The sequence below is a fragment of the Paenibacillus sp. FSL E2-0178 genome (assembly GCF_038593005.1).
In the GTDB taxonomy this organism is placed as follows: Bacteria; Bacillota; Bacilli; order Paenibacillales; family Paenibacillaceae; genus Paenibacillus_AQ; species Paenibacillus_AQ phytohabitans.
This window is the reverse complement of sequence record NZ_CP151953.1, coordinates 8,121,262-8,178,932: the sequence shown is the minus strand read 5'-3', so window position 1 is coordinate 8,178,932 and position 57,671 is coordinate 8,121,262. Positions and strand designations below refer to the sequence as shown.

The window sequence follows — 57,671 nt, the reverse complement described above, 5'->3', positions numbered from 1 at the left end:
AGCGCCCATTGGCAGGAAGAGCATATCCCCCCGTCCCAGCAGCTTCTCTGCACCCGGCATATCCAGAATGGTCCGTGAATCCACATTCGAAGATACTCCAAATGCAATCCGCGAAGGAATATTCGCCTTAATCAGTCCGGTAATGACGTCCACGGAAGGACGCTGTGTGGCGATGATCAGATGAATTCCCGCCGCCCGCGCCATCTGGGCAAGCCGGCAGATCGCATCCTCGACATCATTCGCCGCCACCATCATCAGATCGGCAAGCTCGTCCACAATTACTACAATGTAGGGCAATACCGCTGCCGGATTATCTTTCATTAATGTATTATAGCCTTCCATATTACGCGTGCCTGACTTGGAGAACAGCTCATACCGCTTCTCCATCTCCACCACTATCTTCTTCAAGGCAAGACTGGCCCGCTTGGGATCGGTAACCACCGGCGCAAGCAGATGAGGAATGCCATTATATACATTCAGCTCAACCATCTTAGGGTCAACCATGAGGAACTTTACTTCATTAGGCTTCGCCTTATACAGGATACTGGTAATAATGCCGTTAATGCAGACGGATTTACCGGAACCGGTAGCCCCCGCTACCAGCAGATGGGGCATCTTGGCCAGATTGCCTATAATCGTCTGACCGGAGATATCCCGTCCGAACGCAATAGACAACCGTGACTCTGCCTCCTGAAAAATCTGCGTCTCCATTACTTCACGCATGGTTACAATTGAGACCTCGGAGTTCGGCACTTCAATACCGATGGCTGACTTGCCCGGAATCGGCGCTTCCATCCGGATATCCTTGGCTGCCAGCGCCAGCGCAATATCATCGGTAAGATTGACAATCCGGCTGACCTTCACGCCGATATCCGGCTGAATCTCATACCGGGTAACAGCCGGTCCCCGGACAACCTCAAGCACCTTCGCCCGGACACCGAAGCTCTCAAGTGTAGCTTCCAGCTTACGGGCCGTCTGCATGTAGTCATTCTGGTCTCCGGCCTTGGCTCCGTTATTAGGCTTGGCCAGCAGCCGGAAGGATGGAAGCTTGTACGGCTTGGGTGGAGGAGGTGGCGGAATTGCCGGAACCACTTCACCATTCTCTGCCGTTCCCAGCAGCCCTTCCAGCTCTACAGGAAGTCCGTCCTCTGCAGCTTCATCCGCAAGTGCAGGATGTCCGGCAGCAGCAGGGAGAGCCTCATCGCCCGCTCCTGTAACAGCACCGCCGCGTGCAGCCGGCGAGAACTCGCTCCACTCCTCCCGGTCCTCCGCATTCAGACCTTCCGAGCGGATGTGCTCGAAGAAGTCGCGGATGATCGGGGTAACCGGCTCCAGATCTTCTTCGGGGAATTCATCCTCGCCGAAATCTTCCGGCGGCATTCCCCTGCCGGCCGCAAGCCCGGATATTATCGGACCGTTCCGCGGCTCTGTCAGGATTACATCCGGCAGTTCCGCGTCATCGTATTCTTCCGGCCCGGGCTGCTGCTCATTACGGGCAGAGCCGCTGAACCAGCCGGCCACTCTTCCCAGCAGGTTCGGCTGTGCACGTCTAGGCAGCTGATTATTATTCTCTTCTTCATCGTCTTCGTAATAGTCATCATCATCTGCCGGCTGCGGTGCAGCAGGTCTGCTGTTTCTTGCAGCTCTGGGCACTACTGGTACCGCCGCAGGGCGGTTGGCTGATCTGAGCTTTATTCCTTCCACCAGCTTAACCGCTCTTACCCGGAGCAGCGTAAACAGCTCCACATACGACAGATTGGTAATCAGCATGAAGCTGATCGCCAGCAGAACAATCATAAGCAGCTTGGCGCCCAGATTGCCGAACAGCCACAGGAGAGCTGCATACTCCAGCGCTCCGATGTACCCTCCGCTGATGTCCTTGCCGAGCATGTACACGCTGCTCTCACCAGCGCCCGGAGACAGTGAACCCGAGAGGTCATTATGTATTTGGGCCAGCACATTGCCCGGATGCAGCATTCCGATCGGTCCCAGCTTCTGCTGCATAGCCGAAATCGTACTCATCAGGCACATGGACAGCAGCAGCAATAGCCCGCCGGTATACCGGCTGTTCCAGGTTGACGGCCATCTACGGTGAATCATGACCATCAGTCCATAGAAAATGCCGGCCAGCGGCAGCACAAAATAGAATCTGCCGAGTAAGTAGCCTGCCATGCTTGAAAGAGAGCGCCCTACAGCAGCTTCACCTGACAAAGCTATGACGGAGATCGTAATAAGCAGAATTCCATAGATTTCATATTTTAAAACGCTGCCCAGCAGCGCTTTTTTCTTTTTCTTTTTTCTTTTTTTAGCCACGCCAGCCACCCCCACAACATTATACCATATAATGGCGTGGCGTACCTATGTTCTCTTTTGTCAGAAAATGCATCTATAGGCAGTATGTTCGCATTTATTTGTCTAATTGAATGACCGATCCTGGAGACAGAGCTGCGTCCAGATACCTGTGGAGCGGACACTGCAGCAGCCTGACAATCCGCGCCTGACCGCCTTCAAGCGGTTCAACCTGCATCAGCATCCCCTGATAGCTTACCTCCTGCACCGGCAGCGCATAATTAAGTGCACCCTCAAATACCTGCTCCATCGGCAGAATCGTATAAAAGGTCATTGAGTCAGTCCTCCCGGCGGCAGATGATCAGGCGAGAGCGAAACGTTTCCCGCAATCATTTGGTTCAGATGGGCCAGAGCAGCTCCTATGCCACCCACCTCGTCCATAAGACCATATTTCACGGCATCCTGTCCGCCGACAGCGGTACCGATGTCACGGTTCAGCTCTCCGGTTTTGAACATCAGGTCTTTGAACTGTGACTCTGTAATGCGGGAATGCGAAGTTACAAATTTAACCATCCGTTCCTGCATCCGTTCCATATATTCGAAGGTTTGCGGCACTCCGATCACGAGACCGTTCATCCGGATCGGATGAATCGTCATCGTTGCACTCTCGGCAATGATGGAGTAGCTGGAGGATACCGCGATCGGAACGCCAATGCTATGGCCGCCGCCGATTACTACTGTCACAGTTGGCTTGGACAAGGAGGCAATCATCTCGGCAATGGCCAGCCCGGCCTCCACATCCCCTCCGACGGTGTTCAGGATAATCAGCAGCCCTTTGATATTCTTATTCTGCTCGGCGGCAACCAGCTGTGGAATGATGTGTTCATATTTCGTAGTTTTATTATGCGGCGGCAATACGAAATGTCCTTCGATCTGGCCAATAATCGTCATGCAGAAAATATCCGGCTCCCCTGTAGGAACCGCCGTTTGCCCCAGCTCCTTCAGCACCCCCACCGGTCCGGGCAGCACAGGTTCACTGACCCCGGGTTTAATCTCTCCAGGCATAATCTCTTCGTTCTTGCCGCTTTTCATGCTTGCTCCTGTGAAGTCCATTGTGCGCAGCTCTCCCTTTCTGCTTACAGCACCCATCCGCTGCAGCCATACTATCTCCTGGTAGTATTACATTCCGGGGGACTCCCTTATGCAGATCCGGTTATAAAATATCAGTCTGTGTTTGTTCATGTTAATAGGGATCTGCTACGGCACCAAGCACTGCCCCCCGGATATAGGGTTGTCCATTCAAGCTCTTCAGACCTGCGGCAGAGCCGGTGACAACAACTCCCAGAATCCGGACATCTGAAGCGTCAGGCTCAGCCTTATCCTTTGTGAGGTACCGGCTGATCCGCTTATACTCGCTGTAATAATCCTTATGCTGGAGTCCCGTTTGAAGCATTCCGAGAAAGTTCTCCGGCAGTACCTCGTCGCTGTTTGGCCCCGTTCCAAAGCCGTATACGCCTGCGGAAGATGACATCGGCTGCGGATTCACCATTACACCCTCCCCGTCCTCATGAGGTTTCAGATTGAACCAGGAGGATTCATCATAGGTATCCACCCAATACCATACGGGTCTGACCTCCCGGGGAAGCATGCTTTTCACCTCTTCAAAGGAATAGGGTTTGTCAAAAGACAGCGCCATCTCCGCCAGCTCCTCCGGTTCCATTCTGGTAAGCAGGTTAAGGTCATTCAGAATAGCACCACTATATTCCACTCCTGGAATGTAGTAAGCCATCTCCTTCTGACCGTTATGCGGGTTATACTGCCGTCTGAACATCTGGCTGTCCGGATTTCCCGGGGGCGCTGACTCCTGCAGATTGGTTGTGCCGCCATAAGCGCCAGTGGCAAAAGGAAACCACCACTCGTTGTAATTGAACCATTTCTCATTCCAGGGGACGGGTACACCTTCAATGATTTTGTAAGTGCTCATCTCCAGTACTCCCGACAAAAATCCACGGTTATCCCTAAAGCCTGAAGGATATTCATTGGGACTGCTGATCATTAAATATCTCCACTCGCTATAATGGGCCTCTGCGGACCGGCGCTCCATCAGCTTCGCCGCACCGAAGAATATGGCGGTCAGTGTAAGAATAGTAACCAGCAGCGAAATAACAATACTGCGGATTAAGCTTTTGCGTTTGGCTTTTTTCAGTGTTTGGGCCAAATTCTGATCCTCTTGTCCATCCCATGGGGCTGTCATTCAGCCTCACCTCCATAAATATGTTGAAACTGCTGTCTGGCACGGTATAAGGAAGCCTTTACTATCCCTTCTGAGACTCCCAGAAGCGCAGCAATTTGTTTATAAGAGAACTCCATTTCATACTTCAGCAGAATTAGCTGGCGGTTCGCCGGGTTCATCCTGCCGAGGATCTTCTCAATCAGTATTTTTTGCTCCTGCTGCAGCAGGATGGACTCCGGAAGTTCGCTCTCCGGCGCTTGATAATCCTCCATTTCATCAGAATACCGGAACCGTGTCTGCCTCCGGCATAGATCATAATAGCTGTTAATCGCTACCTTATAGAGCCAGGCACTGTACTTATGGCCGTCAATCCCGTCAATATACAGCAAGGCTTTGTATACTGTATCCTGTACGATGTCTTCCGCATCTGCACTTCCGGCACCCAACCGGATTAAATATCTGCGTATTTCTGCCATTTTGGATTGGAGCAGCTGCTCTTTGTTTCCAGCCCCCACTTTCACACCCCCTTGGCAGTATAACGATTGAGCTTCTTAAATGTTGTGTCCGCCGGCAAAAAATCTTATGGCTGCACAAAAAGCCCCTCCTCCCCAGGAAACCGTCCAATATTTCCGGGGAGAAGGGGCTATTGCCCTGCATATATTCTAAATGAAGCTTTGAATTATACTTCCATGATGATCGGCAGGATCATCGGTCTGCGGCGTGTCTGCTCGTAGAGGAAACGGCCAAGCGAGTCTTTGACACTGGTCTTCAGAGAAGCCCACTCATTGACCTTCTCGCTCATCAGACGCTGCAGCGTACCGGATACAATCCGGTTAGCTTCGTCCAGAAGACCTTCAGACTCCCGCACGTAGACAAATCCGCGGGAAATGATATCCGGTCCGGAGACAATAGCTCCATTCTGCTTGCTGAGTGTTACCACTACAACCAGAATTCCGTCCTGGGACAAGAGCTTACGGTCACGCAGTACGATATTGCCGACATCGCCGACACCAAGTCCGTCAATGAGCACGTTGCCTGCAGTAACCTTGCCGGCTCTGCGTGCTGCTCCTCCGGAAATTTCAATCACTTCGCCAAGCTCTGTGATGAAGATGTTGCTTGGTTCTACACCAACGGACTCTGCAAGAATTGCATGTCTGCGCTGCATACGGAACTCACCGTGAATCGGAATGAAGAATTTCGGCTTCATCAGGTTGAGCATCAGCTTCAGCTCTTCCTGGCTGCCGTGACCGGATACGTGAACACCGGAGTTGGAGCCGCTGTAAATTACATTGGCGCCAAGACGGAAGAGTTCATCAATGGTACGGCCTACATACTTCTCATTACCCGGTACTGGTGTAGCTGCAATAATAACAGTATCGCCTGGCATAATGTCTACCTTGCGGTGACTGGAGCGCGCCATACGGGTCAGCGCGGACATTGGTTCGCCCTGGCTGCCTGTGCAAAGCACAACTACACGGTTGCCGGCCATTCTGTTCATTTCTTCCGGTTCAATCAGCATACCGTCAGGAATGTACAGGTAACCGAGCTCGGAAGCAATGGAAACTACATTAACCATACTGCGTCCGATTACAGTAATCTTGCGGCCTGTCGATTCTGCTGCATTCACCACCTGCTGGATACGGTGCACGTTGGAAGCAAAGGTTGCTACAACTACACGCTGTTCAGCTTTACGGAAAATATCTTCCAGAACAATACCGACATTCTTCTCCGAAGGTGTAAAGCCCGGCTTTTCGGCATTGGTACTGTCAGACAGCAGTGCAAGCACACCCTTCGATCCGATTTCGGCCATCCGGTGCAGGTTCGCAAATTGACCGTTAACTGGCGTGTGGTCGAATTTGAAGTCACCGGTGTGGACAACATTGCCTTCCGGCGTCTCGATGCATACACCGACGGAATCAGGAATACTGTGGTTGGTTCTGAAGAATGTTACCTTAAGCGAGGTGCCAAGCTCAATTTCCGAATCTTCGTTGATCAGAATCCGTTTGGTTTCACCCAGCAGGTTCGCTTCCTTGAGCTTGTTATCCACAAGGCCAAGTGTAAGTCTTGTTCCATAGACAGGAACATTCAGGTTCTTGAGCACATAAGACAATCCGCCAATGTGATCCTCATGTCCGTGGGTAAGCACAATCCCTCTTACTTTGTCACGGTTCTCAGTCAGGTACGAGATGTCAGGTATTACAATATCAATACCGAGCATATCTTCTTCCGGGAATTTCAGACCGGCATCCACGACTACAATGTCGTTGCCGTACTGAATAACGTACATGTTTTTTCCGATCTCGCCGACTCCGCCTAATGCGAATATCGACAATTTATCGTTGTTGTTTTTTTTCGACAAATGAATCTAACCCTCCTATGATGTTGGACGTCATACTTTTATTTGTAAACAATGAGCTTCAATTATTTCAGCGGCGCTGTAGACTTTCTTCAAATTGCTGTTAACTTTCCTTATTCGACAAAGAAATTCCGATAAGTCTGTATAATTGCGCAAGGCGAAACTCCCGAACCGGGCAGTAATATCGTCTTGAAGCGGGCAAACGCCGTCAAAATTTCATCACCGCGCCCCTCGCGCGAAAATCCGGCATGTTTAGCACAGACTTATCCAAGGACCTATCCTGTCTCACAATGTAAAATTACATTGACGGAAGATTACCGCATATTTTATTTTAACCGCACCGAATCACTTAAGGACATTATACATGATTTTTTTGGCAAAAGACAAGTCATCCTGATCCTAGTCCTATTCTTTCCTTAACAAACAGCCATTATTTGAGGAAAAGACAAGCAAAAAAGCGGTATATGGCTTGCGTTTTTTTACATAGTCTTTATACGGATCTGACAAAATAAAAAACCGCCCGCTCTGTAGAGCGGACGGTCAGCGATATATATCTGCTTAAGAAATACTGGATTGATACCTATTTAAGCAAAGCTGCAATAAAAGCTGCTTCCTCTTCCGTCGGAGAAACCAGCGGCAGCCGGACTGAACCTACGTCAATCCCGCGCAGACCCAGCGCATATTTCACCGCCGAAGGATTCGGCAGCGGCTGCGGGCATTCGAACAACCCCTTGAACACAGGAAACAGCGTCCGGTGGAGCTCACCGGCACGGCGGACATTCCCGGAAGTGAAGGCTTCGATCATCTCCAGCATCTGCGCCCCGACAATGTGGCTGGCTACGCTGATAATCCCGTGGCCGCCCACAGCAAGCGTGGCCAGACCCGCAGAATCATCCCCTGAGTAGACATGGAAATCATCCGGGCAGGCCGAGGCAATCAGGGTGATCTGATCCACAGAGACGCATTCCTTCGTAGCGACAATGTTCGGAATCTCGGCCAGACGCAGTGTGGTTGCGACACTTAGGCTCACCGTAGTGCGGCTTGGTACATTGTATAAGATGCAAGGCAGCGAAGTCTCGGCGGCAATGGACGAGAAATGCCGGTAGAGCCCTTCCTGATTAGGTTTGTTGTAATAAGGGACGACCAGAAGCACACCGTCCACGCCGATTTTCTCGGCTTCCTTTGTGAGCTCGATGGAATGTCTGGTACTGTTGCTGCCGGTTCCGGCGATGATTTTGCAGCGTCCGCCTGCCTGCTTTTTGACAAAAGAAAACAGCTTCAGCTTCTCATCATCGGTTAAGGTAGGCGATTCACCCGTTGTTCCGCAGACTACCAGCGCAGCGGATTTCTGTTCTTCTATCAGGTAATCGACAAGCCTTGAAGTTGCTTCCCAGTTGATTTCTCCGTCCCCGTCAAACGGGGTTACCATTGCGGTTATTAGTCTTCCGAAATCCACTTTGAATTCCTCCTTGTCAGCGGTGCAATTCAAACTTGGCATGCAGGGCGCGAACCGACTGCACCATATCTTCCTTCTTCACCAGAACCCAAATCGTTGTATTGGAGTCTGCGGATTGCAGAATCTGAATATTTTGCGAGCTGAGCGCTTCAACAATACGGGCCATGATTCCCGGCACCCCATTAATGCCTCCGCCGATAACGGATACCTTCGCACAACCGGACAAGCTCCTAGGACGCAGCCCCAGCTCCTGCAGCACAGAGATTGCTTTCTCCGATTTGTCATCAAACACAGTGTACAGAGCCTCGGATGGAGTCACATTAATGAAGTCTACGCTGATTCCATTATCCGCCATGCTTTTGAAAATCTGCAGCTGTACGCCTGTTCCGTTGCCGTCCGGACATTCCACGGAGATCTGTGTAATGTTGCTGACATACGCAACGCCCGTGACAAAACGGTCAACGACTCCGTGCGAAACATCGCTGAAGCCTTCAGGATGGGTAACAAGCGTCCCTTCTGCTTCGGAGAACGTTGACCGTACACGTACCGGAATCTGAGCCTGCATAGCGATTTCTACAGCCCGGGGATGAATAACCTTGGCTCCCTGATAGGCCATATTGCAGATTTCCGTATAACTGACATAAGTAAGCTGCTTGGCATCTTCGACAATCCGCGGATCAGCGGTCAGAATGCCGTCAACATCGGTATAAATATCCACCATATCCGCACGCAGTGCAGCACCGAGCGCTGTAGCCGAAGTATCGCTTCCTCCGCGGCCAAGGGTTGTGAAATCACCGGCTTCGGTTTGACCCTGGAACCCGGTTACTATTACTACTTTATGCTCACGCAGTTCGCGTAGAATGCGTTCTGTCCGCACATCGAGAATTCTTGCATTGCCGTAGCTGCTATCTGTCACGAATCCGGCTTGCGCCCCCGTAAGCACGGTAGAACGGATCCCTTCCTGCTCCAGCAGTCCGCAGAGGTTGGCCGCCGAGATAATCTCCCCGCAGCACATCAGCAGATCACGCTCGCGGTCGGGCAGCGAGTTCCCGCTTTGAGCCGCCAGATCCAGCAGTGTATCTGTAGCATAAGGCTCCCCTTTGCGGCCCATTGCCGAGACTACAACCACCAGGCTGAACCCGCTGGCCAGCTCCCGTTTGACATGACGGATTACATGTTCTCTGGCCACCGGTGTGGAGAGCGAGGTTCCGCCGAATTTTTGCACCAAAATACCCATTTATAATTCCTCCATTACTTCTCTAAGCAAGCGCTGATAAATACGCAGAATAGCTGTTACCTTCATAGAAAACGGCTCTTGCTGCGCTGGGTGCATACCTTGAAATACTGAATCCAAGTGTTAATCTCTAACCGTTCATTCATTGCCTAGCGTATGCAGAACCTCGTCCGAAATCGACTGCAGCAATGCACCAGCCATAATCTTCCCGGCACTTGCCGGTGCGACAATTCCTGGAAGGCCCGGAGCCAGAATTGCCTTAATCCCGCGCTTCTCCGCGTACCGGAAATCACAGCCGCCCGGAGCCGAAGCCAGGTCGATAATTACGCAATGCCCGGGCAGACACGATAGAACCTCCGCCGTAAGCATCATACCGGGAATAGTATTGAAGATCAGATTAGCCTCTTCCACATGAAGCTGCAATGCTCCGGTCATAAAAGGCTTCCAGCCCATCTCTTCTGCGCGGGCATAATGCTCCTGCTTCCTGACCCCCACGGATACCCTGGCTCCAAGGCCTTGCAGGGTCCTGGCCATCGTGAAGCCGGTTCTGCCCATGCCCAGCACCATTGAATTGGAGCCATGTATGGTGAAATCGGTGTTCTGAATGGCTATAACCAGCGCGCCTTCCGCTGTAGGAATGGAATTGTATATCGCCACATCATCCCTGTCCAGCAGCTCCACGAGTTTCAGTGAATGCCTGGTACACAAGGCACGCAAATAATCTTTGGCCATACCAGTATATACTATACAATCTGCCCGCAGCGCCGCGATATGTTCGTCCAGCAGCTGAAGCGGACCGGAGGAATACAGCGCGTTAAGCTTTCCTTCCTCATCGCATCCTGCCACGGGCAGCACCAGCACATCGGCTGTGCCGAGCAGTTCTGCCGACATCGGTTCCAGACTCACCCCCGGAACCGGAGTCTCCCACTGGTCGAACCCTGCGGCACTTACAGCCGCATTCATCTCTACGCATCTGCGGATCACTTCGAGCTGTCTTGCGTCCCCGCCCAGGAATACGATCCTGATGCCAGTAAGCATAAGGAAGATGCCCCTTTCCTCAACCCTGATCAATGCTCCAGCCTTAACCTGCTGAATAAAGTGTTGAACCGCCCTCAAGATGAGGACGGCAGATATGTTACGTATGTGCTTGGCTGCTGTGAAGAGCCGTAATGCTATGCTGAATGAAACCGTTCGATAATCATAGGCTGCAGCTGGCTGCCTTGCAGGGCTGCATAACAAGCCTCAGGAATAAGGTCCATCCGGGCGACAAGCGAGTTAGGCTTTGCAACCGGATTATCCTGGCCGAATGGCACAAAATAAATATTCTTAGTTACCAGCAGCTTAGCTATATTCGCCGCATTCAGGCCCAGCCCATCGTTGGTGGAGATCGCCAGCACCAGCGGACGCCCGTTACGCATCTGCGATTTGGCAGCCATCAGCACCGGACTGTCCGTCATGGCATTCGCCAGTTTGCTTGTTGTGTTCCCTGTGCAGGGAGCAATCGTAAGTACATCCAGCAGCTTCGAAGGACCCAGCGGTTCCGCTTCAACAATTGTAGAAATGATATCATTCCCCGTTATATCTTTCAACTGTTTTAACCAATTTTCCGATGTGCCAAAGCGCGTATCCGTGTTCAGCACAGATGCCGATACAATCGGCACCACGTTGGCGCCGCCATCCATGAACCGCTGAATCTGCGGCATTACCTCGGCAAAGGTGCAGTGAGAGCCGGTAATTGCATAACCAACTGTTTTTCCATGCCAATCCATTTATTCGTCCCCCCTGATTGAAGTCTCGCCTGATAACGACTGTACCAGTGCATTAGCCATAATGATTCCGGCGCTCTTGGGGGCCACAATACCGGGAAGTCCCGGTGCCAGCATCGCCTTGATCCCGCGCTTCTCGGCATAGCGGAAATCGCACCCGCCCGGTGCGGAAGCCAGATCGATGATCACGCAGTGCCGCTGAAGACGCGATAGAACCTGTGCGTTAATAATCATGCTCGGAATGGTATTGAAGATCAGATCCGCTTCCGGTACGTGAAGCAGCAGATCTCCGGTCATAAACGGCTTCCAGCCCATTTCCTCTGCCCTTGCGTAATGCTCCTGTTTCCTTACACCAACTTTTACACTTGCACCCATGCCTTGCAGTGCCCTGGCCATGGTGAATCCCGTCCTGCCCATTCCGAGCACCATGGAGGTAGAACCATGGATGGTGAAATCGGTATTCTGTATGGCCATAACCAGTGCACCCTCAGCTGTGGGGATTGAATTGTAAATGGCCACATCGTCCCGGTTCAGCAGCTCCACCAGCTTGAGTGAATGTCTGGCACACAGGCCGCGCAAATAGCTTTTGGCCATGCCGGTATACACGATAGCCCGGGACGGCAGCGCAGCAATATGCTCTTCCAGGAGCTGAAGGCGTTCTGAAGCGAATACCGCATTAATATAACCTTCATCATCGCAGCCGACAGCCGGCAGAACCAGCACATCTGCGCTGCTGAGTAATTCTGCCGACATTTGTTCCAGGTTAACCCCCGGGCTTGGGGCATCCCACTTATCGAATCCGGCAGCGCTTACCGACCCATCCATTTCCACACATTTCCGAATCACTTCAATTTGTCTCGCGTCCCCGCCCAGGAACACGATCCTGATGCCAGTAAGCATAGGGATGACGCTCCTTTCCACATACACATTCGACTATAGAGCATCTTATGCCGTGTGGTGCAGATGGGTGAAGAGCGGAGATGAATTCCAGCCAGCGTCGATATAAATCACTGAGTTTCTGCAATGCTCAATCTGTAATCAGCTAAAAATTTAAAATCCACCCTCCCCGACCCCCAGCCGCGATCCGGCTAATGCAATTCCCCCTGACATCGAAGCCTATATAACGGTTCAGGATATTATCGATCACCGGGATGCCCCGCGGGAGAAGCAGTATGAGATAGCTGCGCAAGACAGACTAACGGCTCAGCCAAATAGAAGCTAAAGCATCTAAGCATATGACAAAATATAAAAAAAGCTTGCGGTTACGCACCAGGAAGGTGCAGTTCCGCAAGCTTTTTAAATTAATCATAAATATTGATCGCGCTAATTATTTACCCGTATGTCCAAAGCCGCCGGCGCCGCGCTCCGTTTCAGAGAGCTCACCGACCTCCACCAGCGTTACAGATGGCACAGCCTGGAATACCATTTGGGCAATCCGCTCATTGCGGGCAATCGCAAACGGCTCCTGACCCAGGTTGATCAGCAGCACCTTAATCTCACCACGGTAATCCGCATCGATGGTACCCGGGGTATTCAGGCAGGTGATACCGTGCTTCAGTGCCAGGCCGCTGCGCGGACGGATCTGCGCCTCCAGCCCGTCCGGCATAGCGAGTGAGATTCCAGTAGGGATTAATGCCCGCTCGCCCGGAGCAAGCACCACAGCCTCTGCTACAGCGGCATACAGGTCATATCCCGAGGCCTGTTCGGACATTTTGCAGGGCAGCAGCACATCCTCATTCCCGGGAAGCTTGTTAATTTGAACGTAATAAGACAAGATCATCTCTCCTAACATTGGCTATCGCTTTATCTGTTGAGCCTACCATAGCCAGAGATAACGGCTGCGCGAACATAAAGTCCAGCAGCGCATTGATATCCTCCATGGTCACAGCCCCTATTTTGGCAATCATCTCATCGAGGGTATCCTGCCGTCCAAGCATCAGCTCGTTTTTGCCCATCCGGTTCATCCGGCTGCTGGTGCTTTCCAGACTCAGGATCAGACTGCCTTTCAGCTGCTCCTTACCTTTGCGGAGTTCATCCTCACTCAGGCCGTTCACAGCAAGATCGTGCAGCATTTCTTTGATCAGCTCGGTAACTTCTTTGGTCTGCTTCGGCGCTGTGCCGGCATATACGGTGAACAAGCCGCTGTCGGCCTGGGCACTGTGATATGAAAATACGGAGTACGCCAGACCGCGCTTCTCACGGATTTCCTGGAACAGCCGCGAGCTCATGCCGCCGCCGAAGGCATTGTTTAAGAGAGCCATGGGATACTGCAGCGGGCCGCCGCTCTTCACACCGGGCAAGGAGATGCAGATGTGATTCTGCTCTGTTTTCTTCTTGTGGAAGACCAGTTCCCCCTGATAATCCGGTTCAGTCAGCGAAGGCGATTCACCGTGGTTCGCGAACGAGCCAAAATGCTGCTCCAGCAACTCAATCAGCCCGTCATTAATATTTCCGGCTACACTGATGACCGTATTCTCGATCGTATACTGCTCTTTCATGTAAGCACGCAGGTCATCCGGCGTCATTTCCAGCAGACGTTCCTTGAGTCCGAGTATCGTGTAAGCCAGCGGGTGTTCGCCGTATGCAGCGGCACACATCAGCTCATGGACCAGATCATCCGGCGTGTCCTCGCACATGGAGATTTCCTCCAGAATGACATTCTTCTCCTTGGCCAGCTCTTCGGCATCCATCCGTGAACGGAAAAACATATCCGCCAGCACATCCACAGCAATCGGCAGATGCTCATCCAGCACTTTGGCATAATAGCATGTATATTCCTTCGAGGTAAACGCGTTGACGTTGCCGCCAATCGCATCAAACTGTTCGGCGATCTCCTTCGCGCTGTACCGGTCAGTCCCCTTGAAGAGCATATGCTCGATGAAATGGGAAATCCCGTTGTTCAGCGGGTTCTCATTGCGTGAGCCCGTCTTGACCCAGATTCCGAAGGATACGGATCTTCCGGTCGGGATTTTCTCGGTAACCACCCGAAGTCCGTTCGATAATAATATTTTGTCCAATGTAAAATCCTCCTGGCACAGCCCCTGTATCTGTCTGTATTTATTATTCGCGCCTCTTATCCTATCAGAAATAGTCCGTTCACTCAACTTCCGGAGGTGTAATACGCTCTGTTGAGAGTGTCTGACTGACGGTTCCCAGCTGCAGACCCTTGGCTCTAATCCCGCGGATCATTCCCCTCAGTGCCTGGGAAGAGGAGTCTGTCGGGTGCATTAGTACCAGGGTTCCGGGCTCCGCTTTGCTGCTGATCTTGGCAATAACCGAATCCGGAGAAGGATGGCGCCAATCGACCGTATCAAGTGTCCATAATACCGTTTTTAGTCCCAGTGAGGCTGCAATCTCCACCGTCTGCTGATTAAAATCACCTGAAGGTGGAGCAAACCATTTGTTGGTTACCCCCAGGCTATCCTTCAGCAGCTTCTGTGTCTTCTCAATCTCGGCCGTTGCACGCGCGCGGCTGAGTGTACTCATGTTGGGATGGGTATAGGCGTGGTTCTCCACTTCATGTCCGCGCTTCAGCATTTCGGCTGCAAGCTCCTTGTTATGACTAAGCCAGCTTCCATCCAGAAAAAAGGTCACCTTGACCTTCTCCGCATCCAGAATATCCAGCATTGGCACAATATACTCGTTCCCCCACGCTACATTAATCATCAGCGACACCATCGGCTTGGCCGGATTGCCCCGGTAGATCGGCTGCGCTCCCAGATCACTCAGCGATACCTTCGGCTCTGTCTGGCGGTACACCAGTTTGAGGCTGTCCGCCGGCCCCCGCAAAAGCGCGTTCCGGTAGGTTGCCTCCACATCCACCTCAAGACCGTTGTACCCCGGTATGGCTTTCCACACCCGGTCAACGACAGCATCAACAGGCTGCGCATTCAGCTCCGCTGCCTTGCCGGCAATCTGCGCGCGCAATTCATCGTTCGTTTGCTTTGGCGCATAGCTCAGCACGGCCTTATCAGCCTGCGGCTTAAGCCCGGCAATCATCTCTTTGACCGGTCCATTCGTGCTGCCGATCCCGATTACTACTGCGATGCAGGCCAGCACAAGCGCTGCTTTGTCCGTCTTCATGACGTCTTTCCTCCCCGGCAGAAACGGTCTGATCCGTCCCGGCACAAGGGTAGAAGTGCAAGGACGCTTTGTCCCAGCCTATGTATGAAAAGCGCCGAATATGCATAAACGCATAGAGTGCAGCCCACTGCCATATACAATCCGCACCTGAGTACTGCCGGTTAATTGCTAGAAAAAAAGAGCCAGAACGGTAATGCTTCTGTCTCTTCTTCATACATTTAATTAGATTACCGGAAAACCGCAGGCGAGGCTATTTCTTACGCCTTCGCTCCGCTTTCCGAAGTCAGCACAGCTTTGCGCGACAGATTGACGCGGCCCTGCTGATCGATTTCGGTTACCTTAACGGTAATGGTATCGCCGATGGCAACAACATCTTCCACTTTAGCCACACGTTCTGTGGACAGCTGGGAAATATGAACGAGGCCGTCTTTACCCGGAATCAGTTCAACGAATGCGCCGAATTTCTCGATACGTCTAACTGTACCGACATAGATTTCGCCTACCTGTACTTCACGCACAATACCTTCGATAATGCCGCGGGCCTTCTGGATCATCTCTTCGTTGGCGGAGCCGATGAAGACACGGCCATCCTGTTCGATGTCGATCTTTACGCCGGTTTCTTCAATGATTTTGTTAATGATCTTACCGCCAGCACCGATAACATCGCGGATTTTGTCCGGATTGATGTTGATGATAATGATTTTTGGAGCATATTTGGACAGGCTTGTTCTTGGCGCAGAGATCGCTTCATTCATTTTACCCAAGATGAACATACGTCCTTCTTTGGCCTGCTGGAGCGCATCCTGCAGAATTTTACGGTCGATGCCGTCGATTTTGATATCCATCTGAATCGCCGTTACGCCTTCCGCTGTTCCCGCTACCTTAAAGTCCATATCGCCGAGGTGGTCTTCCATACCCTGAATATCTGTCAGGATGGAGACATGCTCTCCGTCTTTGATCAGACCCATAGCAACACCTGCAACCGGCGCCTTGATGGGCACCCCTGCATCCATCATCGCCAGGATACTGGCACAGATGCTCGCCTGGGAAGTCGAACCATTGGATTCGATGGCTTCCGATACCAGACGGATGGTGTACGGGAATTCAGTTTCACTTGGAATCACTTTGGACAATGCGCGTTCACCCAGTGCGCCGTGGCCGATTTCGCGGCGTCCCGGTGCTCTCAGCGGACGGGCTTCCCCTACGCTGAACGGAGGGAAGTTGTAATGATGCATAAAGCGCTTGGTTTCAGCCGGATCGATTCCGTCAAGAATCTGTACATCCCCCAGCGCGCCCAGTGTACAAACGCTAAGGATCTGTGTTTGTCCGCGTGTGAACAGACCGGAACCGTGTGTACGCGGCAGCAGCGCTGTATCGCATTCAATTGGACGAATCTCATCCAGCTTACGGCCATCCGGACGTACCTTATCATGCGTGATCAGACGTCTTACTTCGTCCTTCACGATATCATGCAGCACTTCCTTAACATCTTTAAGAAGTTCTGGTGTCTCTATGTATTTCTCTGCGAAATACTCCACCGTTTCATTATTAACCAGATCGATAGCATCCTGACGGGCATGCTTCTCGGCAATCTTCACGGCGTCAACCAGACGGCTCTCTGCGTAAGCGCGAACCTGTGCGTTTACATCAGCGTTAACCGCATGCAGCTTCACTGCCATCTTTTCTTTGCCGGCAACGGCGACGAGTTGCTCGATTACAGCTACGATCTTGCGGACTTCATCATGTCCGAACATGATCGCTTCAAGCATAACATCTTCAGTGACTTCATTGGCTTCAGCTTCCACCATCATGATAGCGTCCTTAGTACCGGCTACAACGACATAGATATCGCTGATTGCCTGCTGGGCTACATCAGGGTTGATGATGAATTCACCATTAATACGGCCTACAGCTACGCCCCCGATTGGACCGTTGAAAGGCACATCGGAAATACTCAGAGCAGCAGAAGTACCGATCATAGCTGCAATATCAGGCGCACAGTCCTGATCCACGCTCATAACCAGGTTCAAGACTTGTACGTCATTGCGGAACCCTTCCGGGAACAATGGACGAATCGGACGGTCGGTCAGACGGCTCGACAGGATCGCCTTTTCACTTGGACGTCCTTCACGCTTGATGAATCCGCCCGGGATTTTACCCACTGCGTACAATCTTTCTTCATAGTTCACCGTAAGCGGGAAGAAATCCAGATCTTTAGGCTCACTGGATGCTGTAACCGTACACAATACTGAAGTATCTCCGTACCGCACCATAACGGCTGCGTTCGCTTGTTTGGCCAGACGGCCTGTTTCCAGCACAAGGCGTCTTCCGCCCAGCTGCATTTCCACACGTTGTTCCATAAAACCCCTCCTTGAATGATAGTAATTTTGTTCTGTATGTTCTACAAGCAAAAACGGCTTGTCCTCCATGAGGTGATCTAGCCGTTTTTTGCGAATAATATCCACTTATCTACTGTAAAAGTTTACCCTAAATTTTCAAAAAGCAACCCGGCTGTCCCGCTGTCGCTCGTAAGAAGGACATACGGTATACAACCAGGCTGCTTTAGGGCTCTACTTATGGAATATTAACGACGCAATCCCAGTTTTTCGATCAGGGCGCTGTAACGTCTGATGTCTTTGTTCTTCAAATACGCCAGCAGTTTACGACGTTGTCCAACCATCTTCAGCAGTCCGCGACGGGAATGATGATCCTTCTTGTGCGTACGCAAGTGGTCAGTCAAATTAACGATGTTCTCCGTAAGGATAGCAACTTGCACCTCAGGGGATCCAGTATCGGATTCGTGAGTTTTGTGCTCGTCGATCAATTGGTGTTTACGTTCTTGAGTCAATGCCATCCTGTTCACCTCCTTCATTATAATCGCCAGTAGCCTCGTCACCGTCGGTGAGAACAAGCAACCAAGCTAAGGTTATGCTGCTGTCATTCCAGCAACGTTAATCAGTATAGCACCTTCAAAGACAAAAGTAAACGGCATGTCCGGGAAAGATTAGGAATGATATCCCAGAAGCCCTTTGGCTGTCTCGGCATCTGCGCCGATCTGGGCGATTAAGGCCTGGATGGACTCAAACTTGCGTTCAGAACGGATAAAGGAGACCAGCTCTACCTTAAGCTCCTGCCCGTAGATATCTCCCGCAAAATCAAACAGATGCACTTCGAAGCTTGGAGCAATCATCCCGTCATGAAACGTAGGCTTCACGCCGACATTCATCACACCGTACAATACGTCTTCCTTGTAAAATACCTTGACGGCATACACGCCTTTGGCTGGAATGACATAGCGGTCTTCGAGCTGCAGGTTGGCCGTTGGAAATCCGATGGTCCGGCCCCGCTTCTCTCCATGACCTACAATTCCGCGCAGGTGATAACAACGTCCAAACCAGGCATTGGCTTTATCCAGTTCACCGGTCAGCAGACACTTGCGGATGCCGGAGCTGCTGACCTTCTCCCCTTCGAGAAGAAACGGGGAGACCGTTTCTACATTCATAACACCCTGCCCCAGCTCCCGAAGCGTATCCGCATCACCTTCACCCTTGTAGCCGAACCGGAAGTCGAAACCGACAACGGCGGTTACAATCTGCAGCGGCAGCAGCATTACAGAGACAAAGTCCACCGGGCTAACCCGTGAGAGTTCTTCATTAAATGCAATAATATATAAAATATCAACGCCCATCCCGGCAAGCAGCTCCTGCTTGTCCCTGGAAGGTGTCAAATATCCTTCATAATCACCCTTACCCATAACATCCTTAGGATGGGGATAAAAGGTCATGACAGCTGCAGGTACATCTGCCTGGCGGGCAAGAGCTACAGCAGATGTTATGACGCTGGCATGTCCGCGGTGCAGTCCGTCGAACTGCCCCAGGGCAACTACTTGAGGCTGCGCCCACTCTGCTGCCGTCTCCGGCAACATTGGATAGCTTAAGGTTACGGTTCTCACGCTGTTTCTCACCTACATTCACAAATAAATTAAAGTTTAAGCCTGTGCAAACACTTTAACAGGAGCAATTGCACCAGTAGCTTCTAAAGCATAGATGCCCAGAAACTCCCCTTGCAGATCATAGAGCCGGAAATCTCCGCTGCTCTTCACTTCAGGTGCCACAAAGCGGAGCGATAGTCGCTGCCCTTGCAGGGCGGCTTTCTTCTTCTCCTCGGCTACGGTATGTTTGGGCAAATGCGAAATCGCCTCATCGGCGGCAATTAAATGCTCTTCCAGCGTACCTGCTTCCTTATGTTCGGCAATTTGCTCCAGGGTCAGGCAATGACTGGCAGATATCCCTGCCGACATGGTCCGCTCCAGCTTCACCATCACACCCGGCACTCCAAGCGCACGCCCGATATCCACGCATAGGGTACGAATGTACGTTCCTTTGGAGCATAATGCCCGGAATGTGATATCGGGATAATTGCCGCTCCAGACCATATCCTGCATTTCAATCTCATAAATTTCCACTTCACGGCTCTTACGTTCCACCGTCTTGCCTTCTCTGGCCAGCTCGTACAGACGCTTACCATCCACCTTCACTGCTGAATACATCGGGGGAACCTGTGAAATCACACCTTTGAAGGAATTCAGGACAGCCTGCACTTCAGCTTCCGTAACCTGAACCTCTTCAACTGATTCCGTAATCGTCCCTGTTAAATCCTCTGTATCACTGGCAAATCCCAGCCGCAGCGTAGCAACATACTCCTTGGGAAGCTCCTGGATGTACTCAACCACCCGCGTGGCCCGTCCCAGGCACAGCGGCAGCACTCCGGTCACCTGGGGATCAAGTGTACCGGTATGTCCTATCCGCTTCATGCCGAGAATCCGCCGCGCCTTGGCCACAACATCATGTGAAGTGAACCCTGCCGGCTTATATACGGCCAGAACACCTGTAAGTTCACTCATAGATGACGTTTAACCTCCTCAAGCACTTGCGCTACCGCCTCTTCAAGACTTCCGGTAATGCGGGCTCCCGCAGCACGCGTGTGCCCGCCGCCGCCGAAGACCTGCGCCAGCGCCGCGACATCGACCTTACCTGCTGAACGCAGGCTGGCCTTCACCGCATGCTCATCGATTACCTTGAACAGAATGCCTACTTCAACCCCGCGGATATTACGCGGATAATTGACAATCCCTTCAAGATCCTCGTTGGCCGCATTACAATCCAGCATATCCTGCGGTGTAACATACACCCAGGCAATATCCCCTTCAGGACTGAGCTGCAGTGTACTGAGTGCCCGATTGAGCACTTTGACCTGCGGAAGAGTCATCTCTTCAAGCAGGGTCTCAGCCAGTTCAGGTCCATTCACGCCCAATGCCAGCAGTTCGGATACAGCTGCCATCACTTTAGGCGAAGTGTTGTTATAGCGGAAACCGCCGGTATCTGTTAAGAGTCCGGTATAAATGGCCGTGGCAATATCGATATCCCATTCCACCTCAAACGTCTTCAGCAGGTCGAACAGAATCTCTGCTGTCGCAGCCGCATCTGGCTTGATAAGCGTTACGGCACCGTAACCATTATTGGTGGGATGATGGTCTATGTTTACGATAAGTGCATCACTGGTGAAATGACGCTGGGTAAGTCCTACACGCTGAAAATCCGCACAGTCGACACAAATGACATTGCTGTACTGGCGCGGCAGTTCGCCCGCAGCAGACAGATTGATAATTTGATCGGCATGCCATAAATATTCCATACGCTGCGGAATCTGGCCCTCGTTCAGCATACAATATTTTTTGCCCAGACATGAGAGAAGCCAGCCCACCGCGAGGGTGGAGCTGACTGCATCTCCGTCCGGCTGAACATGCGACACTACAAGATAATCGTCGTGTTCCAGCAGAAACTTACGGGTCTGCTGGAGACTTTGTTCATAGCTCTGCATTCGCCGTCTCCTTTATGTTCCGTAGCTCTATTCGGTTTTGCCGATTTCGCCGAGCAGCTTCTCAATATGACTTCCGTAAGCAACGGATTCGTCAATCTTGAAGATCAGCTCAGGGGTATGGCGCAGGCGGATTGCTTTGCCAAGCTCCGAGCGGAGAAAGCCGTTAGCTTTCTCAATCGCCTTGAGCGAGCCTGACTTCTGCTCCTCGTCCCCGAATACGCTCAGGTATACCTTGGCCTGTGACAAATCATTTGTCACATCTACGCCAGTTACAGTTACGAACCCGACGCGCGGGTCCTTTAGTCCGCTTTGGATGAGCTGGCTCAGTTCTTTCTTAATCTGTTCGCCAACCCGTCCGGCTCTAATTTTAGACATCTATATTCACCTCTTCGCTTAGCGCTCTACCGTTTCCATAATGAACGCTTCGATAATGTCGCCTTCAACGACATCATTATAGCGTTCCAAAGTTATGCCGCATTCATAACCCTGCGCCACTTCTTTGGCATCATCTTTGAAACGTTTCAAGGTGTCGATCTTGCCTGTGAAGACAACGATACCGCTGCGGATCAGGCGCATTTCAGCGTTGCGGGCAATTTTGCCGGAAGTAACCATACAACCTGCGATGGTACCCACTTTGCTGATTTTGAACACATTGCGCACTTCAGCGTGGCCGATAACATTCTCTTTGTAGATGGGATCAAGCATCCCCTTCATGGCACTTTCAATTTCTTCGATTACATTGTAGATGATGTTATGCAGACGCACATCTACTTTCTCCTGCTCTGCTGCAGCCTTCGTCTGGGTATCCGGACGAACATTGAAGCCGATAACAATAGCGTTGGATGCTGCTGCCAAGGTAATGTCGGATTCCGTAATCGCTCCGGCACCGCTGTGAAGGATCTTCACGCGAACACCTTCAACTTCGATCTTGGCCAGGGAGCCTTTCAGCGCCTCTACCGAACCTTGTACGTCACCCTTGATAATCACGTTGAGATCTTTGATCTCTCCGTCCTTGATGTGCTTGAACAGATCATCCAATGTTACACGGGTGTTCGTGTTCAGCTCAGACTGGCGCTGCGTAGTCGAACGTCTGTCCGCAATCGCACGGGCCTTGCGCTCATCTTCAAAGGCCATAAACGGATCGCCCGCCTGCGGCACTTCAGTCAAACCAGTAATTTCCACTGGTGTGGAAGGTCCCGCTTCTTTGATCTTGCGTCCCTTGTCATTGACCATGGCACGTACGCGTCCGAAGCAGTTACCTGCTACAAAGGCATCGCCGACTTTCAGTGTACCGTTCTGTACGAGAATACGGGCAACCGGTCCACGGTTTTTGTCAAGCTCAGCTTCTATAACAGTACCGCGTGCCCGTTTGTCCGGGTTCGCTTTGTACTCATTTACTTCAGCAACGAGCAGAATCATTTCCAACAGCTCTTCCAGGTTGATGCGCTGTTTGGCCGACAGGTTGACGAAGATCGTATCGCCGCCCCACTCTTCCGGAACCAGCTCATAGCTTGTAAGCTCCTGCTTCACCTTGTCAGGGTCCGCACCTGGCTTGTCGATCTTGTTAACTGCAACAATGATCGGAAGTCCGGCTGCCTTGGCATGGTTGATCGCTTCTACCGTCTGCGGCATAACACCGTCATCGGCAGCTACAACGATAATCGTCATATCTGTAACCTGGGCACCACGGGCACGCATAGCGGTGAACGCTTCATGGCCTGGTGTATCAAGGAACGTGATTTTCTTGTGGTTGATTTCGACTTGGTACGCACCGATGTGCTGTGTAATTCCGCCTGCTTCTCCGCCAGTTACGTTCGTGGAACGGATGGCATCGAGCAAGGTTGTTTTACCATGGTCAACGTGACCCATGATTGTTACAACCGGAGGACGGGACTGCAGATCATCATCGGAATCATTCTCTTCCACGGTTTCGAAGCTGTCTTCATCTACCGGGATCTTCACTTCTACTTCTACACCGAACTCACCGGCCAGAAGCAGGATTGTGTCGATATCAAGCTCCTGATTGATCGTAGCCATAACGCCCATCGAGATCAGCTTCTTAATCACTTCCGAAGCATCCTTGTGAAGCAGCTTCGCGGTTTCACCAACCGTCATGCTGCCGCGGACAATAATCTTCTTCGGTGTGTTGTCAATCTTCTCACGGTGTACCATCGGCTGGTTTCTGCCGCGGTTGTTCTTGCCGCCACGGCCGCGGAAGTTGCCGCCTTTGCCGTCATCAAAACGTTTCTGGCCGCTGTTATTGTTCGGTCTGCCGCCAGTAGCATTCTTCTTCGGACCTCTGTCACCGCCGCGGGAGAAATCTCCGCCTGCGTTGCCTTGACCCTGCGGGCGGTCGCCCGTGCGTGGTGCAGTACCTTGACCTTGTGGACGGTCACCTGTACGTGGTGCGCCGCCTTGACCTTGCGGACGGCTACCAGTGGTAGAACTGCCCTGCGGACGGCTGCCGCCGGTGGAGCTGCCTTGCGGGCGGCTGCCAGTGGTGGAGCTGCCTTGCGGACGGCTGCCGCCGGTGGAGCTGCCTTGTGGACGGCTGCCAGTGGCGGAGCTGCCCTGCGGACGGCTGCCGCCAGTGGAGCTGCCTTGCGGACGGCTGCCGCCGGTGGAGCTGCCTTGCGGGCGGCTGCCAGTGGTGGAGCTGCCTTGTGGGCGGCTACCAGTGGAGCTGCCTTGCGGGCGTGAATTTTGCGCTGTACCTGTTGTTTGTGTTCTGCGGGAATCTTGTCCGCTTTGGGGCCTTGGGGACGTCGTCGATTGGTTGTTGTTTTGGTTACTGTTCATACCTACCTGCTTTTCCGGTTGATTTTTGTTGGCATTCTGAGCACTTTGGGGTTCGGCTGTTACCGCGCCGGTGGTTACCGGACGGCTGCTGGTGCCGGTGTCCCGCTTGGCTGCAGCGTTTGACTTGATGTCCTTGAAGAATTGTTCAACTTTGTTCACGGAGCCATTCTCCATGACACTCATATGATTATTCACAGGGACATTCAAACGCTTCAGAATTGTAATGATTTCTTTACTGCTCATGTTCAGAGACTTCGCGTATTCATACACGCGCAGTTTATCCTTATTGTCTTCTTTAGTCAATAACTCCACCTCCGACAGTATCTCCAAGCGTTCTGGAGATCATTTCCGCGAATCCTTTATCCGTAACGGCCAGCACTACGCGCTGGTCTTTACCAATACTTGCACCGAGTTCATCCCGGTGAAATGCGATTACTAGTGGAATATCGTAGGTCCCGCACTTATCGCGGAACTTCTTTTGGGTATTATCTGAAGCGTCACCTGCCAGGACGACCAGCCTCGCCTCTGAAGACCGCACTGCCTTAAGCACAGCCTCGTCGCCGGTGACAATCTTGCCTGCTCTCATCGCAAGCCCTAAATAAGAAAGAGTCTTACTCATTGTCCTCACTATCCTTCGCTGCCAAAAATTGCTCCTCCACGGATGCAAAATCCCGGGCAAGCTGGGCATAGATTTCAGGACTCACTTGACATTTCAATGCTCGGTCAAGTGCTTTGGTCTTTTGTGCCAGCTTAAAGTATTCCAGTTTACCGCAGATATAAGCGCCACGGCCCGACTTCTTGCCCGTCAGGTCAATGAGCACCTCGCCCTCAGGCGTTCTCACCACGCGAATCAGCTCTTTTTTGGGCATCATCTCTTGGCTGGCAACGCATTTGCGCAGCGGCACCTTTCTTTGCTTCATAGTAGCGCCTCCCGTCAGTCAGCAGATTCATTAATCGATGGAGACGGAATCCTGATGCATTTCATCATTAGAAGTTCTGGGTCTGCCGTATTCCTGCTCTGCCTGAGTCTCACTCTTGATATCAATTTTCCAGCCGGTCAGCTTAGCAGCAAGACGGGCATTCTGCCCCTTGATGCCGATCGCCAGCGACAATTGATAATCAGGAACGATGACACGCGCCATTTTCTCAGCTTCAAAGACCTGAACTTCAAGTACTTTGGACGGGCTGAGCGCATTGGCCACATACTCCTGCACAAGCTCGGAATACCTTACGATATCAATCTTCTCGCCGCGAAGTTCGGTTACGATGGTCTGAACACGTGTACCTCTAGGGCCTACGCAGGAACCAACGGGATCGACTTCGGGATTACGCGAGAACACGGCGATTTTGGAACGGAAGCCGGCTTCGCGGGCAACGGAACGAATCTCAACTACTCCGTCAAAAATCTCCGGTACTTCCAGCTCGAACAGACGCTTCAGCAGACCCGGATGACTGCGGGACAGCATGATCTGCGGTCCTTTGGTCGTATTCTCCACCTTGGTGATATAAGCCTTGATACGCTCGCTCTGCTTGAACTTCTCGCCCGGCATAAGCTCGCCCAGCGGCAGAACCGCCTCGATTTTACCAAGATCCACATAAATGTTGCGCATATCCTGACGCTGGACAAGGCCGGTAACAATATCATCTTCCTTGTCAATAAAAGCGTTATAGATAAGTCCGCGTTCCGCTTCGCGGATACGCTGTGTAACAACCTGCTTGGCAGTCTGGGCAGCAATGCGCCCGAAATCACGCGGTGTAACCTCGAGTTCGGCAATATCCTCCAGCTGGAAATGCGGATTGATCTCCCGGGCTCCCGGCAGAGAAATCTCTGTCCGTGAGTCCAGAACCTCCTCCACAATCAGCTTGCGGGCAAAAACCTTGATTACGCCTGTGTTGCGGTTCATATCCACACGCACATTCTGCGCCGCATTGAAATTGCGTTTATAGCTGGAGATCAGCGCAGCTTCGATGGCTTCAAACAGCACATCCTTGCTGATGCCTTTCTCCCTTTCCAGTTCATTCATAGCTTCGATAAACTCCATACTCATGAAATTCCGGTCCCCCTTTCAAGACGTTAAAAAATAATGGCCAATCTCGCACTGGCGACCTTGGCGTACGGTACTAGATGTTCTTTTTTGCCCGCGGAGATGAGCAGTTCCTCGTTCTCGAACGAGAGCAAACGACCTTCGAATTCTTTGAGTCCTTGAATCGGCTCATACACCGTTACATATACATCCTTGCCAACCGCTTTGGCAATATCCGCAGCTTTCTTGAGCGGACGTTCAGCTCCGGGCGAGGAAACCTCAAGGAAATAAGCTTCGGGAAACGGATCATTCTCATCCAGCTTCTGGCTGATATATTCGCTGATGGTGCCGCAGTCATCGATATCGATGCCGCCTTCTTTATCTACGAATACGCGCAGGAACCAATTGGAGCCTTCTTTCACGTATTCAACGTCCACCAGTTCGAAACCATTGTCCTCGAGATAGGACCCAAGCAGCTGCTCTACCGTCTGTTTAATTTTGGATTTGGGTGTGCTCAAAAGAAGATTACCTCCACGAACTTGTCTTTTGCTATATACCAAAGATAAAGAGTGGGTTTCCCCACTCTTTACACAACGGACTTATCTCATTATTACCAAAAAAATTATACCATAGTGAGTCTGCACTGACAAGTACCAGCCCTTGACTCCCTTATTTCAAAGCATGATTTGCAGCGAAATTTAGAATAATGACAGCTGGTTGCTCTCCGGCAGACCGCGGAAGCAGCCCATTCCGTTCAGCAGCTCAATCACCGTTTTACTGGCTTTGGATTTCTGCTGGAAGTCCTCAATGGAGAGGAATTCGCCGGCATCCTTGGCTGCCGCAATATTGATCGCGGCATTGTCACCAATACCCGCAAGCGAAGAGAACGGCGGAATCAGGCTGGTGCCGTCAACCGTGAATTTAGTGGCATCGGAACGGTACAGATCGATATTTTTGAAGGTGAAGCCGCGGGCAGTCATCTCCAGTGCCATTTCCAGAACCGGAAGCATCGCTTTTTCCTTCGGCAGCGCCTGGAAGCCTTTTTGCTCGATCTCTACGATCTGGCGCCCAATAGCCTCATATCCCTTGCAGCAGAGATCAATATCAAAATCAGCGGCACGGACAGAGAAGTAAGTCGCATAATATTCAATCGGATAATACAGCTTGAAGAAGGCGGTCCGCACTGCAGAGATGACATACGCTGCCGCATGCGCCTTCGGGAACATGTACTGGATTTTGAGACAGGAATCAATGTACCACTGCGGCACCTTGCATTTCTTCATCTCTTCGATCCACTCGGGAGGAAGCCCCTTCCCTTTACGCACACTTTCCGTAATTTTGAAGGCCAGGCTGGCATCCATATCGGCCTTATAAATCAGGTAGAGCATGATATCATCACGGCAGCCGATAACCGTCTTGATGTTGCAGGTATTGTTCTTGATGAGCTCCTGGGCATTCCCCAGCCACACACCGGTCCCGTGGGACAAGCCTGAAATCTGCAGCAAGTCGGCAAAGCTGGAAGGCTTGGCTTCTACGAGCATCTGGCGGACAAACTTCGTCCCCATTTCCGGCACTCCGTAGGTGGCTACAGGGGTCCGGATCTGATCCGGTCTTACCCCGAGCGCATCTGTGGAGTTGAACATGCTCATCACCTTCGGATCATTCATCGGAATGGTGGTCGGGTCCACGCCGGTCAGATCCTGCAGCATGCGCATCATGGTCGGATCATCATGGCCCAGAATATCGAGCTTCAGCAGGTTGGCATCGAAGGCATGATAGTCAAAATGGGTTGTTTTCCACTCTGCCGTAACATCATCCGCCGGGAACTGCACCGGGGTAATATCTTCAATCTCCATATAATCCGGCAAAACAACGATACCGCCGGGATGCTGCCCCGTACTGCGCTTCACACCCGTGCAGCCGGCCGCCAGACGGCCTATCTCGGCTCCGCGCCAGCGTTTCTGGTGATGCTCTTCATATTTCTTCGTGAACCCGAAGGCGGTCTTCTCAGCTACTGTACCGATGGTGCCTGCCCGGAATACATTGTCAGGTCCAAACATCGTTTTGGTAAAATTGTGGGCATTCGGCTGATACTCCCCGGAGAAGTTAAGGTCGATATCGGGAACCTTATCCCCCTTGAAGCCCAGGAACGTCTCAAACGGGATATCCTGGCCTTCCCCCTTCAGGTTACCACCGCAGTCCGGACAGGCCTTGTCCGGCAGGTCGAAACCGCTCGGCACGCTGCCGTCAAGGAACCATTCACTATGCCTGCACTCCGAATTCGTGCAGATATAGTGGGCCGGCAGCGGATTAACCTCAGAAATACCAAGGAAGGTTGCAACAACGGACGAGCCTACCGATCCACGGGAGCCGACGAGATATCCATCCTGATTCGACTTTTTAACGAGCCGTTCCGAGATCAGATAGTTGGCAGAGAAGCCGTATTTGATAATCGGCGCGAGTTCCTTTTCCAGACGGGCTACTACAACCTCCGGCAATTCCTCACCGTAAATTGATTTGGCTGTCTCATAGCAGGTATTGCGGATCTCATCATCCGCTCCATCAATAATCGGGGTGAACAGCTCGCTCGGGAACAGATCATATTCCTCGAAACGTTCGGCCAGCTCCACGGTATTGGTGACCACGACCTCCATCGCTTTTTCCGGGCCTAGGAACTCAAATTCCGTAAGCATTTCCTCGGTGGTCCTGAAATGGGCATCTGGTTTGCGCTGGTCCTTAAGCGGACTGAAGCCGGTAATCCCGTGAATGGTAATATCACGGAACAGCTTGTCACGCGGCTCCAGGTAATGCACGTTGCCGGTGGCAATGACCGGCTTGTTCATCTGGTCGCCGATTTCACATATCTTGCGCACAACACCGCGTAAATCCTCGGCGCTGGCCACGAAGCCTTTATCCACCAGATGCATGTACATGGTCAGCGGCTGAATCTCCAGAACATCATAGAACTGGGCGACCTCAATGGCCTCCTCCACCGTCTTGTTCAGCACCGCTTCAAAAAACTCGCCGCGCTCACAGCCGGAGATGACAATCAGCCCGTCCCGGTGTTCCTCAAGCTTCGATTTGGGGATACAGGGTACCCGTTTATAATACTCCGTGTGCGACATGGAGATCAGCTTGTAGAGATTCTTTTTGCCGGTCGGATTCAGTGCATAAATGCCACAGTGAAACGGCCGTACATTCGAGAGGTCATTGCCTACATAATCATTCAGCCGTTCCAGCCGGGTTAACCCTTTCATCTTCTCCGCATCCGCGAGCAATCCATTGAGGATACCACCCAGGGCAATCGTATCGTCCACCGCCCGGTGATGGCTCTCCAGCAGCACTTTGTACTTGTCAGCGAGTGTATTGAGCCGGTGGTTCTTCATGGTCGGGAAGAGCAAACGCGCAAGCTCCAGCGTATCCAGCGAAGGATTCGGCAGCGGCGGCTGGCCCAGCTTCTTCAGGGAAGCTTGAATGAACCCCATATCAAACCGTGCATTATGGGCTACCAGAATGCTGTCACCAACAAACTGGACAAACTCCTTAAGTACAGGTTCCAGATCAGGAGCGTCTTTGACCATTTCATCGGTAATGTTAGTCAGCTGCTGGATATGGTAGGGAATCTTTTCATGCGGATTAACGAAGGTTGTATAACGATCCAGCTCTTTGCCTTCGCACATTTTAATTGCTGCAAGCTCTGTAATATTGTTGCGCGTGATCGACAGACCGGTGGTTTCGATGTCAAATACGACATAGGTTGCTGTTTTGAGCTCCAGAGGCTGTGCATTCTCCACGATGTTTACTGCATCATTTACAACGTTGGCTTCCACACCATAGAGCATTTTGAGCTTATGTTTATGTGCAGCATGGTTCGCATCCGGGAAGCTCTGGACATTACCGTGATCCGTAACAGCCAGTGCCGGGTGTCCCCATTTCGCAGCGGTTTTGACATAATCGGTGATGGTTGCCACTGCATCCATCGTACTCATTGTGGTATGCAGATGGAATTCCACCCGCTTCTGCTTGGCATTGTCCTTACGTGCAGGCGGTGCAGAGACTTCCGACAAATCCGACGGGATCATCACCAGTTCCGGAATTTGCATGAAACGGTCATATTCAACTTTGCCGCGTGCCCGTACCCACTTACCGTTGGCCAACTGCCCCATCACTTTCAGGTCTTCCTTGGTCTTCGCAAACATCTTCATCTGCAGAGAGTCGGTGAAGTCGGTGATGCAGAAGGTATACAGTGTGTTTCCGTTACGCAGCTCTTTGGTGTCGAGTCCAAAAATCGTCCCTTGAATCGTAATCTTCTTCTCTTCATCCTGGATGTCCAGAATCGATACGGCCTGTTCTTTGATCTCATATCCGATCTGAAGCTTAATTACCTCATTCGGATCACCGGGTTCCTCAGGCTCGTCCGGTTCACTGGCCATCATCATCATCTCTACCAGTTCACGCTGCTCCTGCTGGAGCTTCTGCTGGAATTCCTCGTAGGCATCCGCTTTGCTCTCATTCTCGGCAATCTGCAGCTTCACCTTAAGGGTAAGCCCGAAATATTTATCATAATATTTAATAATGGCTGCTTCGATGCCCTTTTTACGGGCCAGTTCAAGAGACATGGAATCGCTCAGGCTAAGCAAAAGCGTACCGTCCTGCAGATCCTGACTGGAGCGCGTCAGCCATCCGTTAACGGATGGGATCTCACGCTGGACCCACTCGAGGAACATTCCCCAGTACTCCTGTACAATATCCGCTCTGTTGATTGTGTCATCATATAGGAACAAGAAGCTGACTTTGGCAATATGCTGCAGCTTCTCACGCATTCTAAGGACAAAGGTCCGGTAGGTCTGGGCCGGAACCAGGCTGTCTTTCGCAATTACAATATGCCAGTCACGGTTACCGCGGCTGATTTCCACACGCTCGATCTGCCCGTCCAAAAAGTAGGGATCAATGATGGCCGGCGGAATTTCCCCCTGCTTCATTAACAGCTCGAACCTTTTTCTTCTCTCCACGCTTTGCTCCATGGTTTCCCCACCTAACTCGGCAATAATTAGCTATACCCATATCATAATTCTATTATAGTAAGAAAAGCTTCCGGTTCAAAAAGCATTGGGTAATTGCGGCCCGCCGACTCCTCTCGCCAGAAGCTAATATAAAGGATCAAATAAAAATTGAAGTTGCCGCTTAATACGCTTTGGCGAATACAACTGTATGCAGGGCCGGCTCACCGCAGCAAATACAAGTCTCTTTCGTTTCGGACGGATTGAACGGAATATTACGGCTGCCTGCGCCTGTTTCTTCCTTCACCTTGGATTCACATTCCTCCGAGCCGCACCAGCCTGCAAGTGCAAAGCCGCGCTTCTCTTCCATGGATTCCTTCATTTGCTCTAGGGTATCTACAGAATAGAAATGATCCTCACGGAACTTCAGAGCCCGCTCGAACATTTCCTGGTGAACCTGCTCCAGCATAGCCTTCACTTCTTCAACCAGATTCTCCTGCTGGATAATCTTCTTCTCTCCGCTGATCCGGGATACGATTACGCAGACTCCGTTCTCCATATCACGCGGTCCAAGCTCCAGACGTACCGGTACACCGCGCATTTCGTATTCATTGAACTTCCAGCCCGGTGTAACATCAGCGCGGTCGTCAACACGTACGCGGATTCCGGCACTCTTCAGCTCTTTGAACAGCTCATCTGTGCGCCCGATCACTGCTTCACGGGTCTTAGGCGGCCCGATCGGAATCATAATGACCTGAGTAGGCGCTACCTTCGGCGGCAAAGCCAGCCCGCGGTCATCCCCATGCACCATGATCAGTGAGCCGATTAGACGTGTGGTAGAGCCCCATGAGGTTGTATGCGCATATTCAAGTACATTATCACGGCTTAAGTATTGGATATCAAAGGCAACTGCGAACTTGGTGCCCAGATAATGCGAGGTAGCTGCCTGCACAGCCCGTCCATCTTTCATCATTGCTTCAATGGAATACGTATCTACCGCACCGGCAAACCGCTCGGATGGTGTCTTCTGTCCGGTAACCACCGGAATCGCCAGAAAAGTTTCTACGAAATCACGGTAGTTATCCAGCATCTTCATCGTTTCTTCACGCGCTTCAGTCTCATTCTCATGAGCGGTATGGCCTTCCTGCCAGAGGAATTCCGTAGTGCGGATGAATGGCAGTGTACGCTTTTCCCAGCGGACTACATTAGCCCATTGATTAATCAGCACCGGTAAGTCACGGTAGGACTGAATCCATTTGGAATACATGTGGCCAAACATGGTCTCGGAAGTTGGGCGGATTGCCAGACGTTCTTCCAGCACATCGCCACCAGCCTCAGTCACCCAAGGCAGCTCCGGATTGAAACCTTCAACATGTTCTTTCTCCTTCTGGAAAAAGCTCTCCGGAATAAACAGCGGGAAGTAGGCATTGCGGTGTCCGGTTTCCTTGAGGCGGCGGTTCATCTCCTCCTGGATATGTTCCCAGATCTCGTAGCCGTCCGGTTTGAACACAATACAGCCGCGGACCGGAGAATAATCCATCAGGTCCGCTTTTTTGATCACATCAATATACCAGCGTGAGAAATCTTCGCCCTGCGGCGTGATTTCCGTAACGAACTGCTTGTCTTTTGCCATGTAAAGAGATCCTCCTAAATTCGCCCCGCAAAGCGCCGGATAAATAGTGAAGCTGTCAAGAGCTTTGCGGGGACCCCAAAAGAATGTAATGTGAACAAATCAGCCGCTTATGAGGCGTAATATATCATTATAAGTCACAGCAATCATCACCAGGAACAGCAGCGCAAAGCCTACGAAATGGACCATGCCTTCGCGGTTCGGGTCCACCGGCTTACCGCGCAGCGCCTCCACGCCGAGAAACACGAGCCGGCTTCCGTCAAGTGCAGGAATCGGCAGCAGGTTGAAGATCCCGAGATACAGGCTGAGAATAGCCGCCCAATAAGTCAAATACTGAATCCCCTGCTGGGCAATCTGCCCGGTCAGCTGGAAGGTTCCCACGGGTCCCGAAATATCATCCATATTGAACTTGTTGATCAGCTGCTTGAAGCCGATGAAGATCAGCTTCGTGGTATCCACCATGGCAGTTCCTGACTTGGTGATAGTCTCACCAACCCCGGCCTTGCGAGTAGGAAGCTCCGGAGTGATCCCGACTTTGCCGCCTTCCTCCCCTTCCATACTGCGGGGAATCATAGCTACATTAAGCGTTTCATCGCCGCGCTGCAGTGTCCATTTCATCTCTTTGCCTTTGGACGCGGAGGTGAGCGAGATCATCTTCTGGTAATCTCCACCGATAGTTTCGCCGTTAACGGCTACGACAATGTCGCCTTTCTGCAGACCGGCTTCCTGAGCCGGCATTCCTTCGCTTACATCGCCGATCTTCACATAGGTCGGATTCTCCACCTGGATGCCGGCCATTTGCAGATGAAGTGCGAACAGCACAAAAGCCAGAATGAAGTTCATCACCGGACCGGCCAAAATCGCCACCGCGCGCTGGCCTACGCTTTTACTGCCGAACTGGCGGTCTTTGGGCGCGATCTGCGTCTGCTGGCTTCCCTTAATCATCATCGCCTGCGGATGTACGTCGTATGTGGTTACTTCACCATCCACATCCAGATGGATTTTCAGCTCATTCTCAAGATCCGTGAATTGCGCTTCACCGCGGATAACATTTCTGCGTGTATCCAGTGAATCCAGGTAAATATTCTTCACCTTATTATCCTGGCCCAGTCTGACCGCAATGGTCTGTCCGGGACCAATCTCAATCATTTCCGGATCCTCTCCGGCCATCCGGGCATATCCCCCAAACGGCAGCAGGCGAAGCGTGAACTGGGTTTCATTGCGTTTATAAGAAAACAGTTTCGGACCGAAACCGATAGCAAATTCCCTCACAAGAATTCCGGCGCGTTTGGCAAAATAATAATGTCCCCATTCATGGACGGTCACCAGAACAAAGAACATAAATACCGTCAAAAAAACGACTCTTACCATCTCCATTGCGAAACATTCCCCCCTTTAGGTGTAAGACCGAAGTATGTCCTCTTAATTTATCATTATTCCAAGGTAAGGCACAAGAGAATCAACAGTCCACCCCTATTTTTCAGGGCATAACAAATATTTCCGGAATACAAAATTCGCATTGTCCGCTTACAGCACAGCCGCAAGTTCCCGGGTCACCGTATCACAGTGCTGAATCTGCTCCAGATTCGGATGAGCCGCATTCTCATGGCGCTGAAGGACTTCATCAATAATCTCGTCAATCCGCAGGAACGGAATCTCGCCGCGCAGGAAGCGGGCAACGGCAATCTCATTCGCTGCATTGAAGGCAGTTGTAGCCGTACCTCCCATGGTGCCGCAGTCGATAGCCAGCTTCAAGGCCGGGAAGCGCTCGTAGTCCATCTCACGGAAAGTGAGACTGGCCACTTTGGCCAGCGACAGCCGCTCAGCAGGCGACTGCCAGCGGTCCGGATAAGTGAGCGCATATTGAATCGGAACCCGCATATCCGGCGTTCCCAGCTGCGCGATGATACTGCTGTCACGGAATTCCACATAGGAGTGAATAATGCTCTCCGGATGCAGCAGCACATTAATCTGTTCATACGGGAGGGCAAATAGATGATGCGCTTCGATAACTTCCAGCCCTTTGTTAACCATGGTTGCCGAATCAATCGTAATCTTAGCCCCCATGCTCCAGTTCGGGTGGCGCAGCGCATCCTCTACAGTAACATTCTTAAGCTGTGCTCGCGTATAATCACGGAAAGATCCTCCGGATGCTGTGATGGTAATCGAGGCCACATCTTCGCGGTTCTCGCCGTTTAAGCATTGAAAAATGGCTGAATGCTCGCTGTCAACCGGCAGCAGCTTAACGCCTTTGCGGCCCGCCAGCTCCGTAACCAGGTGTCCGGCGGTAACCAGCGTTTCCTTGTTGGCGAGTCCAATATGTCTACCGGCTTCAATAGCCGCCATTGTAGACTGCAGCCCCACGCTGCCCACAAGGGCAGTCACAACCGTCTCAGCGTCACCGCCGGCGGCAATCTCCACCAGACCTTCACGTCCGCTGTAGAGCTCTACGCCGGCAGGCAGACTGGATCTGATCTCCGCAGCAAGCTCCGGTGTAGACACAGAAACACGGCGCGGATGGAAGCGGTGGACCTGCTCCATGAGCAGCCGGGTATTCGATCCCGCTGCCAGCCCGTCCACTACAAAGGCTTCCGGATGCATGGCCACGACATCGAGTGTCTGGGTGCCGACGGAACCCGTAGAGCCGAGAATACTGATTCTTTTCACAGTTGAAACCTTCTTCCTGTCGTTAATAGTAAGGCATCAGCATTACGATATGTACGAAAGGAAATACGATAATCCAGCTGTCACAGCGGTCCAGGATGCCTCCATGACCAGGCAGCAACGAGCCTGAATCCTTAATACCGTACACCCGTTTATAAGCAGACTGTACAAGATCTCCGAGCTGACCCAGAACGGCGCAGGAAACCCCGATAAGCAGTGCGCGTCCGATTGTCAGCAGATCAGGAACCAATAGGGCAAAAACAATTGATATCACGGCAGAGATTAATACTCCGCCAAGGGCACCTTCGATAGTTTTGTTAGGACTAATCGCCGGCCAGAGCTTATTGCGTCCGAAGCTTCGGCCGACAAAATACGCTCCGGCATCACTTCCCCAGATGCAGCACAGCAGCAGAAACGTCCAGAGAAGCCCATGTCCATCGCCCGCACCGCGGGCGATAGCCATATAAGAGAAGCCCATCCCTATGTATACAATGCCGATGAACATCAAAGCGGTGATCTTAATATCCAGCTTGTTCTTGCTGAAGACCGTAACCAGCAGGAATAACAGCATGAGCAGCCAGATTCCCTGCTCCCACGATAATAACTCGGAAGTCCCCAGCAGATTCCAGGGGATCATGAAGCATACTACGGACGCATAACCAAGTACAGCAGTCCCTCCGAAGGTTGCTGTACCTGTCATTTTTACAAATTCATAAAAGCCGATGAGGGCCATGGCAGTCAGCAACAGCTGATACGGCCAGCCTCCCAAAAAGCACAAGCCCAAAAACAAGGCTCCGGCAACAATTCCGGTAATCAATCGCTGCTTCAAAGATTCCCATCTCCCATCAGGCTACTTCAATCCACCATAACGGCGTGTGCGGCGCTGATATTCCGCCACAGCCTGCATCAGATGCGTCTTGTCGAACTCCGGCCAGTACACATCTGTAAACCATAATTCACTGTAGGCAATCTGCCAGAGCATAAAGTTACTGAGGCGCATTTCGCCGCTCGTACGGATCAGCAGATCAGGGTCAGGCAGTCCGCCGGATAAAAGTCTGCTGTCTATCAGTGCTGAAGTAATCTCATCAGGCGTCAGAATACCTGCCTGGATATCCTTGCCCAAGCCACGCATACAGTCTTCAATCTCTTTACGGCCACCGTAGTTCAGCGCAAAATTAAGTATAAGTCCGGTATTCCCTTCGGTCCGGGCAACCGCTTCTTCCATAGCCCTGCGGGTATGGGAAGGCAAAGCCTCGGTATCCCCCATTACACGTACCTGTACATTCTTCTCAATCAGTTCATCCAGTTCAATGGCCAGAAATTCCACAGGCAAGCGCATCAGGAAATCAACCTCATCCTTCGGCCGCTTCCAGTTCTCCGTGGAGAAAGCGTACATGGTCAAGAACTCTACTCCCAGGTCATTCGCCGCGATTGTCGCACGTTTGACCGCCTTCATCCCGTTCTGATGGCCCACAATACGGGGCAAGCCGCGCCGTTTCGCCCAGCGTCCGTTGCCATCCATAATTACAGCTACATGCCGGGGAATATTATCCGGTGAAATCTCGACTGGCTCCTGCCTGTCTTTACGGCTCAGCCATTCTTGAATCCGTTTGATCATTTCCGTTTCCTCCAAGCTCTTATCAGAAAGAGACAAACCCCACCATAGACGGAGGGGCCTGAAGTCTCTTGAATTTCATTATACTTCCATAATCTCTTTTTCTTTGGACAAGAGCACTTTATCGACTTCAGCTATGAACTTATCCGTTGATTTCTGGATATCTTCCTGATGTCCATGTGATTCGTCTTCCGAAATGCCGTTCTTCTCCATCTTCTTGATATCATCATTCGCATCGCGGCGGATGTTACGGATGGCTACCTTCGCTTCTTCTCCGAACTTCTTGGTGAACTTTACAAGCTCGCCGCGGCGTTCTTCAGTAAGCGGTGGAATGGACAAACGGATGATTGTACCGTCATTGGCAGGTGTAATCCCGATATCAGACTTCATAATCGCCCGCTCGATGTCAGACATCGATGTTTTGTCCCACGGCTGGATCAGCAGTGTCCGGGAATCCGGTGTGCTGATGTTAGCCAGCTGATTAAGAGGAGTCGGAGCACCGTAGTATTCCACTTGAATGCGATCCAGCAGTGACGTCGAAGCACGTCCTGCCCGCAGCGTAGCCAAATCGCGTTTTAGCGACAAAATCGCTTTTTCCATACGCTCTTCGGCATTTTTCTTCACCGATTGTGGCATTAATTTACACTCCCTTTAACAATCGTCCCGATCTTTTCGCCGAGAACGACACGTTTAATATTGCCTTGCTCTGTAATAGCAAACACAATGAGCGGTATATTATTATCCATGCAGAGAGAGGAAGCGGTGGAATCCATAACACCCAGGTTCTTGTTCAGAATATCCATGTAAGTAAGCTGCTCGTATTTCACGGCAGTGCTGTCCTTGAACGGATCCGCGGAATAGACACCATCTACTTTGTTCTTCGCCATCAGAATCACTTCGGCTTCAATCTCGGCCGCTCTGAGCGCTGCCGTTGTATCAGTCGAGAAGAACGGATTCCCTGTTCCTGCGGCAAAAATAACTACACGGCCCTTTTCCAGATGCCGGATTGCCCGGCGGCGGATATAAGGCTCAGCAATTTGCTGCATGGCAATGGAGGTCTGAACCCGTGTAGGAACATCGATCTGCTCCAGGGCATCCTGCAGTGCCAGTGAGTTCATGACGGTTGCCAGCATTCCCATATAATCCGCTGTCGCACGGTCTATGCCGCTTGCACTTCCCGCGATTCCGCGCCAGATGTTACCTCCGCCGCACACAATGGCAACCTGAACTCCAAGCTCAACGACTTCCTTGACCTGCTCCGCGATGGAGATGATCGTTTCGGCATCGATGCCATAGCCATTCTGTCCGGCAAGTGATTCACCGCTAACCTTAAGGACTACTCTCTTAAATACCGGCTGTTCCAATTGTATACCCTCACTTTCTTACAAAAGACGGAACACTACGTGATATGTGTTCCGCTCTTTTGATGCTTGCCTTTATTCAGTTCTTATTACAAAATGCTTCTCAGCTATTATTGGTTCACTTGTGCCATTACTTCTTCAACAAAGTTATCGACTTTCTTCTCAAGACCTTCACCCAGCTCGTAACGAACGAAACGGCGGATGGAGATGTTTTCGCCAATAGTGCTGATTTTTTCGTTCAGCAATTGGGAAATAGTCTTGTCTGGGTCTTTAACGAAAGGCTGTTCAAGCAGGCAATATTCTTCATAGAACTTGCTGATGCGGCCTTCAACCATTTTTTCAACGATTTTCTCAGGCTTGCCTTCGTTCAGCGCCTGGTTCTTAAGAATTTCTTTTTCTTTCTCAACATCTGCAGCCGGCACTTCTTCACGGCGAACATACAGCGGGTTCGCTGCTGCGATTTGCATTGCGATATCACGTGCGAAATCTTTGAAGGAATCTGTTTTACCTACGAAGTCAGTTTCGCAGTTGATTTCTACCAGAACGCCGATACGGCCGCCAGCGTGGATGTAAGATTCTACTGTACCTTCAGTAGCGATACGTCCAGCTTTGTTAGCTGCTGCGGACAGACCTTTTTCACGAAGCAATTCAGCTGCTTTTGTGATATCGTTATTTGCTTCTTCAAGTGCCTTTTTACAATCGAGCATTCCTGCTCCTGTTCTTTCACGAAGTTCCTTTACTGCCTTTGCATCTACTGCCATTGTTATTCCCTCCAGATAATTGTCGTTGTCATACGCGGGCTCAAGGCCCATTATCCTAAAAAAAGGGCAGTGAGAGGTTATCCACCTGCCAACCACCCTTTTCATTTAAGTTCTTGTTTATGTCCCGGATACTACTTAAGCAGTAGTTGTGTCTTCGCCCTGATGAGCTTCAACAACAGCGTCAGCCATTTTACCAGTCAAGAGCTTCACGGCGCGGATAGCGTCGTCATTGCCTGGAATTACGTAGTCGATTTCGTCCGGATCGCAGTTAGTATCAACGATAGCTACGATAGGAATACCCAATTTGCGAGCTTCTGCTACAGCAATACGCTCTTTACGCGGGTCAATGATGAACAGCGCGCTTGGAAGACCTTTCATGTTTTTGATACCGCCCAGGAATTTTTCAAGACGATCTTTCTCTTTGCGGAGAAGGATAACTTCCTTCTTAGGCAATACTGCGAAGGTACCGTCTTCTTCCCAAGCTTCCAATTTCTTCAGACGGTCAATACGCTTCTGAATAGTCTGGAAGTTAGTCAGGGTACCACCCAGCCAACGTTGGTTAATGAAGAACATACCCGAACGTTCAGCTTCTTCTTTTACGGAATCCTGTGCTTGTTTCTTTGTTCCTACGAATAGGATTGTGCCGTTGTCGCCAGCGACGCTCTTTACAAAGTTGTAAGCTTCCTCTACCTTTTTGACTGTTTTCTGCAAGTCAATAATGTAAATTCCGTTTCTTTCAGTGAAGATATAACGATCCATCTTTGGATTCCAACGACGAGTCTGATGACCGAAGTGTACCCCAGCTTCGAGAAGCTGCTTCATGGAAATTACTGCCATCTTCACACACCTCCTAATTTTGGTTTATTGTGTGTCTCCTCCGCCGCGTGTCATCTTTCTACAAGACTTTCTTCAGAAGAAAGCACCTCTTGTCGAAATCAACCGGCGTGTGTTTTAACACCGTCAATTACTATACCATATTAAATTATTCTATGCAACGATTACTGTGAATTTATAAATTTCTTATCGTAAAACACTTATTTCTTCACAGTAATCAGCTTATCAATAATAGAATCCATGCTCTCGCCCTTGGCAAAATTGTAGCTGCCGTATTGGATAATCTTGTTCACTTTACGGCTGTTCGCCTTCTTAAGAAACTCCGCTTTATCTTGAATAACTCCGGCACCGGCCAGCACATCCGCAGTTTGGGCGAGTGTAATTCCTGTAGGAATACGCACAGAAATATCGCCGTTCACTGCAACCGCAGGCGCTTCCGGACTGGCTGGAGCTACAATACCCGTGTCTGCAGCACTGCTCTCCGGCTGTACTGGCGCTGACGGCTTGCCGGGAGTCACAGCTGCACTCGGCTCCACTGCGGCTTTAGGTGTGGCCGCAGGAGCTGGAGAAGCAGTTGCAGCCAGCTCTGCGGGAACCTGGGAAGACTCAGGCGTTCCCGCAGAAGTGCCTTCCTGTGCTTCCTCTTCCCCGCTGCCCGTCCCTTCATCTGTGGCCTGCGCGTGATCCACCACAGTCATATTCAGTCGCTCCGCTTCCTTGATCAGCTGTTCTTTGGTGAGCGGATCAGCCTTCCCGGCAATCATCAACTGCAGCAGCAGTGCGCCGACAATGAGCCCGACACCTAACCCGAGCATGAAAAACCGGTTCTTGATCATACCGATTCCTCCTGATGGGCCAACTGCAGAATCAGCTGGACCTCGCCCCGCTGGAGACCTGCAGTCTTGGCGATAGAATCTATCGATTTGCCTTGTTCATGCAGTTCGAACAATCGCGGATACCTCAGCTTTATGGAGCTGACCGGCTTTTGCCTGGCAGGCTGAATTTCAGCTTCAGCAGTTGGGGCTGCAGAAGCATTCTCCGCAGACTGGGCAGCCGAAGGTTCCCTTGAGAAGGTTGCGGCAAGCTGAAGCAGGCCTTTCTCTTCAGCCGTCAGCCGGGCATCCAGAAGCAGCAGGCTCTTACTAAGCTCAGTCACCTGCTCACGCAGTGTGCCAATCTCTTCCTGCAGGGCTGTTTTGTTACTCTGCGACTGCGCTTTGATGCTGCCGACCAGCTGAAGCAGTTCTGTATTCTCATGTTCGATATCTGCCATATATAACTCCAGCGCGGCCTCCGTCTCCTTGAGGCTCTTCTTCTCATCCGAGTCTTCCTTGCTGGCCTTTGCCGGCAGTCTCAGGGCATAAACGATAGCGACAGCGCCTACCAGCACGATATATACCCATGGGTCCAAGTGTCTAATCTCCTTTTACAATCAATTCATAGAAGCTTACTCTTTCAATAGCTTAACTGTACTCAAAGACTGAAATCTATCCGGTGTCCCTTATAAGGATGCTCGGCATCGTGGACGGTCTCCGGCTTCCTTGGCTGACGCGGATCAGCGTGACTGTCCGGCTGCTTCTCCTTACCCCCGTCCCGCAGTGCTGATTCCGAAGATTCGTCCACCTCACTGCTGCGCATGGCGATTTCCTGGCTATGCTTGACGTTCTGGCCTGCCAATTGCTGCTGGTCAAGCGCCGGACGCTGCTGCTGGCTGTTCTGAACTTTAGCCGCATCATGTGTCCGGGGCAGGGCGATTTGCAGTTCCACCGGTTTCAGACTCATCAGATCTCATCTCCCATAGTCCATATAGAATCAAGGAATAGCAGGCCGCTCCAGCTGCCTGCCTGCTTAAATGTACGGTATTATCGATATATCCCCTTCACTGTAAACAAAGGATACCCGTTCTGTAGGATCTTTAACGAATCTGGTATACCTGCCAATAACAATCTTTGATCCTCCATAGATTGTTTTGATCACATCCACCCGTGCCCTGCCCGTATCCTCAAGCATCCGCTCGATCTCCAGTACGCGTTCTTTGATTCTCTTTTCATCACGCATATGGGATTGCTTGGTCGCATTGAGCTTCACGCGGAGCGCCACCTTATCCGGGGAAAGCTGACCGTTGTTCGCCAACTGATTGAGAAGGTATAATGCCTTATTGGTCTTGTCTTCATTCTCAAGAAGGTGACGCAACTCCTGGCGCAGCTCATTAATCTCATTTCTCAGCTCGGGAACAACGCCCACCTCAACCGCTGTTGCCGTCGACATCGTATTTCCGATGGTCCGTGCGACAACTTTATCGCCTGCCTGTACTATCCCGCCTACAATCAAACCTTTGGCACCGTTGCAGAGCACATCACGGCCTGCGCGGATGTTGGAATGCATAATGCTTTGCGAGACAATTACATCTTCTCCGGCCACTACATTGCCATCCTGGATAAATGAGACTTTGACATTTTTCCCGGCGCTTACGAGGCCTTTGTTATAGCCGATAATTCCGCCGGTAATCTCGATGGAGCCGCCGGATATCAGCTCAGCACCTTCAACCCCGCCAACCACTCGGATATCTCCGGCGGATTTGACGGTGAAGCCGGTAAGCACGTTGCCGCGAATGACAACCGTCCCGACAAAATCAATATTCCCTGTACTGTAATCCACATCACCATTGACCTCATATACAGGAAATACATTGATCTTGCCCTTGTCTGTCAGCGTAACCAATCCATCTATCGCCGAATACATGGAGGTCTCTTCCTGATCCACCAGTACATTCTTGCCAACCTTGAAATGGGCTTGCTTCCCTGCTCTATACGGAAGCTCCTCCCCGGTCACTGTCTTTCCGCTTACACCATTCTCTGCCGGTATGATTCTGGCTATAAGCTGGCCCTTCCTCACATTGTGAAGCCGGACCAGATCCTTATAGTCAACCTTGCCATCTTCTTTCTCCAGCGGCTTACGGTCTTCCTCCAGATCCACGGTCAGTACCATCCGTCCATCCTTGCCGTTGACAGCAGGCTGGCCGATTGCGATCGGCACCCTGTTCCAGAAATATTCTTCCGGGTTGCTGCAGATCCGCTGAACAATATCCCGCTGGATGCCAAATCGAATGTTGTGACTGACCAGGAAGCTTTCAAGATCTTCAATTGTACAGGAGAAATTCTCATCCTTCTTGATGAACTGGAGGTAAGCAATCCCTTTATCATCCGAAAACGTAATACTCAGGTATTGGCCCAAAACATATTGACCGATCAAATTCTGCTCCCCCTTGTCACCGGCGCCCGGTTAATCATTTTGCATAAGAAGATCACGGTTCTTCTCAAGTGTTCCTCTTAGCCGCAAAATAGCCTTCGAATGAAGCTGTGAGATCCGCGAAGGAGAGAGTGACATCACTTCAGCGATCTCGCTCAAAGATAAATCCTCATAATATAAAAGGGACACAACGGTCCGTTCTTTCACTGTTAATTTCTCGATGCCTTTAGTCAGCGTATCACGCAGATAGAACTCATTCACTTTGCGGTCCGGATTCTTTGCCTTATCATCCACCAGAATAGACATCCGTGTCTCTGATTCTTCTTCACGAATAGGATCTTCTAATGAGCAGAGCGACATGACTGCAACATCCTGCAGCATAGTCTGAAACTCCGTTTCAGTAATGTTCAGATACTGGCTCATTTCATCGTCACTAACAGATCTCAAATACTTCTGTTCCAGCTGCTGGTAGGCATCCTCGATTTTTTTCGCTTTTTCGCGCACGGATCTGGGAACCCAGTCACTTTGCCGCAGAGAGTCAAGGATTGCTCCTCTTACCCGCCAGGAGGCATAGGTCTGAAATTGCAGTCCCCGCTTGTAGTCGAATTTCTCGATGGCATCAATCAGTCCCATCACACCATTGCTGGCCAAGTCATCTTTGGATACATTTTTGGGCAGTCCTACTGCCAGACGGCTGGATACGTAATCTACGATATGGAGATAACTCTCAATCAGCTTTTTTTTGGCCTCAGGATCACCTTGCTCTTTCCATTGTTCCCATAGTCCATCTGTTTCTGACTGAGCAGCTTTATGCTCGTTCAACGGCTTTCACCCTTCCCAAAGTTTAGTCAGCGGGTACCATGCGGCGCAAGATTACGGACTTTCGCCGCAGCACTCGCTTATTCTTCTTTCAGGTGACGAACGGCCTTGGCCAATTCTTCAGGATCTTTCATAGAGACCAGTTTTGGAGGCTGCAGAGGTGTGAAACCACTCAAGTCCACACTTCCCGCTTCCGGTTTCGGTGTCAGCAGGTCCTTCAATTCCTGATCCTCTTCCGGCGTTTGAATATCAAGCTTGGCACCAAGTGCCTCACCGTTATCTTCAAATCCGGCTTCAAGGTCTGAAGATTCAGAGGATTTCCCAATAATAACACCCAATACCCATCTTAGAAGGAAAGCAAGCACAAACCAGATAATAAATCCATATATTCCCCGGATCAGGCTGGTTCCAACTAAATTATGCCCGTAGTTTGTAAGAAACGTAAATAGAAATCCAATCAACCCGAGACCTGTGCTTAATAATATTTTCTTGCTCATGGCTATATTTCCTTCGGGCCTTTTTGAACGCTGCGGATAAAGAGCACCCCGGTATTGCAGGCGATTTCTATCGTACGTCCATAATTGCCACCCGTGTCCTCCGCGATCAGCGGAATGTTCAATGCGTCCAGTGCTAGTTTGCAGGATTCCACATTACGAGGCCCGATCCTCATGGTGTCACTCCCCCCGGCAAATGCGAACATCTGCGAGCCTCCGGCCATCTTGGCCACAATCCGGCTCCGGACCGCCCCTAACGCCAGCAGGCGGGATAAAAGCTCTGGCACAGCGGTATCGGCAAACTTGGCAATATTCATCTGTCCTTCCCGGGCAATATCTGACGAGGGCAGCATGACATGTGCCATGCCTGCAAGTCTTTTGCCGGGATCAAACAGTGTCAGGCCAACACAGGAACCAAGACCGGTCGTACGGATAAGACTGTCCTGGCTGCCTATGTTAAGATCCGCCATGCCTACTTTAATAATGCTCTGTTCTTCAATCATTATCAAACGGTACTCCTAATGCCTTGAATATTTTGGGGAATGATTCGGGATCGGGAATAAGGAAAAATTGCCCTTCAATCTCATTTTGGCCTTCCAGGAACGTCGTATCGATCAGCAGCGCATCATCACCCATCTGACCGAACTGCAGCAGCCCGTATCCAAGAATTGCCCCGGCCATATCCATAGCAAGCGCCGGTACTGTAGGATACATGGAGAGTGAGGTAAAGTCAGCCAGTGATGAAAGGTAGGAGCCGGCAAGGATATTGCCGATTTCGCTCAGAGCGGATAACTCCATTTCACTGAGTTCTTCACCGCCTGAAATCTCAATTCCGGCAATCCGGCTGAGCAGGTTGGTCGCTGCTTCCGGAGAGAGAATGAAGAACAGGTTGCCCGGAGCTTCACCTTCTACACGGAGGAATACAGCATACACCAATTCTTCAGCTCCGCCGACCTTATCGGTAATCTCCTCAAAACTGAGAAGCTGCACCTTGGGTACAGCCATATCAATCGGCTTATTGAGCAGCTGAGACAACGCGGTGGCGGCGTTACCGGCTCCAATATTCCCGACTTCTTTCAGCACATCCATTTTGAAATCCTTGAAGTTTTTGAATAGCTCCACTGGCTAGCCCTCCAGGCTTTCCAGTTGCACGATTTCGCCCTTGTTCAGCACTTCGGACAAGTTAAGCATAATCAGCAGACGGTCTTCTCCGATTTTGGCCACCCCGTCCAGATACTTCGCTTTGATCCCGCCAACAACATCCGGTGGAGTATCAATAATGTCACGGTTCAAATCAATAACATCATTCGCAGAATCGACGATGAAGCCTACTTCCATCTCATTCACATTCACAATAATGATCCGGGTCTGGTCTGTATGCTCTGCTTCCTCAATACTGAAACGGCCGCGCAGATCAATAACGGGGATGACTACACCGCGCAGATTGATTACACCTTTGATAAACGAATAGGTCTTGGGCACGCGGGTAATGGGCATCATACGCTCGATGGTCTGGACCTTCTCCACTTCAATGCCGTATTCTTCAGTGCCAAGCTTAAATACTATGACTTTGATATCTTCAGCCATGGAATGAACCTCCCTGTTCTATCCTGATTATTTAATAAAAGCATTCGGATCGATAATAAGTGCAACTTGTCCATCACCAAGAATAGTGGCTCCGGAAATTCCTTGAACATCAGGCAGATACTTGCCCAGATTCTTGATGACAATCTCATTCTGCCCGATAAAGTCTTGAACCGCCAAGGCAACCAGGCGCTCTCCCTTACGTACAACCACAATCTCTGTTTCCTCTTCGGTGCTTTCATCATAGTCCGGAATAGAGAAGATCTTGCTCAGTGAAACGAGCGGAATATGGCTGCCCCGGAATTCCAGCATTCTGTTACCGTGAATGGTACGGATCTGAGACTGTTTGACAATCCCTGTCTCTACAATGGAAGAGAGCGGAATTGCATATTTCTCTGAACCCAGACGAACCAGCATGGCTGCGATAATCGACAGGGTCAGCGGGAGCTGAACGGAGAAGTTCGTCCCTTTACCCGGTGTAGAGTAAATGGTGACGTTGCCGCCCAGTGAGGAGATCTTTGCTTTGACTACATCCAGACCGACGCCGCGGCCCGATACGTCAGAGATCACCTCTGCGGTACTGAAGCCCGGTGCAAACAGAAGCTGATACGCTTCATCATCAGACATCGCATTGGCCTGCTCCTGGGTAATGGTGCCTTTCTTAACTGCTGACCCCAGAATCTTCTTCGGATAGATGCCTCTGCCGTCTTCTTCAATCTCGATAAAGACATGGTTGCCGCTATGGAAAGCCCGGAGGTGGACGGTCCCTGTCTCCGGCTTGCCGGCAGCGACACGGTCTGCTATGGACTCCACACCGTGGTCTACTGCATTACGCAGCAAATGCACAAGCGGATCACCAATCTCATCAATTACGGTACGGTCCAGCTCTGTTTCAGCACCGGTAACGATCAGATCAACTTTCTTGTCAAGCGATTTGGCGAGATCGCGCACCATCCGCGGGAACCGGTTAAATACGGTATCCACCGGCACCATGCGCAGCTTCATCACTATGTTCTGCAGATCCCCGCTGACCCGGCCCATATGTTCAACCGTTTCGGTAAGATCCCCGTTCTGCACTTCGGAAGCCAGCTGTTCCAGCCGAACGCGGTCAATGAGCAGCTCACTGAACAGATTCATGAGTACATCCAAACGCTCGATGTCCACGCGGATCGTGCGGGAAGGAGAAGGCGCTCCGCCTGCTCTGGCCGGTGCTGCCTTACTCTCTTCCTTGCCATGTGCGGAAGCAGCCGGTGAAGCGTTAGAGGCAGCATGAGCAGCCTCCTGCACCGGAGCAGGGGCAGGCGCTTCTGCGGTAGCTGCAACACTTTCCTGTCCCATCTGGCGCAGGGATTCCTGATCAAGTGCTACGGCTGTAACCGTATCAATTTCCGACAAATTCAGGATCATCTTCTGAATTTCACTGGCATCCTTTTGGGTTATGTAGTAGAGGGAGAATCCGTAATCGAATTTCTCCTGCTCTATGTCCTGAACCGAAGGGAAGGACTTAACAACTTCTCCTGAACGCTCCAGAAGGTCGAAGACCATATATGCACGCACTGCCTTGAGCTGACAGTCCTTGCGGATGGCAACATCAACATACAGCACCTGATGGCCTTCCTGCAGCGACTGCTCCAGCACAGAGTACTGGAATTCATCCAGAAACACCTGGGCATCCGTGGCATTGCCGGCAGCAGCCGCTGTGACTTCTGCAGCAGCTCCGCCGGCGGCAGCGGGAACTTCTCCCCGTACGATAGCCTGGAGGGAGGTTACAATTGCCGATACATCAGCCTTCCCCTCTCCTCCGCCTGTGATGTCCTCCACCATGGATTCCAGAGCATCAATACTCTTGAACAGTGTGTCAAAAATGAAATCCTGCATCCGCAGTTTATTGTTACGCACGAGATCAAGCACATTCTCCATTTGGTGCGTAAGCGAAGCCAAATCCTCAAAACCCATTGTAGCCGCCATACCTTTCAAGGTATGGGCAGAGCGGAAAATCACCTGGACAATACTCAGATCTTCAGGATTTGCTTCCAGCCCCATCATGCTTTCGTTCAATGACTGCAGATGATCATTTGACTCATCAATAAACATGGATAAATATTGGTTCATGTCCACTAACGAGCACCTCCCCTTCGAGTTCGCTTTTCCTTTATTTAACGGCTTGCACCAGCCTTGGAGCAATTTCTTGCAAAGGCAGGACATGTTTCACGCATTGTAGCTCCACTGCTGACCGCGGCATTCCGTAAACGACACAGGTCTCTTCACTCTCGGCAAAGGTTGACGTCACACCCGAATCATAGAGTGCCTTCATCATACGAGCCCCGTCGCTGCCCATCCCGGTCATAATGACCGCATGACGTTCAAGCGAGGTAAGCTGCAGTACCGATTCGAACAGCGTATCTACAGAAGGCCGATGTCCGTTGCGCGCTTCTTCCTTGGTAAGCTCAATCACATATTGGCCACCGGCCGCCGGAGCAACCTTCAGATGATATCCGCCGGGAGCAATATACGCAGCCCCCTGCCGCAGAACCATGCCATGCTCCGCTTCAGCAACCTCCAGTGCGCTGAAGGTATTCAGCCGCTGGGCCAGCGATTTGGTGAAATTAGGCGGCATATGCTGAACAATGACAATCGGTGCCGGAAAATCACCGGGAATGTTCTCCAGGAACGCCTTCAGCGCCCGGGGACCGCCGGTAGAGCATCCTACAGCAACCAGCTTGCGCAGACCCCTGTTTCCGTTCACAGGGCCTGCATGCGCTACAGGAGGATCAATGAAGCCTCCTGCGGCCGTCTCAGCGGCAGCAGCCCGCAGATCAGGCAATACTGCTCCCGCATCCCCTCGTGTCCGGCTTCTGAAGCGTCCGGAGGCAGGTGGTGGCACTTCCGGAGCCGGCTTGCCCAGCCGCTTCGTAACTTCACTGCCAGGGCCTTTCACTGGCGGATTCTTGTCTGCCGGCAGCTCCAGAGGTGCTTTGCCCTTTGGCTTCAGTGTATTTTGGACCGGCTTGCGCAGGGATTCCGTTTCTTTCTTCAGCGGCTCTGCCTTCCGTTTCACTGGTTCTATGACCGTTCGCGGAGCAGGAGGCGGCGCTGGCAGAACCGTCTGATCAACAGGCGGCAGTTCAGGAGCCTTGTAAGCAGAAGCGCGTGCTTCACGCTGTTCGCGCGCCAGCATGGCTTCCTTCATCTGCTCACGGAGTGACTCCCCGACTGCGATAATATCCTGGGAGTTTGAAATGGACGGCTTTCGGATGAAATCGAAAGCCCCCCATTCCAACGCCAGAATGGTTTCCTTCATCCCCTCTTCATTAATGCCTGACAGCATAATGACTGGAAGCGGCCGCTCGGCCATTATTATTTTCAGCGCCTCCAGACCATTCATCTCCGGCATTTCCACATCCATGGTTACCAGATCCGGCCGGAGCTCATTCACTTTCTCGATAGCTTCACGGCCGTTGGACGCCGTCGCTGTAACCTGAAAGTCAGGATCATTTTCAATTAAATCGGAAATGATTTTACGCATAAAAGCGGAATCATCAACGACCAAAACCTTGTATGGCCTCATAGCATTTCCACCTCTGTCCCTCAAATTCAGAACAATTATTTGTTTCGTTTCAACCACTTGCTGATAAATCCCTTGATGCCCTGTACTTTAGCGGTTTCTACTGAATCAACAGCCAGATAGCTCAGCGCAAGCCGGTGCACATCTTTAGCTGCTATACTGTTCGGAAAAGCCACTGAGAATGGAATTTGTTTCTTCACTGCCTGAACTACATGGGGATCACTGCTTATATAGCCCAAAAACGGGAGTTCGAGCTGCAGAAACCGGCTGGCGGCCATACGGATTTTATCACTGGTCACTCTTGCTTCCCGTTCATCCCCCGCCTGATTGACAATCAGCCGGAATGAAACCTCAGGATGCGAATTATGAACAACTTTCATCAGCGCGTATGCATCCGTGATGGCGGTAGGCTCAGGTGTCGTGACAACCAGGCAGTCATCTGCAGAAGTGATAAACTTCATCGTTTCCTTCGACAATCCAGCCCCTGTGTCAAAGAGTATAAAGTCCATCGTGTCGGCAATTTGCGCAATCTGAGCGGTAAAGTAGTCCAGATCAGCTTCTGAGAGTGAGAACAGCTCATCCATTCCGGAACCGCCTGCGATAAAAGGTAAAGAATCCGGACCCAACTGAATGATCTGTCCAATATCGGCTTCCCGCTTAAGCAGATGGTACAGATTGTATTTCGCTGACACGCCCATAAGCACGTCAATGTTAGCCATGCCGATATCGGCATCGAACAATAGAACTCTCCGCCCCAGGGATTTCAGTGCAAGTGCAAAGTTAAGGGTGAAATTCGACTTTCCGACTCCCCCCTTTCCGCTGCATACGGTAATGATCCGGGCAGAGACTCCGCTGCCGGTGAGCTGCCTGGAATCCTGGCTGGATACTAACCGTCTTAAAGCTTGCGCCTGATCCATCACTCGCCCCCTGTTCCCAGCAGCATTCCGCTAATCTGCTCTCTGGTAGCCATCAGAAGATCATCAGGAACATTCTGGCCATTCGTAATATAAGAGAGCTTTAGCGGAAAATCATTCAGAACATTGAAGAGCGGGCCATAGCTGCCTGTTTCATCCAGCTTCGTGAAAATAACCTTATCCAGCGGGTATCTGCCAAAGTGCTCAGCGATCTTTTTCATGTCGCGGCTTTTGGATGTCAGGCTGAGCACCAGGAAGGTTTCGCTTTTGAGCTCCTTGGCAAGCAGACTCTGCAGTTCGGCCACCAGCATTTCGTTGCGGTAGTTCCGGCCTGCAGTATCCATAAGAACCAGATCACAGCCCTCCAGGCGGAACATGGCTCTTTGCAGATCCCCGGGCGACTGGACAACCTCCAGCGGCATATTCAGAATGGATGCGTATGTTCTAAGCTGCTCGACTGCTGAAATCCGGTAGGTGTCCGAGGTAATCAGGCCCACTTTGCGGCCCTGCTTAAACAGCTGCTCTGCCGCCAGTTTGGCAATGGTCGTTGTCTTGCCTACACCTGTAGGTCCAGCAATGTATACGATCTTTGTATCCGGAGCAATTCCTTTGCCGATGCGTCCGGCCAGAAATTCACCGATCTGCTCTTCCAGCGCCTCACCGAAGCGATCCGCACTCCAGCCGCTGCCTTCTCCCCGGTAGCGCTCCAGAACATTTCCAATCCATTCATCCACAAGTACAGCATCTGTTTCCTGATCAATCAGACGGCCTTTGAGCACTTCCAGCGCATCCGGCAATTCAGCTGCCCCGGAGGAATAACGCGCGATACGCTCCATCCAGTGCTTCATATCCCTGATTTCACGAAGGACATCGCTCTCTTGTGCAGGAACACCGCCAGGGGCAGGCTCTTCAGCGACAAGTGAATCATAGATTGCCGAGAGAGTTCTGCGGCTCTCCTCCGGATTTGGAACCGGCTGCGGCACGTTGGCGGGTTCGACTGCCGTAATGTCCGGCTCATATGTCTTCGACAGTGCCGGGAGCACAGCAACCCCTCCGCCGCCCTGATCACCATGATCAGAAAGTGCAGCGGCAATTTCGGCAAATGATCGGGCTGAAGTTGTTTCTTTCACCGGCCCAGCCTGAGGAGCAGATGCTGAAGCCGCCTTTTGGTAAGCTTGCGGAACAGCGCTTCGTGGTATATTCATCGGTTGAGCAGGTGCTTTCTCCGGCACGGCCGGCTTCTGCGTATTCTCAACGGCTGCCACGACTTCAATTTTCTTTTTGGTGAACATGCCCATAAATCCGCCGACTTTAACCTCTTTGGTGCTTAAAATGACGGCGTCGCTTCCAAGTTCGCTGCGGATGGAATGCATGGCGTCAGGCATCGTATCGACCACATAACGCTTCACTCTCATAAATTCACCACCCCAACGCTTTGAATTTCAATATTTGGCTCGAGCTCGCTGTAAGACAATACCGGGATATCCTGCATCGTCCGTTCAATCACCTGCCGCAAGTACATTCTAATGGTAGGAGATGTTAAGACGATCGGCTGCTGTCCGGATTGCAGGAGACGATTGATCTGCTCCGTAAGCCGCTGATAGACGGTTTGAGTGGAAACAGGATCAAGTGCCAAATAGCTGCCTTGCTCTGTCTGCTGAACACTTTCGGTAATCTTCTTTTCAAGTGTGGGACCTACCGTAATTACACGCAATGTTTCACCCGATTGTGAGAATTGCTGTGTAATCTGCCTGGACAGGGACTGCCGGACATATTCCGTCAGAATATCAGGATCCTTGGTGTATGTGCCATAATCCGCCAGAGTCTCGAAGATCGTTACCAGATCCCGGATGGAAATCTTCTCACGGAGCAGCTTGCCAAGGACTTTCTGAATATCACCAACCGCCAGTATGGAAGGAATGAGTTCGTCCACCAGAACGGGATAGTTCTCTCTGAGATTATCGACCAGCTGTTTGGTCTCCTGGCGTCCCAGCAGCTCATGACCGTGACGTTTGATTAGCTCTGTCAAATGCGTGGCTACAACAGAAGGCGGATCCACTACGGTATAACCGGATAACTCCGCACGTTCTTTAACAGATTCATCAATCCATAATGCAGGTAATCCAAACGATGGTTCGATAGTCTCAATCCCGCTAATCGACTCGTCATCATAACCGGGACTCATGGCAAGATAGTGATTAAGTAATAATTCACCGCCGCCAACGTTATTTCCTTTAATTTTGATGACATATTCATTCGGTTTTAGTTGAATATTGTCGCGAATACGAATAACCGGCACGACTAGACCCATCTCAAGCGCACATTGCCGTCGAATCATGATGATACGGTCGAGCAGGTCGCCGCCCTGTCCCGTATCCGCCAAAGGGATCAGGCCATAGCCGAATTCGAACTCGATCGGGTCAACCGTCAGCAGATTAATGACACTTTCGGGACTGCGCACTTCTTCAATCTGCTTCTCCTCTACCAGCTGTTCATCGGCAATCTGCTGCCTGCTGGCCTTCTGCCCCATGCTGTAGGCCGCATAAGCCATCAGACCTGCCAGAGGCAATGTAGACATCACCGTGATCGGGGTGAAGAAACCCAGAAAAGCAATGGTCACTGCTACAATATATAGAAGCTTCGGATAAGACAGTAGTTGTCCAGTCAAATCTTCAGCCAGATTGCCTTCCGAAGCCGCCCGGGTTACGATCAGACCGGAAGCGGTGGAAATAAGCAGTGCCGGAATCTGGCTGACCAGGCCATCCCCGATCGTCAGTATGGAATAGGTCGAAAGTGCATCCTGGAAGGACATTCCGTGAATTGTCATCCCGATAATAAAGCCGCCGATCAGATTGATCAGCAGGATGATAATACTGGCAATGGCGTCACCTTTAACGAATTTACTCGCACCATCCATGGCTCCGAAGAAATCCGCTTCGCGTTCAACATTACGCCGGCGTTCGCGCGCCTGCTGCTCATTGATCATCCCTGCATTCAGATCCGCATCGATACTCATTTGTTTACCGGGCATCGCATCCAGTGTAAAGCGTGCCCCCACCTCGGCAACGCGCTCAGAGCCTTTGGTGATAACAATGAACTGCACCACAACCAGAATCAGGAAGACGATGAAACCTATAGCGATTTGTCCCCCTGCAATCCAGCTTCCGAATGTAGCTACCACCTCACCGGCATGACCATCACCAAGAATCAGTTTGGTGGTGGAGATATTCAAGGCTAACCGGAACAGTGTAGTGATCAAGAGTAATGAAGGGAAAATCGAGAACTGCAGCGGATCCTTCGTATTCATTGCGACCAATATAATGGTCAGGGCTATTGAGATATTGACAATTAACAGTACATCCAGAAGCCAGACAGGGATGGGCAGAATCATCATAAGCACAATGCCGATAACGCCCAGTAGAACTGTTAGATCTCTAGCTTTCAATGTCCTTAACCTCCCCCGGCTTATCTCCTCTTACCTTTAAGCTTGTATACATAGGCCAGCACTTCGGCAACAGCCTGGAACAAATCGGCCGGAACTACATCACCGATTTCCGCTCTCTGGAATAGCGCCCGTGCCAGCGGCTTATTCTCCATAGTCACAACACCATGCTCCTTGGCCAGCTCCCTGATACGGAGCGCCACATAATCCTGGCCCTTGGCTATAATCTGCGGAGCCTCCATTTTGGAACCGTCATACTTCAGGGCAACCGCAAAGTGGGTCGGGTTCGTGATGATAACATCGGCCTTAGGGACCTCCTGCATCATCCGCTGCATCGCCATTCTGCGCTGACGTTCCCTGATTTTACCTTTAATGATGGGGTCGCCCTCCATCTTTTTGTACTCGTCCTTAATATCCTGCTTGGACATTTTCAGACTTTTCTCATGCTCATATTTCTGATAGATATAGTCCAGAACGGCCATGATAAAAAGAGCCGCCGCAATCTTGATGCCCAGGCTCATGGTCAGCTTCGCAGCGAAGCCGAACACACTTTCAGCGCTAACACGTGCGAGGGAAGCAAAGCTCTCCTTCTCCCCCCAGAGCGTGCTGTAGACCAGATAGGCTATCAGCACCAGCTTGAAGATTGACTTGAGGAACTCTACAAACGAACGCATGGAGAAAATATTCTTGAAGCCTTTGATCGGATTGATCTTCTCGAACTTAGGTGTAATCCCTGCCCCGCTAGCCATAAAGCCCACCTGCGCAAAGTTGGCCACAAGCGCCAGAAGGAAGGTGATGCCCAGCAGGGGAGCCAGCAGAATCAGAATCTGCAGCCCGTACTGGTTGAACAGCTTGGAGATATTCTCCGCTGTCACTTCCATCATCATCCGGTTCTGAAACACATCTGTGAACAGCTTGACAAAGCGTTCTTTCATGAAACCGCCGAAAATGCTAAGCGACAACAATGCCGAGAACAGCACCACTGCGCCGGACATCTCCGCGCTTTTGGCAACCTGCCCTTTCTTGCGGGCGTCCTGCCGTTTCTTCGGGGTGGCCTTCTCAGTCTTATCTCCCCCGAACAGCTGAAGATTTAATTTATATCGTTTTGGCTTAGCCATGACTCTCTCCTTACCGTTACCTAAGGACTCTTCCCCACGAGGCCAAGTAAGTTATGCATGGACTCAAACATAATGTCGAAGAGATTCTGGAACAGCACAGCCAGCCCCGGCATCAGTATAAGAAGTAGCGCCAGACCTACAATGATTTTGAGCGGAACCCCGATGACGAACACATTATATTGCGGAGCGGTTCTCGCCAGAAAGGCCAGACCCACATCCGTCAAGAATAATGCGGTAACCAGCGGCGCCGACATTTGAAAGGCCAGCATGAAGGATTGTGCGAAGGTGCGTATCAGGAATTCCGACAAGCTTCCGTCGATCATTTTGAGGAACAGGTCATTGTCGATCGGCACCCATTTATAACTGTAAACAATGGCATCCAGCAAATAGTGATGTCCGTTCATCGCCAGAAACAGCAGCAGCGCAATCATATACTTGAAGTTACCGATGATAGGAGCAGATGCACCAGTCATCGGGTCAATTACATTGGCGATACCAAACCCGATCTGAATATCGATAAAAGAACCCGCCGTCTGAATCGTCATAAACATCAGATACGCGACAAAGCCAAGCAGCAGTCCGATTAAAGCTTCTCTGACGATCAGCAGAATAAAATTGAGATCCTGCGGAACGGTGACGTTCATCCCGCCTGAGCTGAAGATAACCATGGAAACAAAAAAAGACAAACCAATTTTGAATGTTGTCGGCACACTTTGCGAAGAAAAGACAGGGACGACAACAAAAAAGGCTGTAATTCGACAAAAAATCAGCAGAAAGACAGGAAAACTTTGCAGCAGGGTCTCTATATTCATAATCTCAACCGATATACATATAGAGGCTGCCCAAAATTTGACTGGTGAAATCCACCAGCTTCGTTATAATCCACGGACCGAATAGCAGTAATGCGAGCAGTACGGCAACGATTTTGGGAACAAACGCCAGGGTTTGCTCCTGAATCTGGGTTGTGGCTTGAAATATACTGACGATCAGTCCTACCACCAGACCAAGAATCAGCATGGGGGCGCTGGTTTCCAGCACCAAATATACGGCTTGGCCGGCTAGACCGATAATAAACTCCGCATTCATCCCTTACGCCTCCTCTTAAGGGTCAGGTGTTAAAACTTAGCAGCAGTGACTTGACTACTAGGTACCAGCCGTCCACTAGCACAAAGAGCATAATTTTGAAAGGCAAGGATATCATGACCGGCGGCAGCATCATCATCCCCATGGCCATTAGCGTACTGGATACTACGATATCAATAATGAGAAAGGGTATAAAAATCATAAAGCCCATCATAAACGCTTTTTTCATCTCACCAATCGCAAACGCCGGTACCATAACTGTCAAAGGGATATCATTGTAGCTGGCTGGTTTGACCGTAGCATTGTTGCCGGTATAGTTCATGAACAGCAGCAGATCCTTGGTATTGGTCTGCTTGAACATAAATTCCTTCAGCGGTTCCTGCGCTTTATTGAGCGCCTCGCTCTGGGTCAGCGTGCCTTTCATATACGGCTGTAAGGCCGTTTCATTCACTGTTGCCAACGTCGGTGACATAATAAACAGGGTCAGAAACAGAGCCAGTCCCACAAGCACCTGGTTTGGGGGCATTTGCTGCGTACCAAGCGAAGTTCTTACGAACCCCAGTACGATCACTATCCGGGTAAAGCTTGTCATTAACACCAGAAATGAAGGAGCTATGCTCAGAACCGTTACCAGCAGCAGTATGGAAATTGAACTCGTGCCACCGCTTGCAGTATCGTTATCACCGACCTGAATACTAATGTTGGGAATAGGATCCGCGTGAACCGGATGCAGAAGAACAATACTGAATATACCTAGAAGCAGTAACGAAAGAATCAGCTTTTTTTTCATAAATCCCTCGACTCATTCTTAAGGTCATCATCCCGCAGCAACTCTTCGAGCTTCTCTTTACGCTCAGGCGCAAGCGCAAGCTTCGACTGCAGCGTCTCATAGAAAGACGAAGTCTCATTAAGTTCAATTTCCTGGGACGGGACTTCACCGCGCAGCTTGGATTTGATTTTGGCGATAAGCGGTGTAATAAAGTTGTCAGTTCCTGACGTTTGATCTTCGAATGCGGAAATGATTAAAGCAACTTCTGCCGGATCGGTGATTTTATCCATCATAGATATATTCTCACCCACTCCGATCAGATAGAGGCTGCCGCCGAGTTCGATGATCTGAATCGACTTATTCGGACCAAGCCCCATCGCACCAAGTGTACGGATGGAACGGCCGCTCATCATTGTCTGATTGCGGCGTCCCAGAAAACGGATCAGCAGCACGATAAGAATGACAATTACTGCAAGAACGAAAACAACTTTGAGCAAATTCAGCAGGGCATTACTACCGTCTCCGAGCGTTCCGGAATTGGCTAACATACCTGTTTCCTACACACCCAACGTTTTGTTGATAGCTTCAATTACACGGTCAGCCTGGAAAGGCTTAACGATAAAGTCCTTCGCTCCGGCTTGAATTGCAT

The 57,671-nt window shown here is 51.1% G+C and carries 54 protein-coding genes and 1 pseudogene (2 of these 55 only partly in view); all 55 read right to left on the bottom strand.

All coding sequences use genetic code 11. The annotated features are described in order from the left end of the window. Positions 1-2,313 carry the 5' portion of a DNA translocase FtsK gene (locus MHI42_RS35395; protein WP_342422196.1) on the bottom strand. 366 nt of this gene lie to the left of the window's left edge, so only the first 2,313 of its 2,679 coding nucleotides appear in the window; the start codon lies at positions 2,311-2,313; its stop codon lies off the left edge, out of view. A 94-nt stretch (positions 2,314-2,407) separates the two neighbouring features. Continuing rightward, a complete protein-coding gene (locus MHI42_RS35390; RefSeq protein ID WP_340986628.1) occupies positions 2,408-2,623 on the bottom strand; it encodes a YlzJ-like family protein in 216 nt (71 codons plus the stop codon). Beyond that, the gene (locus MHI42_RS35385; RefSeq protein WP_246354168.1) at positions 2,620-3,354 is read right to left on the bottom strand and encodes an ATP-dependent Clp protease proteolytic subunit; all 735 of its coding nucleotides are present in this window, start codon (positions 3,352-3,354) and stop codon (positions 2,620-2,622) included. Before MHI42_RS35385 ends, MHI42_RS35390 begins: the two co-directional genes overlap by 4 nt. Positions 3,355-3,532: 178 nt before the next feature. Continuing rightward, entirely contained in the window at positions 3,533-4,543 is a 1,011-nt protein-coding gene (locus MHI42_RS35380; protein ID WP_342422195.1) for an anti-sigma factor, read from the bottom strand. Further along, positions 4,540-5,037: a sigma-70 family RNA polymerase sigma factor gene (locus MHI42_RS35375; protein ID WP_342422194.1), complete on the bottom strand. Its 498-nt coding sequence runs from the start codon at positions 5,035-5,037 to the stop codon at positions 4,540-4,542. Before MHI42_RS35375 ends, MHI42_RS35380 begins: the two co-directional genes overlap by 4 nt. Positions 5,038-5,201: 164 nt before the next feature. Then, complete coding sequence (locus MHI42_RS35370; protein ID WP_039294807.1) at positions 5,202-6,881, bottom strand: ribonuclease J; 1,680 nt, start codon at positions 6,879-6,881, stop codon at positions 5,202-5,204. A gap of 577 nt (positions 6,882-7,458) precedes the next feature. Beyond that, entirely contained in the window at positions 7,459-8,334 is an 876-nt protein-coding gene (gene dapA / locus MHI42_RS35365; protein ID WP_342422193.1) for a 4-hydroxy-tetrahydrodipicolinate synthase, read from the bottom strand. Between the two features lie 16 nt (positions 8,335-8,350). Then, positions 8,351-9,571 carry an aspartate kinase gene (gene dapG / locus MHI42_RS35360; protein WP_039294812.1) on the bottom strand — a complete coding sequence of 407 codons (1,221 nt, stop codon included), beginning with the start codon at positions 9,569-9,571 and terminating at the stop codon, positions 8,351-8,353. Between the two features lie 135 nt (positions 9,572-9,706). Beyond that, positions 9,707-10,606 carry a dipicolinate synthase subunit DpsA gene (gene dpsA, locus MHI42_RS35355; RefSeq protein ID WP_342422192.1) on the bottom strand — a complete coding sequence of 300 codons (900 nt, stop codon included), beginning with the start codon at positions 10,604-10,606 and terminating at the stop codon, positions 9,707-9,709. Positions 10,607-10,740: 134 nt separating this feature from the next. Next, a complete protein-coding gene (locus MHI42_RS35350) occupies positions 10,741-11,337 on the bottom strand; it encodes a dipicolinate synthase subunit B (protein WP_039294817.1) in 597 nt (198 codons plus the stop codon). Continuing rightward, a complete protein-coding gene (dpsA, locus tag MHI42_RS35345; RefSeq protein WP_042138106.1) occupies positions 11,338-12,234 on the bottom strand; it encodes a dipicolinate synthase subunit DpsA in 897 nt (298 codons plus the stop codon). It abuts the gene before it with no gap. Between the two features lie 427 nt (positions 12,235-12,661). Next, positions 12,662-13,108: a dUTP diphosphatase gene (gene dut / locus MHI42_RS35340; protein WP_342422191.1), complete on the bottom strand. Its 447-nt coding sequence runs from the start codon at positions 13,106-13,108 to the stop codon at positions 12,662-12,664. After that, entirely contained in the window at positions 13,086-14,351 is a 1,266-nt protein-coding gene (locus tag MHI42_RS35335) for a pitrilysin family protein (RefSeq protein ID WP_042138111.1), read from the bottom strand. The genes dut and MHI42_RS35335 overlap by 23 nt, the downstream gene beginning before the upstream one ends. A gap of 79 nt (positions 14,352-14,430) precedes the next feature. Beyond that, positions 14,431-15,417, bottom strand: a complete 987-nt coding sequence (locus MHI42_RS35330; RefSeq protein ID WP_171716064.1) for a polysaccharide deacetylase family protein — start codon at positions 15,415-15,417, stop codon at positions 14,431-14,433. A 257-nt stretch (positions 15,418-15,674) separates the two neighbouring features. Then, positions 15,675-17,777 carry a polyribonucleotide nucleotidyltransferase gene (gene pnp / locus MHI42_RS35325; protein WP_342422190.1) on the bottom strand — a complete coding sequence of 701 codons (2,103 nt, stop codon included), beginning with the start codon at positions 17,775-17,777 and terminating at the stop codon, positions 15,675-15,677. A 224-nt stretch (positions 17,778-18,001) separates the two neighbouring features. Beyond that, on the bottom strand, positions 18,002-18,271 hold the full coding sequence (gene rpsO / locus MHI42_RS35320) for a 30S ribosomal protein S15 (RefSeq protein ID WP_019910460.1): 270 nt from the start codon (positions 18,269-18,271) through the stop codon (positions 18,002-18,004). Positions 18,272-18,421: 150 nt separating this feature from the next. Further along, entirely contained in the window at positions 18,422-19,369 is a 948-nt protein-coding gene (locus MHI42_RS35315) for a bifunctional riboflavin kinase/FAD synthetase (protein ID WP_171716065.1), read from the bottom strand. A gap of 36 nt (positions 19,370-19,405) precedes the next feature. After that, positions 19,406-20,320, bottom strand: coding sequence for a tRNA pseudouridine(55) synthase TruB (gene truB, locus MHI42_RS35310; protein ID WP_342422189.1), 915 nt, complete (start codon positions 20,318-20,320; stop codon positions 19,406-19,408). Next, positions 20,317-21,297, bottom strand: a complete 981-nt coding sequence (locus MHI42_RS35305; protein ID WP_171716067.1) for a bifunctional oligoribonuclease/PAP phosphatase NrnA — start codon at positions 21,295-21,297, stop codon at positions 20,317-20,319. Before MHI42_RS35305 ends, truB begins: the two co-directional genes overlap by 4 nt. A 27-nt stretch (positions 21,298-21,324) precedes the next feature. Continuing rightward, positions 21,325-21,672, bottom strand: coding sequence for a 30S ribosome-binding factor RbfA (gene rbfA, locus MHI42_RS35300; RefSeq protein WP_342422188.1), 348 nt, complete (start codon positions 21,670-21,672; stop codon positions 21,325-21,327). A gap of 18 nt (positions 21,673-21,690) precedes the next feature. Continuing rightward, on the bottom strand, positions 21,691-24,399 hold the full coding sequence (infB, locus tag MHI42_RS35295; RefSeq protein WP_342424863.1) for a translation initiation factor IF-2: 2,709 nt from the start codon (positions 24,397-24,399) through the stop codon (positions 21,691-21,693). Beyond that, a pseudogene (locus MHI42_RS35290) lies at positions 24,397-24,715 on the bottom strand (YlxQ family RNA-binding protein); the annotation flags it as partial. The pseudogene MHI42_RS35290 and the gene infB, both read right to left, overlap by 3 nt. After that, positions 24,708-25,016: a YlxR family protein gene (locus MHI42_RS35285; protein ID WP_036692616.1), complete on the bottom strand. Its 309-nt coding sequence runs from the start codon at positions 25,014-25,016 to the stop codon at positions 24,708-24,710. The gene MHI42_RS35285 and the pseudogene MHI42_RS35290, both read right to left, overlap by 8 nt. A 30-nt stretch (positions 25,017-25,046) precedes the next feature. After that, the gene (gene nusA / locus MHI42_RS35280) at positions 25,047-26,144 is read right to left on the bottom strand and encodes a transcription termination factor NusA (protein WP_039295270.1); all 1,098 of its coding nucleotides are present in this window, start codon (positions 26,142-26,144) and stop codon (positions 25,047-25,049) included. Positions 26,145-26,170: 26 nt separating this feature from the next. Then, positions 26,171-26,638 carry a ribosome maturation factor RimP gene (gene rimP, locus MHI42_RS35275; RefSeq protein WP_342422187.1) on the bottom strand — a complete coding sequence of 156 codons (468 nt, stop codon included), beginning with the start codon at positions 26,636-26,638 and terminating at the stop codon, positions 26,171-26,173. Positions 26,639-26,818: 180 nt separating this feature from the next. After that, positions 26,819-31,144, bottom strand: coding sequence for a PolC-type DNA polymerase III (locus tag MHI42_RS35270; protein ID WP_342422186.1), 4,326 nt, complete (start codon positions 31,142-31,144; stop codon positions 26,819-26,821). 160 nt (positions 31,145-31,304) lie between these two features. Continuing rightward, positions 31,305-32,753, bottom strand: a complete 1,449-nt coding sequence (gene proS, locus MHI42_RS35265) for a proline--tRNA ligase (protein ID WP_076246925.1) — start codon at positions 32,751-32,753, stop codon at positions 31,305-31,307. Positions 32,754-32,852: 99 nt separating this feature from the next. Next, positions 32,853-34,127, bottom strand: a complete 1,275-nt coding sequence (gene rseP / locus MHI42_RS35260; protein WP_342422185.1) for an RIP metalloprotease RseP — start codon at positions 34,125-34,127, stop codon at positions 32,853-32,855. A 150-nt stretch (positions 34,128-34,277) separates the two neighbouring features. Beyond that, positions 34,278-35,417 (bottom strand): 1-deoxy-D-xylulose-5-phosphate reductoisomerase, encoded by a 1,140-nt coding sequence (locus MHI42_RS35255; protein ID WP_171716071.1) that lies wholly within the window; start codon positions 35,415-35,417, stop codon positions 34,278-34,280. A 22-nt stretch (positions 35,418-35,439) separates the two neighbouring features. After that, positions 35,440-36,243 carry a phosphatidate cytidylyltransferase gene (locus MHI42_RS35250; protein WP_342422184.1) on the bottom strand — a complete coding sequence of 268 codons (804 nt, stop codon included), beginning with the start codon at positions 36,241-36,243 and terminating at the stop codon, positions 35,440-35,442. A gap of 21 nt (positions 36,244-36,264) precedes the next feature. Then, positions 36,265-37,032 (bottom strand): isoprenyl transferase, encoded by a 768-nt coding sequence (locus tag MHI42_RS35245; RefSeq protein ID WP_039295253.1) that lies wholly within the window; start codon positions 37,030-37,032, stop codon positions 36,265-36,267. 78 nt (positions 37,033-37,110) lie between these two features. Next, positions 37,111-37,665: a ribosome recycling factor gene (frr, locus tag MHI42_RS35240; RefSeq protein WP_039295250.1), complete on the bottom strand. Its 555-nt coding sequence runs from the start codon at positions 37,663-37,665 to the stop codon at positions 37,111-37,113. Continuing rightward, entirely contained in the window at positions 37,665-38,393 is a 729-nt protein-coding gene (gene pyrH / locus MHI42_RS35235; protein ID WP_039295247.1) for a UMP kinase, read from the bottom strand. The genes frr and pyrH overlap by 1 nt, the downstream gene beginning before the upstream one ends. A gap of 107 nt (positions 38,394-38,500) precedes the next feature. Further along, a complete protein-coding gene (gene tsf, locus MHI42_RS35230; RefSeq protein WP_039295244.1) occupies positions 38,501-39,151 on the bottom strand; it encodes a translation elongation factor Ts in 651 nt (216 codons plus the stop codon). Between the two features lie 135 nt (positions 39,152-39,286). After that, positions 39,287-39,988: a 30S ribosomal protein S2 gene (gene rpsB, locus MHI42_RS35225; RefSeq protein WP_036692565.1), complete on the bottom strand. Its 702-nt coding sequence runs from the start codon at positions 39,986-39,988 to the stop codon at positions 39,287-39,289. Positions 39,989-40,185: 197 nt separating this feature from the next. Next, positions 40,186-40,821, bottom strand: a complete 636-nt coding sequence (locus MHI42_RS35220) for a hypothetical protein (RefSeq protein ID WP_342422183.1) — start codon at positions 40,819-40,821, stop codon at positions 40,186-40,188. Beyond that, positions 40,818-41,396: a hypothetical protein gene (locus tag MHI42_RS35215; RefSeq protein WP_342422182.1), complete on the bottom strand. Its 579-nt coding sequence runs from the start codon at positions 41,394-41,396 to the stop codon at positions 40,818-40,820. The genes MHI42_RS35220 and MHI42_RS35215 overlap by 4 nt, the downstream gene beginning before the upstream one ends. Positions 41,397-41,458: 62 nt before the next feature. After that, a complete protein-coding gene (locus MHI42_RS35210) occupies positions 41,459-41,767 on the bottom strand; it encodes a hypothetical protein (protein ID WP_340944805.1) in 309 nt (102 codons plus the stop codon). A gap of 66 nt (positions 41,768-41,833) precedes the next feature. Further along, positions 41,834-43,237, bottom strand: coding sequence for a FapA family protein (locus MHI42_RS35205; RefSeq protein ID WP_042138132.1), 1,404 nt, complete (start codon positions 43,235-43,237; stop codon positions 41,834-41,836). Between the two features lie 30 nt (positions 43,238-43,267). Then, on the bottom strand, positions 43,268-44,056 hold the full coding sequence (locus MHI42_RS35200; protein ID WP_042138136.1) for a FliA/WhiG family RNA polymerase sigma factor: 789 nt from the start codon (positions 44,054-44,056) through the stop codon (positions 43,268-43,270). 77 nt (positions 44,057-44,133) lie between these two features. Further along, the gene (locus MHI42_RS35195; RefSeq protein ID WP_042138137.1) at positions 44,134-44,550 is read right to left on the bottom strand and encodes a hypothetical protein; all 417 of its coding nucleotides are present in this window, start codon (positions 44,548-44,550) and stop codon (positions 44,134-44,136) included. A gap of 2 nt (positions 44,551-44,552) precedes the next feature. Further along, positions 44,553-45,050 carry a chemotaxis protein CheD gene (locus MHI42_RS35190; RefSeq protein ID WP_039295222.1) on the bottom strand — a complete coding sequence of 166 codons (498 nt, stop codon included), beginning with the start codon at positions 45,048-45,050 and terminating at the stop codon, positions 44,553-44,555. After that, positions 45,043-45,669: a chemotaxis protein CheC gene (locus tag MHI42_RS35185; RefSeq protein WP_039295218.1), complete on the bottom strand. Its 627-nt coding sequence runs from the start codon at positions 45,667-45,669 to the stop codon at positions 45,043-45,045. The genes MHI42_RS35190 and MHI42_RS35185 overlap by 8 nt, the downstream gene beginning before the upstream one ends. Positions 45,670-45,672: 3 nt before the next feature. Next, positions 45,673-46,134 (bottom strand): chemotaxis protein CheW, encoded by a 462-nt coding sequence (locus tag MHI42_RS35180; protein WP_039295214.1) that lies wholly within the window; start codon positions 46,132-46,134, stop codon positions 45,673-45,675. A 27-nt stretch (positions 46,135-46,161) separates the two neighbouring features. Then, positions 46,162-48,249, bottom strand: a complete 2,088-nt coding sequence (locus MHI42_RS35175; protein ID WP_342422181.1) for a chemotaxis protein CheA — start codon at positions 48,247-48,249, stop codon at positions 46,162-46,164. Positions 48,250-48,283: 34 nt separating this feature from the next. Next, positions 48,284-49,699 (bottom strand): chemotaxis-specific protein-glutamate methyltransferase CheB, encoded by a 1,416-nt coding sequence (gene cheB, locus MHI42_RS35170; protein ID WP_342422180.1) that lies wholly within the window; start codon positions 49,697-49,699, stop codon positions 48,284-48,286. 35 nt (positions 49,700-49,734) lie between these two features. Continuing rightward, positions 49,735-50,616 carry a MinD/ParA family protein gene (locus MHI42_RS35165; protein ID WP_042138144.1) on the bottom strand — a complete coding sequence of 294 codons (882 nt, stop codon included), beginning with the start codon at positions 50,614-50,616 and terminating at the stop codon, positions 49,735-49,737. Then, positions 50,613-52,025 carry a flagellar biosynthesis protein FlhF gene (gene flhF, locus MHI42_RS35160; protein WP_342422179.1) on the bottom strand — a complete coding sequence of 471 codons (1,413 nt, stop codon included), beginning with the start codon at positions 52,023-52,025 and terminating at the stop codon, positions 50,613-50,615. The genes MHI42_RS35165 and flhF overlap by 4 nt, the downstream gene beginning before the upstream one ends. After that, positions 52,022-54,055, bottom strand: coding sequence for a flagellar biosynthesis protein FlhA (gene flhA / locus MHI42_RS35155; RefSeq protein WP_039295198.1), 2,034 nt, complete (start codon positions 54,053-54,055; stop codon positions 52,022-52,024). The genes flhF and flhA overlap by 4 nt, the downstream gene beginning before the upstream one ends. A 20-nt stretch (positions 54,056-54,075) precedes the next feature. Then, positions 54,076-55,170, bottom strand: coding sequence for a flagellar biosynthesis protein FlhB (gene flhB, locus MHI42_RS35150; RefSeq protein ID WP_039295197.1), 1,095 nt, complete (start codon positions 55,168-55,170; stop codon positions 54,076-54,078). Positions 55,171-55,190: 20 nt separating this feature from the next. After that, positions 55,191-55,982 (bottom strand): flagellar biosynthetic protein FliR, encoded by a 792-nt coding sequence (fliR, locus tag MHI42_RS35145; RefSeq protein ID WP_039295194.1) that lies wholly within the window; start codon positions 55,980-55,982, stop codon positions 55,191-55,193. Between the two features lie 4 nt (positions 55,983-55,986). Then, positions 55,987-56,256 (bottom strand): flagellar biosynthesis protein FliQ, encoded by a 270-nt coding sequence (gene fliQ / locus MHI42_RS35140; protein ID WP_036692523.1) that lies wholly within the window; start codon positions 56,254-56,256, stop codon positions 55,987-55,989. 22 nt (positions 56,257-56,278) lie between these two features. Next, on the bottom strand, positions 56,279-57,043 hold the full coding sequence (fliP, locus tag MHI42_RS35135; RefSeq protein ID WP_039295192.1) for a flagellar type III secretion system pore protein FliP: 765 nt from the start codon (positions 57,041-57,043) through the stop codon (positions 56,279-56,281). After that, positions 57,040-57,570: a flagellar biosynthetic protein FliO gene (locus tag MHI42_RS35130; RefSeq protein WP_171716086.1), complete on the bottom strand. Its 531-nt coding sequence runs from the start codon at positions 57,568-57,570 to the stop codon at positions 57,040-57,042. The genes fliP and MHI42_RS35130 overlap by 4 nt, the downstream gene beginning before the upstream one ends. Positions 57,571-57,579: 9 nt before the next feature. Continuing rightward, on the bottom strand, positions 57,580-57,671 hold the 3' portion of the coding sequence (locus MHI42_RS35125; protein ID WP_019910416.1) for a response regulator. 274 nt of this gene lie beyond the right edge of the window; only the last 92 of its 366 coding nucleotides appear in the window; its start codon lies off the right edge, out of view; the stop codon is at positions 57,580-57,582.

Excerpts from the sequence above, each read along its gene's own strand:
- MHI42_RS35350 (WP_039294817.1), bottom strand. The coding sequence starts at position 11,337 with ATGGATTGGCATGGAAAAACAGTTGGTTATGCAATTACCGGCTCTCAC.
- rbfA (WP_342422188.1), bottom strand. The coding sequence starts at position 21,672 with ATGTCTAAAATTAGAGCCGGACGGGTTGGCGAACAGATTAAGAAAGAA.
- MHI42_RS35195 (WP_042138137.1), bottom strand. The coding sequence starts at position 44,550 with ATGAGCAAGAAAATATTATTAAGCACAGGTCTCGGGTTGATTGGATTT.
- dpsA (WP_342422192.1), bottom strand. The coding sequence starts at position 10,606 with ATGCTTACTGGCATCAGGATCGTATTCCTGGGCGGGGACGCAAGACAG.
- MHI42_RS35285 (WP_036692616.1), bottom strand. The coding sequence starts at position 25,016 with ATGAAGCAAAGAAAGGTGCCGCTGCGCAAATGCGTTGCCAGCCAAGAG.
- fliP (WP_039295192.1), bottom strand. The coding sequence starts at position 57,043 with ATGAAAAAAAAGCTGATTCTTTCGTTACTGCTTCTAGGTATATTCAGT.
- flhF (WP_342422179.1), bottom strand. The coding sequence starts at position 52,025 with ATGAGAGTGAAGCGTTATGTGGTCGATACGATGCCTGACGCCATGCAT.
- rpsB (WP_036692565.1), bottom strand. The coding sequence starts at position 39,988 with ATGGCAGTAATTTCCATGAAGCAGCTTCTCGAAGCTGGGGTACACTTC.
- dpsA (WP_042138106.1), bottom strand. The coding sequence starts at position 12,234 with ATGCTTACTGGCATCAGGATCGTGTTCCTGGGCGGGGACGCGAGACAA.
- frr (WP_039295250.1), bottom strand. The coding sequence starts at position 37,665 with ATGCCACAATCGGTGAAGAAAAATGCCGAAGAGCGTATGGAAAAAGCG.
- pnp (WP_342422190.1), bottom strand. The coding sequence starts at position 17,777 with ATGGAACAACGTGTGGAAATGCAGCTGGGCGGAAGACGCCTTGTGCTG.
- fliQ (WP_036692523.1), bottom strand. The coding sequence starts at position 56,256 with ATGAATGCGGAGTTTATTATCGGTCTAGCCGGCCAAGCCGTATATTTG.
- dapG (WP_039294812.1), bottom strand. The coding sequence starts at position 9,571 with ATGGGTATTTTGGTGCAAAAATTCGGCGGAACCTCGCTCTCCACACCG.
- flhB (WP_039295197.1), bottom strand. The coding sequence starts at position 55,170 with ATGGCTAAGCCAAAACGATATAAATTAAATCTTCAGCTGTTCGGGGGA.
- MHI42_RS35305 (WP_171716067.1), bottom strand. The coding sequence starts at position 21,297 with ATGCAGAGCTATGAACAAAGTCTCCAGCAGACCCGTAAGTTTCTGCTG.
- tsf (WP_039295244.1), bottom strand. The coding sequence starts at position 39,151 with ATGGCAGTAGATGCAAAGGCAGTAAAGGAACTTCGTGAAAGAACAGGA.
- rseP (WP_342422185.1), bottom strand. The coding sequence starts at position 34,127 with ATGGAGATGGTAAGAGTCGTTTTTTTGACGGTATTTATGTTCTTTGTT.
- nusA (WP_039295270.1), bottom strand. The coding sequence starts at position 26,144 with ATGAGTATGGAGTTTATCGAAGCTATGAATGAACTGGAAAGGGAGAAA.
- MHI42_RS35390 (WP_340986628.1), bottom strand. The coding sequence starts at position 2,623 with ATGACCTTTTATACGATTCTGCCGATGGAGCAGGTATTTGAGGGTGCA.
- MHI42_RS35210 (WP_340944805.1), bottom strand. The coding sequence starts at position 41,767 with ATGAGTCTGAAACCGGTGGAACTGCAAATCGCCCTGCCCCGGACACAT.
- MHI42_RS35330 (WP_171716064.1), bottom strand. The coding sequence starts at position 15,417 with ATGAAGACGGACAAAGCAGCGCTTGTGCTGGCCTGCATCGCAGTAGTA.
- truB (WP_342422189.1), bottom strand. The coding sequence starts at position 20,320 with ATGAGTGAACTTACAGGTGTTCTGGCCGTATATAAGCCGGCAGGGTTC.
- MHI42_RS35220 (WP_342422183.1), bottom strand. The coding sequence starts at position 40,821 with ATGATCAAGAACCGGTTTTTCATGCTCGGGTTAGGTGTCGGGCTCATT.
- MHI42_RS35245 (WP_039295253.1), bottom strand. The coding sequence starts at position 37,032 with ATGATCAAACGGATTCAAGAATGGCTGAGCCGTAAAGACAGGCAGGAG.
- MHI42_RS35385 (WP_246354168.1), bottom strand. The coding sequence starts at position 3,354 with ATGCCTGGAGAGATTAAACCCGGGGTCAGTGAACCTGTGCTGCCCGGA.
- MHI42_RS35130 (WP_171716086.1), bottom strand. The coding sequence starts at position 57,570 with ATGTTAGCCAATTCCGGAACGCTCGGAGACGGTAGTAATGCCCTGCTG.
- rpsO (WP_019910460.1), bottom strand. The coding sequence starts at position 18,271 with ATGGCATTGACTCAAGAACGTAAACACCAATTGATCGACGAGCACAAA.
- MHI42_RS35190 (WP_039295222.1), bottom strand. The coding sequence starts at position 45,050 with ATGATTGAAGAACAGAGCATTATTAAAGTAGGCATGGCGGATCTTAAC.
- MHI42_RS35180 (WP_039295214.1), bottom strand. The coding sequence starts at position 46,134 with ATGGCTGAAGATATCAAAGTCATAGTATTTAAGCTTGGCACTGAAGAA.
- MHI42_RS35270 (WP_342422186.1), bottom strand. The coding sequence starts at position 31,144 with ATGGAGCAAAGCGTGGAGAGAAGAAAAAGGTTCGAGCTGTTAATGAAG.
- proS (WP_076246925.1), bottom strand. The coding sequence starts at position 32,753 with ATGGCAAAAGACAAGCAGTTCGTTACGGAAATCACGCCGCAGGGCGAA.
- cheB (WP_342422180.1), bottom strand. The coding sequence starts at position 49,699 with ATGAGGCCATACAAGGTTTTGGTCGTTGATGATTCCGCTTTTATGCGT.
- MHI42_RS35380 (WP_342422195.1), bottom strand. The coding sequence starts at position 4,543 with ATGACAGCCCCATGGGATGGACAAGAGGATCAGAATTTGGCCCAAACA.
- fliR (WP_039295194.1), bottom strand. The coding sequence starts at position 55,982 with ATGAATATAGAGACCCTGCTGCAAAGTTTTCCTGTCTTTCTGCTGATT.